At 38.3% G+C, this 57,671-nt stretch carries 56 protein-coding genes and 1 pseudogene; 28 read left to right on the top strand and 29 right to left on the bottom strand.

Annotation, left to right across the window (positions count from 1 at the left end):
* Positions 1-250: 250 nt before the first annotated feature.
* Positions 251-1,459: a porin gene (locus tag H5122_RS03460; protein ID WP_182671643.1), complete on the top strand. Its 1,209-nt coding sequence runs from the start codon at positions 251-253 to the stop codon at positions 1,457-1,459.
* A 780-nt stretch (positions 1,460-2,239) separates the two neighbouring features.
* On the opposite strand, the gene H5122_RS03450 is transcribed toward H5122_RS03460, so the two are convergent.
* The 3 genes from H5122_RS03450 to H5122_RS03440 all read right to left on the bottom strand — a co-directional run bounded on the left by H5122_RS03450 (position 2,240) and on the right by H5122_RS03440 (position 4,408).
* Complete coding sequence (locus H5122_RS03450) at positions 2,240-3,121, bottom strand: alpha/beta hydrolase (protein ID WP_182681288.1); 882 nt, start codon at positions 3,119-3,121, stop codon at positions 2,240-2,242.
* 30 nt (positions 3,122-3,151) lie between these two features.
* Positions 3,152-3,763 (bottom strand): MarC family protein, encoded by a 612-nt coding sequence (locus H5122_RS03445; RefSeq protein ID WP_033029579.1) that lies wholly within the window; start codon positions 3,761-3,763, stop codon positions 3,152-3,154.
* A gap of 162 nt (positions 3,764-3,925) precedes the next feature.
* Positions 3,926-4,408 (bottom strand): GNAT family N-acetyltransferase, encoded by a 483-nt coding sequence (locus H5122_RS03440; RefSeq protein ID WP_182681287.1) that lies wholly within the window; start codon positions 4,406-4,408, stop codon positions 3,926-3,928.
* Between the two features lie 106 nt (positions 4,409-4,514).
* Between H5122_RS03440 and H5122_RS03435 the strand changes: the two genes are divergently transcribed.
* On the top strand, positions 4,515-4,715 hold the full coding sequence (locus H5122_RS03435) for a hypothetical protein (RefSeq protein WP_007586727.1): 201 nt from the start codon (positions 4,515-4,517) through the stop codon (positions 4,713-4,715).
* Positions 4,716-4,773: 58 nt separating this feature from the next.
* On the opposite strand, the gene H5122_RS03430 is transcribed toward H5122_RS03435, so the two are convergent.
* A complete protein-coding gene (locus H5122_RS03430; protein WP_002962627.1) occupies positions 4,774-4,968 on the bottom strand; it encodes a CPXCG motif-containing cysteine-rich protein in 195 nt (64 codons plus the stop codon).
* Between the two features lie 281 nt (positions 4,969-5,249).
* Here H5122_RS03430 and msrA point away from each other — a divergent pair, with 281 nt between their 5' ends.
* From msrA to H5122_RS03405, 5 genes and pseudogenes are all read left to right on the top strand, one after another.
* A complete protein-coding gene (msrA, locus tag H5122_RS03425; protein WP_182681286.1) occupies positions 5,250-5,849 on the top strand; it encodes a peptide-methionine (S)-S-oxide reductase MsrA in 600 nt (199 codons plus the stop codon).
* A 29-nt stretch (positions 5,850-5,878) separates the two neighbouring features.
* A pseudogene (locus H5122_RS03420) lies at positions 5,879-6,412 on the top strand (2OG-Fe(II) oxygenase family protein); the annotation flags it as partial.
* Positions 6,413-6,747: 335 nt separating this feature from the next.
* Positions 6,748-8,010: a hypothetical protein gene (locus H5122_RS03415; RefSeq protein ID WP_182674290.1), complete on the top strand. Its 1,263-nt coding sequence runs from the start codon at positions 6,748-6,750 to the stop codon at positions 8,008-8,010.
* A 2-nt stretch (positions 8,011-8,012) separates the two neighbouring features.
* Complete coding sequence (locus tag H5122_RS03410) at positions 8,013-8,459, top strand: hypothetical protein (RefSeq protein ID WP_182681285.1); 447 nt, start codon at positions 8,013-8,015, stop codon at positions 8,457-8,459.
* Complete coding sequence (locus tag H5122_RS03405) at positions 8,452-10,083, top strand: sensor domain-containing diguanylate cyclase (RefSeq protein WP_182681284.1); 1,632 nt, start codon at positions 8,452-8,454, stop codon at positions 10,081-10,083. Before H5122_RS03410 ends, H5122_RS03405 begins: the two co-directional genes overlap by 8 nt.
* Positions 10,084-10,150: 67 nt before the next feature.
* Here the strand turns inward: H5122_RS03405 and H5122_RS03400 are convergent, their stop codons facing one another.
* Positions 10,151-10,573 (bottom strand): hypothetical protein, encoded by a 423-nt coding sequence (locus H5122_RS03400; protein WP_182681283.1) that lies wholly within the window; start codon positions 10,571-10,573, stop codon positions 10,151-10,153.
* A gap of 264 nt (positions 10,574-10,837) precedes the next feature.
* Between H5122_RS03400 and H5122_RS03395 the strand changes: the two genes are divergently transcribed.
* On the top strand, positions 10,838-11,539 hold the full coding sequence (locus H5122_RS03395) for a metal-dependent hydrolase (RefSeq protein WP_024593761.1): 702 nt from the start codon (positions 10,838-10,840) through the stop codon (positions 11,537-11,539).
* A gap of 353 nt (positions 11,540-11,892) precedes the next feature.
* Positions 11,893-12,495 carry a thiamine biosynthesis protein ThiC gene (locus H5122_RS03390; protein WP_182681282.1) on the top strand — a complete coding sequence of 201 codons (603 nt, stop codon included), beginning with the start codon at positions 11,893-11,895 and terminating at the stop codon, positions 12,493-12,495.
* A 278-nt stretch (positions 12,496-12,773) separates the two neighbouring features.
* On the opposite strand, the gene H5122_RS03385 is transcribed toward H5122_RS03390, so the two are convergent.
* The 6 genes from H5122_RS03385 to H5122_RS03360 all read right to left on the bottom strand — a co-directional run bounded on the left by H5122_RS03385 (position 12,774) and on the right by H5122_RS03360 (position 16,780).
* Positions 12,774-13,217 (bottom strand): hypothetical protein, encoded by a 444-nt coding sequence (locus H5122_RS03385; RefSeq protein ID WP_121954017.1) that lies wholly within the window; start codon positions 13,215-13,217, stop codon positions 12,774-12,776.
* A gap of 73 nt (positions 13,218-13,290) precedes the next feature.
* A complete protein-coding gene (locus H5122_RS20155; protein WP_310736067.1) occupies positions 13,291-13,425 on the bottom strand; it encodes an excalibur calcium-binding domain-containing protein in 135 nt (44 codons plus the stop codon).
* Positions 13,426-13,571: 146 nt separating this feature from the next.
* Positions 13,572-13,751 (bottom strand): hypothetical protein, encoded by a 180-nt coding sequence (locus H5122_RS03375; protein WP_182681281.1) that lies wholly within the window; start codon positions 13,749-13,751, stop codon positions 13,572-13,574.
* Positions 13,751-13,939, bottom strand: coding sequence for a hypothetical protein (locus H5122_RS03370; RefSeq protein WP_182681280.1), 189 nt, complete (start codon positions 13,937-13,939; stop codon positions 13,751-13,753). Before H5122_RS03370 ends, H5122_RS03375 begins: the two co-directional genes overlap by 1 nt.
* Positions 13,940-14,124: 185 nt before the next feature.
* The gene (locus tag H5122_RS03365; protein ID WP_182681279.1) at positions 14,125-15,891 is read right to left on the bottom strand and encodes a hypothetical protein; all 1,767 of its coding nucleotides are present in this window, start codon (positions 15,889-15,891) and stop codon (positions 14,125-14,127) included.
* A 271-nt stretch (positions 15,892-16,162) separates the two neighbouring features.
* Positions 16,163-16,780: a cold shock domain-containing protein gene (locus H5122_RS03360; RefSeq protein ID WP_182681278.1), complete on the bottom strand. Its 618-nt coding sequence runs from the start codon at positions 16,778-16,780 to the stop codon at positions 16,163-16,165.
* Between the two features lie 417 nt (positions 16,781-17,197).
* Here H5122_RS03360 and H5122_RS03355 point away from each other — a divergent pair, with 417 nt between their 5' ends.
* Positions 17,198-17,818: a trimeric intracellular cation channel family protein gene (locus tag H5122_RS03355; protein ID WP_182681277.1), complete on the top strand. Its 621-nt coding sequence runs from the start codon at positions 17,198-17,200 to the stop codon at positions 17,816-17,818.
* Positions 17,819-17,871: 53 nt separating this feature from the next.
* Here the strand turns inward: H5122_RS03355 and H5122_RS03350 are convergent, their stop codons facing one another.
* The gene (locus H5122_RS03350; RefSeq protein ID WP_182681276.1) at positions 17,872-18,381 is read right to left on the bottom strand and encodes a DUF421 domain-containing protein; all 510 of its coding nucleotides are present in this window, start codon (positions 18,379-18,381) and stop codon (positions 17,872-17,874) included.
* Between the two features lie 26 nt (positions 18,382-18,407).
* A complete protein-coding gene (locus tag H5122_RS03345; protein ID WP_182681275.1) occupies positions 18,408-18,767 on the bottom strand; it encodes a hypothetical protein in 360 nt (119 codons plus the stop codon).
* A 209-nt stretch (positions 18,768-18,976) separates the two neighbouring features.
* Here H5122_RS03345 and gloA point away from each other — a divergent pair, with 209 nt between their 5' ends.
* From gloA to H5122_RS03330, 3 genes are all read left to right on the top strand, one after another.
* The gene (gene gloA / locus H5122_RS03340; RefSeq protein ID WP_182681274.1) at positions 18,977-19,504 is read left to right on the top strand and encodes a lactoylglutathione lyase; all 528 of its coding nucleotides are present in this window, start codon (positions 18,977-18,979) and stop codon (positions 19,502-19,504) included.
* A 168-nt stretch (positions 19,505-19,672) separates the two neighbouring features.
* Complete coding sequence (locus H5122_RS03335; RefSeq protein ID WP_024589303.1) at positions 19,673-20,302, top strand: response regulator transcription factor; 630 nt, start codon at positions 19,673-19,675, stop codon at positions 20,300-20,302.
* Positions 20,289-21,887 (top strand): MASE1 domain-containing protein, encoded by a 1,599-nt coding sequence (locus H5122_RS03330; protein WP_182671626.1) that lies wholly within the window; start codon positions 20,289-20,291, stop codon positions 21,885-21,887. Before H5122_RS03335 ends, H5122_RS03330 begins: the two co-directional genes overlap by 14 nt.
* On the opposite strand, the gene H5122_RS03325 is transcribed toward H5122_RS03330, so the two are convergent.
* From H5122_RS03325 to bioB, 8 genes are all read right to left on the bottom strand, one after another.
* The gene (locus H5122_RS03325; protein ID WP_182681273.1) at positions 21,884-22,426 is read right to left on the bottom strand and encodes a hypothetical protein; all 543 of its coding nucleotides are present in this window, start codon (positions 22,424-22,426) and stop codon (positions 21,884-21,886) included. The genes H5122_RS03330 and H5122_RS03325 overlap by 4 nt on opposite strands.
* A 522-nt stretch (positions 22,427-22,948) precedes the next feature.
* Positions 22,949-23,143, bottom strand: coding sequence for a hypothetical protein (locus tag H5122_RS20150; protein ID WP_259395731.1), 195 nt, complete (start codon positions 23,141-23,143; stop codon positions 22,949-22,951).
* 245 nt (positions 23,144-23,388) lie between these two features.
* Entirely contained in the window at positions 23,389-24,252 is an 864-nt protein-coding gene (gene htpX, locus H5122_RS03315) for a protease HtpX (RefSeq protein WP_002961248.1), read from the bottom strand.
* 212 nt (positions 24,253-24,464) lie between these two features.
* Positions 24,465-26,048 (bottom strand): FAD-dependent oxidoreductase, encoded by a 1,584-nt coding sequence (locus H5122_RS03310; protein WP_182681272.1) that lies wholly within the window; start codon positions 26,046-26,048, stop codon positions 24,465-24,467.
* A gap of 121 nt (positions 26,049-26,169) precedes the next feature.
* Positions 26,170-26,853 carry a dethiobiotin synthase gene (gene bioD, locus H5122_RS03305; RefSeq protein WP_182674305.1) on the bottom strand — a complete coding sequence of 228 codons (684 nt, stop codon included), beginning with the start codon at positions 26,851-26,853 and terminating at the stop codon, positions 26,170-26,172.
* 39 nt (positions 26,854-26,892) lie between these two features.
* The gene (locus H5122_RS03300; protein WP_182674306.1) at positions 26,893-27,786 is read right to left on the bottom strand and encodes a methyltransferase domain-containing protein; all 894 of its coding nucleotides are present in this window, start codon (positions 27,784-27,786) and stop codon (positions 26,893-26,895) included.
* Complete coding sequence (locus H5122_RS03295) at positions 27,783-28,934, bottom strand: 8-amino-7-oxononanoate synthase (RefSeq protein ID WP_182674307.1); 1,152 nt, start codon at positions 28,932-28,934, stop codon at positions 27,783-27,785. The genes H5122_RS03300 and H5122_RS03295 overlap by 4 nt, the downstream gene beginning before the upstream one ends.
* Before the next feature lie 10 nt (positions 28,935-28,944).
* Complete coding sequence (gene bioB, locus H5122_RS03290) at positions 28,945-29,985, bottom strand: biotin synthase BioB (protein ID WP_182681271.1); 1,041 nt, start codon at positions 29,983-29,985, stop codon at positions 28,945-28,947.
* Positions 29,986-30,078: 93 nt separating this feature from the next.
* On the opposite strand from bioB, the gene bioA reads away from it, so the two are divergent.
* The 6 genes from bioA (at position 30,079) to H5122_RS03260 (ending at position 36,600) form a co-directional block, all read left to right on the top strand.
* Complete coding sequence (gene bioA / locus H5122_RS03285; RefSeq protein ID WP_182674309.1) at positions 30,079-31,380, top strand: adenosylmethionine--8-amino-7-oxononanoate transaminase; 1,302 nt, start codon at positions 30,079-30,081, stop codon at positions 31,378-31,380.
* A 171-nt stretch (positions 31,381-31,551) separates the two neighbouring features.
* Positions 31,552-32,364 carry a hypothetical protein gene (locus H5122_RS03280; protein ID WP_154903076.1) on the top strand — a complete coding sequence of 271 codons (813 nt, stop codon included), beginning with the start codon at positions 31,552-31,554 and terminating at the stop codon, positions 32,362-32,364.
* Positions 32,365-33,405, top strand: coding sequence for an extracellular solute-binding protein (locus H5122_RS03275; RefSeq protein WP_039487939.1), 1,041 nt, complete (start codon positions 32,365-32,367; stop codon positions 33,403-33,405).
* Positions 33,405-34,904: an iron ABC transporter permease gene (locus H5122_RS03270; RefSeq protein WP_182681270.1), complete on the top strand. Its 1,500-nt coding sequence runs from the start codon at positions 33,405-33,407 to the stop codon at positions 34,902-34,904. The genes H5122_RS03275 and H5122_RS03270 overlap by 1 nt, the downstream gene beginning before the upstream one ends.
* A gap of 14 nt (positions 34,905-34,918) precedes the next feature.
* Positions 34,919-35,935, top strand: a complete 1,017-nt coding sequence (locus H5122_RS03265; protein ID WP_182681269.1) for an ABC transporter ATP-binding protein — start codon at positions 34,919-34,921, stop codon at positions 35,933-35,935.
* A gap of 35 nt (positions 35,936-35,970) precedes the next feature.
* Positions 35,971-36,600: a Vat family streptogramin A O-acetyltransferase gene (locus tag H5122_RS03260; RefSeq protein ID WP_024604311.1), complete on the top strand. Its 630-nt coding sequence runs from the start codon at positions 35,971-35,973 to the stop codon at positions 36,598-36,600.
* 4 nt (positions 36,601-36,604) lie between these two features.
* Here the strand turns inward: H5122_RS03260 and H5122_RS03255 are convergent, their stop codons facing one another.
* A complete protein-coding gene (locus H5122_RS03255) occupies positions 36,605-37,039 on the bottom strand; it encodes an ATP-binding protein (protein WP_002961231.1) in 435 nt (144 codons plus the stop codon).
* A 297-nt stretch (positions 37,040-37,336) separates the two neighbouring features.
* On the opposite strand from H5122_RS03255, the gene asnS reads away from it, so the two are divergent.
* Positions 37,337-38,734 (top strand): asparagine--tRNA ligase, encoded by a 1,398-nt coding sequence (gene asnS / locus H5122_RS03250; RefSeq protein WP_002961230.1) that lies wholly within the window; start codon positions 37,337-37,339, stop codon positions 38,732-38,734.
* Between the two features lie 141 nt (positions 38,735-38,875).
* Here asnS and H5122_RS03245 read toward each other — a convergent pair whose 3' ends face one another.
* Complete coding sequence (locus H5122_RS03245) at positions 38,876-39,802, bottom strand: electron transfer flavoprotein subunit alpha/FixB family protein (RefSeq protein WP_024596825.1); 927 nt, start codon at positions 39,800-39,802, stop codon at positions 38,876-38,878.
* The gene (locus tag H5122_RS03240; protein WP_182674313.1) at positions 39,803-40,552 is read right to left on the bottom strand and encodes an electron transfer flavoprotein subunit beta/FixA family protein; all 750 of its coding nucleotides are present in this window, start codon (positions 40,550-40,552) and stop codon (positions 39,803-39,805) included.
* Positions 40,553-40,773: 221 nt separating this feature from the next.
* On the opposite strand from H5122_RS03240, the gene H5122_RS03235 reads away from it, so the two are divergent.
* From H5122_RS03235 to H5122_RS03210, 6 genes are all read left to right on the top strand, one after another.
* Positions 40,774-42,420 carry an electron transfer flavoprotein-ubiquinone oxidoreductase gene (locus tag H5122_RS03235; protein ID WP_182681268.1) on the top strand — a complete coding sequence of 549 codons (1,647 nt, stop codon included), beginning with the start codon at positions 40,774-40,776 and terminating at the stop codon, positions 42,418-42,420.
* Positions 42,421-42,552: 132 nt separating this feature from the next.
* Positions 42,553-43,017: an acyl-CoA thioesterase gene (locus H5122_RS03230; RefSeq protein ID WP_002961226.1), complete on the top strand. Its 465-nt coding sequence runs from the start codon at positions 42,553-42,555 to the stop codon at positions 43,015-43,017.
* Positions 43,018-43,276: 259 nt separating this feature from the next.
* Positions 43,277-43,846 carry an outer membrane beta-barrel protein gene (locus tag H5122_RS03225; protein WP_002961225.1) on the top strand — a complete coding sequence of 190 codons (570 nt, stop codon included), beginning with the start codon at positions 43,277-43,279 and terminating at the stop codon, positions 43,844-43,846.
* A gap of 279 nt (positions 43,847-44,125) precedes the next feature.
* The gene (tsaA, locus tag H5122_RS03220) at positions 44,126-44,830 is read left to right on the top strand and encodes a tRNA (N6-threonylcarbamoyladenosine(37)-N6)-methyltransferase TrmO (RefSeq protein WP_002961223.1); all 705 of its coding nucleotides are present in this window, start codon (positions 44,126-44,128) and stop codon (positions 44,828-44,830) included.
* Positions 44,831-44,919: 89 nt separating this feature from the next.
* Positions 44,920-46,644: a proline--tRNA ligase gene (locus H5122_RS03215; protein ID WP_182681267.1), complete on the top strand. Its 1,725-nt coding sequence runs from the start codon at positions 44,920-44,922 to the stop codon at positions 46,642-46,644.
* A gap of 217 nt (positions 46,645-46,861) precedes the next feature.
* Positions 46,862-47,707: a UDP-2,3-diacylglucosamine diphosphatase gene (locus H5122_RS03210; RefSeq protein WP_024596856.1), complete on the top strand. Its 846-nt coding sequence runs from the start codon at positions 46,862-46,864 to the stop codon at positions 47,705-47,707.
* Positions 47,708-47,726: 19 nt separating this feature from the next.
* Here H5122_RS03210 and H5122_RS03205 read toward each other — a convergent pair whose 3' ends face one another.
* From H5122_RS03205 to H5122_RS03190, 4 genes are all read right to left on the bottom strand, one after another.
* Positions 47,727-50,738 (bottom strand): ATP-binding protein, encoded by a 3,012-nt coding sequence (locus H5122_RS03205; protein WP_404936275.1) that lies wholly within the window; start codon positions 50,736-50,738, stop codon positions 47,727-47,729.
* 326 nt (positions 50,739-51,064) lie between these two features.
* Entirely contained in the window at positions 51,065-52,273 is a 1,209-nt protein-coding gene (locus H5122_RS03200; protein WP_182681438.1) for an ABC transporter permease, read from the bottom strand.
* Positions 52,266-53,054, bottom strand: a complete 789-nt coding sequence (locus tag H5122_RS03195) for an ATP-binding cassette domain-containing protein (protein WP_182681265.1) — start codon at positions 53,052-53,054, stop codon at positions 52,266-52,268. Before H5122_RS03195 ends, H5122_RS03200 begins: the two co-directional genes overlap by 8 nt.
* Positions 53,051-53,863, bottom strand: a complete 813-nt coding sequence (locus H5122_RS03190; RefSeq protein WP_154903068.1) for a DUF3025 domain-containing protein — start codon at positions 53,861-53,863, stop codon at positions 53,051-53,053. Before H5122_RS03190 ends, H5122_RS03195 begins: the two co-directional genes overlap by 4 nt.
* Before the next feature lie 113 nt (positions 53,864-53,976).
* On the opposite strand from H5122_RS03190, the gene H5122_RS03185 reads away from it, so the two are divergent.
* Positions 53,977-55,602: a M28 family metallopeptidase gene (locus H5122_RS03185; RefSeq protein WP_024605569.1), complete on the top strand. Its 1,626-nt coding sequence runs from the start codon at positions 53,977-53,979 to the stop codon at positions 55,600-55,602.
* 121 nt (positions 55,603-55,723) lie between these two features.
* Positions 55,724-56,893 (top strand): putative manganese transporter, encoded by a 1,170-nt coding sequence (locus H5122_RS03180; protein ID WP_182681264.1) that lies wholly within the window; start codon positions 55,724-55,726, stop codon positions 56,891-56,893.
* Positions 56,894-56,951: 58 nt separating this feature from the next.
* Here H5122_RS03180 and H5122_RS03175 read toward each other — a convergent pair whose 3' ends face one another.
* Positions 56,952-57,317, bottom strand: coding sequence for a DUF805 domain-containing protein (locus H5122_RS03175; RefSeq protein ID WP_182681263.1), 366 nt, complete (start codon positions 57,315-57,317; stop codon positions 56,952-56,954).
* Positions 57,318-57,671: the final 354 nt, after the last annotated feature.

Here is a 57,671-nt window from a genome sequence, read left to right as displayed (position 1 = left end):
GAAATTAATTCAAATTACAATTTTTACACATCGCTAATTCCTCATCCTATTTACCTATCAAATCATTAAAAACGTAAACTTTTGCAACACCTGAAAAACAAAATTAACCTTTAGTGAATATCCGTTAAGTTTAACGATTACTTTTATTGAGTATTTTTCACTTTTGAGCCGTTTATTGCTTTGTTAGTCTTCGAATCTGAATTTTTACCTACGTAAAAAATTGACCAATTTACACAGGGCAACACACAAGATGAGCAAAAAATTAGCGACGCTTATTAGCGCAAGTATTGTATTCGCACCCGCTGTTTCGGCAGTAGAATTATACAAAGATGACAAAAATACTGTTGAAGTTGGTGGATATCTTGATGTGCGTGTAATTAATACACAAAACGAAACCGAAGTTGTTAACGGTACCTCGCGCATTAACTTTGGATTTACCCGAAAGCTTAAGAAAGACTGGACTGCACTCGCACTCGTAGAATGGGGTGTAAACCCTGTTGGCAGCAGCGATATTATTTATAACAACCGTTTTGAGTCTATCCAGGATGAGTTTTTATACAACCGTTTAGGTTACGCAGGGCTTTCGCACGAAAAATATGGCCAACTTACCATTGGTAAACAATGGGGTGCATGGTACGACGTAGTTTACGGCACAAATAATAGCTTTGTATGGGATGGTAATGCGGCTGGTGTTTACACCTATAACAAAGACGATGGCGCTGTTAATGGCACTGGCCGTGGAGATAAATTAGTGCAGTACCGCAATAGCTATAACGATTTTAGTTTTGCAGTACAAGCGCAGCTTAAAAACAGCGAATTTTATACCTGTGACGTAACCGACATTTCAGAAGAAGAATGTGAAGCACTTTGGAACTCTGGCGATAGTGCAGCCCAAGAAGTTGAATTTAATTACACATTTGGTGCGTCTGTAACTTATACCCCAACTGACATGCTAACACTTACAGCAGGTGTTAACCGTGGTGAGTTTGATTTAACGTTTGGCGATGGTTCTACTCGTAATGTTGAAGATTTAATTTATGGTGCAGGTATTATGTGGGGCAACATTGATGAGCCCGGCCTATACGTTGCAGCCAACGTAAATAAAAACAAAAACCACGACACAGATAACATTGGTCGCTTAATTAAAGACGCAATCGGTGTAGAAACATTTGCATCTTACCGCTTTGATAACGATTTTCGCCCTTTTATTGCCTACAACGTGTTTGATGCCGGTGATGATTACGTAATTCAGCCAAACTTTAACGCCGACCCAGAAGATGTGTTTAAGCGTCAGTTTGCTGTTATTGGCCTTCACTACTTAATTGACGAAGACACTATTGCCTACGTAGAAGCGCGTAAAGACTTTAGCGACTTTGAAAGCGATAACGACGATCAACAAGCACAAATGGAGCAGTCAGAAGATGACGGTATAGCATTTGGTTTTAGATATAAGTTTTAAATATAAGTTTATAAAACGACTACAACTTCCCTAAGCACAACCCTTTTAGCCCTTTTAACTTTTTTAACTGGGCTTTTTTTTATTCCGCCATACTTTTTTGAATACTCAATTTTGCATTTAAGGCTATTTCAAAAAAGGCATTAACAGCCGCATTGGTATCTGCTTTTTTAATTTGTAATAGTACCATTCACGATGCCCCTATTTTTAACGTTTAACGTTTTGCTGCTCATTACAATGATCGAGGAAAACTTTAATTAATCACTCATAGTCCACACTCGGCATTTATATTTTTAGTGGATGTAGTTACCGCAGGCTTTATTATTTTGACTACCTCTTTGATTACTTCTTTCTAATTTGACTTTATTGCTAAGTTTAGCGTTATAGCAATATCTAGTATGATGTGTTCTTTTGCTATAAAGCCACCAGCCAATTTATATTAACTGCATTAAGAGTATAAAAAAATGCTAAAACTATATTGAAATAGCAAAGTACTTACACTGCTTATTGCTGATCACAAAGGCGAAAGGCTGATTAAAAGCAGTAACAAATAGATGTGTATATGCTTCATGGGTACTGACGGTATTCTAATTTAATAGTTGTGAACTGTATATAAAAACAGTACATGTAATTGCTGTGCAAAAATAATTTAAACTTACCTTTTTTTGTAAGTCGTTAATAATATTGAACTAAGTAAATTGTTATAAAGCTGATTAAGCATTCTAAATACACAAAACAGTGTTAACTGTATATGCATACAGTTAACACTTGAATCTATCTAGCTTACTTTTTAATAAACGTACTATAACCAGCTAATGCCTTAGCCACACTAATTGATGGATTATCTGAATGCTCAGCACCTTTGTTTATAGCACTTTGCCACACAAGGTTATTGTTAGGGTTGGCTGTTAAAACGGTCTCTAAATTACTAAACGCTTTTAACATTAACGGATGCTCTGCCCCACCCACCGAAAGATATAAATAAGTAGGCGCCTTAACTTTGTTATCTTGAGCACTTAAAAACGCTTCTAAATTATTAACTACGGTCATATCGTCATACCAAGCCGCAGGGCTAAAAGCAAAATAGCCATTAAACAGTTCAGGTTTTGTATGCAGTGTATAAAGTACAAAGCTACCACCTGCCGAAAAACCACTTAATACACGGTTATTACTAAGCTTATATTTTACCGATAAATAAGGGAGTAACTCAGTTTCAATAAACGCTAAAAACTTGTCGGCTTCACCATTTGGTTCAATAAGTGTTTCATGCTCTGGACGCGCTTGTGTATTTACATCTTGGCGGGCATAAGGAGGTACTAAATCGCGATTACGTGTATCTGTAAAAAACAAATTAGGAATAGACACCAATATAGCCTTATCCCCTTTTTTGCTCTTAGCTTGTTTTGTAAGTGCTTTATCCCATGTATCTAAATTAAAGTTACCATCGGTTTTAATAATTAACGGATACGCTTTTTTAGGATTATAATTAGCGGGCAATCTTATAAACACTTTGCGCGACTCATTAAGCACGCTTGAGTTAATTGTTACATCTGTATAGGCCGATACATAATGGTTGTAATAGCGTATAGCTAAAATACCAATAGCAAAAATGACTACGGCTAAACTTAAATTGATAATATAGTGTTTTGTTATTTTTATTGCCATACGGCATTCCTTTCAATGTGTAGGAGTTATTTAATCGAGCTTAACCCATTGCTTTATTTCCAGCGCGGTCATAATAAGCTCAACCGAAAACGCGGCTAAAATCATGCCCATCACTCGCGTTAAAATAGACGCGCCGCCAGTACCAATTAGCTTAATAATTTTACCCGAAAGCAGCAATAGTATTAATGTAATACCCAACACACCAAGTGTAACAAGCGCTGTGCCTATTTGAGTAGTAATTGGGTGTATGTGGTTATCAGTAAGTAGTATTACCGCCAAGATAGCGCCAGGAGTCGCCGTTGCAGGTATAGCAAGCGGGAACACGGCTATATCGTGATCGGGGTCTTGTTTGGCTTTGTTAGAATCGTTTCCAAAAATCATTTGCAGGCCAAACAAAAACAATATAATTCCGCCCCCTAACTGAAACGACACCAACCTAATTCCCATCGCATTAAGTATTAGTTGCCCTATTAAAATAGAACCCAATAATACGCCCCCGGCATAAAGCACCGTTTTAAATGCAGTTTTACGGCGTTGTTGATCAGTTAAATGAGAAGTAAGCGCGGCAAACAGCGCCATAGTGCCTATTGGGTCAATGGTCGCCCAAATTACAAGCGCATCTTGAGAGAGTTTTTCTAGCATATAAAATCCTTGTTAAGCGTAAATGTTTAATAAAACACGGGTAACAAATTCATTTACTTACGCTTAACTATAATTGAAAGCCGCTATTTTTTGTATTTTATTTACTGAACTTTAAGGATTGAGGATTGAAAAAAGGTAAGCACTTATAATTGCCGTATTGAGTTAAAGTGATTTATGCCAGACAGAATTTTCTCTTAAACTAAACCCTAGTTTCATAAGTAAATTATGGGAACGTGCATTATGTGCACTCACCTCAGCAGACAAATGTTTAAGCGGAATATGCTTAATTAGAGTTTCAATAAAACCGGTCACCACTTCAAACATTACGCCCTTATCCCAAAAGTCAGGATGCAGCTCAAATCCTATAAACGCACTACTTTTACACGGGGTTAAATTATAAAGCCCACAAGTACCCATTAACTTTCCAGACGTATTATGTTCAATTGCAACTCTAATCACTTCGCCTTCGTAATATGCACTAATATCATCTTGTATTAATTGCTTGATTTGCGTTTTGCTGAGCGGTGTTTCGTAGTCGTTAAATTCTGACACATGCGGGTGGTTTAAAATATTAAATAAACACGCAGCGTGTTTGTGGGTAATTAAACGCAGCGTAACGCGTTCAAGCTTTGTGGTATTAAACATTTTATTTAAGTGGTTAGTTAAATTAGCTCTTTATGGGCAGGCATTATTAACTTACCATACCCCATTAACAAGCATTATCTTTAAAGCAAAAAGAGTGGATAACGTAATGAGTGACGATTTTCAAGTAATACAACCCACTACCACAGTATATTGCCCAAAGCGCGGCGAAGGCTGGACCTTAACAGGCATTACTAATATTAACGAGTTTACCTCAGTAATGTTTGACGGCACACGCTATACACTTCCAGCACGCGAAATAGTAGAAGAACTTCTTCCTAACCAATTAGCGCGTGAGCAAAATAGCTAACCAAACACATGCACAGTAAAAAGGCTGCAATTTTGCAGCCTACTATCTAATCAACGAGTTAAAATGCATCGTCTTCGCTGTAAACATTAACGTTTAGCTCGTCATCATTTTCAAATACCACAAACGAAATAGGCTTACAGCATACTTGGCAGTCTTCTATGTATTGCTCATCAATATCTGCTGCATCAAGTAATACTTCTATACTTTCTCCACAATAAGGGCAGCTTATTGATGTTTCTGTTAACTGGTTCATTTATCACCTGCTAATTTATATCACGAATGTTGTCACTTTAATGAACACGTAAGCATAATTCAACACCCCATTAAATAACGCATACTTGGCTAACCCAATTAAACCGTGCTACTAACTTAAATAGTGATCTTGTCACTAGCCTTATCCCTATAAAACCTGTCAAAGTACAATATTTTTCACCATAGATAAGTCGGCCAGCCCTCTACAATGAAATTGTATTAGCACTTAGCGGGTCTAACTTTATAAGTATTTATAAACTCACAGTACAGATGGATAATTTTATGAAAAAATCACTTACGCTTGCATTAACATCTGCCGTTATTTTGTTTAGTACATTTTCCCATGCAGCTAAAACCGAAAAAGCCGTTCTAGCTGGAGGTTGTTTTTGGTGTATGGAAAGTGACTTTGAAAAGCTAGAAGGCGTAACCGATGTAATATCAGGCTTTACTGGCGGTAAACTTAAAAACCCGACATACAATGGTAATCATAAAGGCCATTACGAGGCGGTAGAAATTACTTACGATCCGGCCATAGTAAGCTATCAGGGCATACTTGATCATTACTGGGTTAATATTGATCCTTTTGATGCAAGAGGCCAATTTTGTGATAAAGGCCCTAGTTATTTAAGCGCTATATTTGTACAAAACGACGAACAACGTAAATTAGCCGAAAAAACAAAAGCTGCAGTAGTTGCCGAGTTTCCTAACCAAACTGTGGTTACACCTATACTAAACGCAAGCACCTTTTACCCTATAAAAGGGAGGGAAAGCTATCATCAAGATTATTACAAAAACAATCCAATCCGATACAACACCTATCGTTGGAGTTGTGGTCGCGACAGCCGCCTAGAAGAAATTTGGGGCGACAGAGCAACCCATTAATCGCGTTTAATCAGGTGTTCCACTGTAAAATAGTGTTAAATCGCCGTGGTGCCATGCTTGATAGCCGATCAGAAGGTTATTTAGCCGCGCCAAGCTTTCAAGCATTTTATAACGAAATACTAAACACTTATATGCGCCCTATTTCACGTATGCTGTTCCCAGAAGTTATGGGGTTTGATACACAAACATTTGGCTTTTCAATTTATTATGAGCCAAATACAGATTCATCAATTCGCCCACATACCGACGCATCAGCTGTAACGCTTAACATTAACCTAAATTTACCAGGCGAAGAGTTTACAGGGTCACAAGTGGACTTTTATCACCCGTACACAGGTGACATTAAATCACTTACCTTTAAGCCTGGTACTGCCATGTTACATCGAGGCAATATTGCACACGCTTCCAAGCCTATTACCAGTGGCGAGCGAACTAACTTTGTATTGTGGTTGTATGGGGAGCGCGGTAGATTACCAGCACAAGGTGCACCGCGCATTCCTGTTGATGCTAAACAGCGCTGGACTAACCCAAATAAACCAAATGATGGCTATGCACCGTTTTAAGTCAGCGCTTTTAAAGTTTTAAATACAAATGGCTGCCTAATTTAAGCAGCCTTATAAAAATAAAGCTCATCCAGTAACCAACACGTTTTAAGTTTAGTAATATCAAAAAACCGCCCTATTCATAATCTATATTGTCGCCACTTATAACAATAGATAACACAAATTTTCCGCCTTGATTTTCTTATGTCCCTGTACTTCGCTTAACAAAGTACAAAATTTAGGGGGGGTCTCATATTTTTTTGTATTTAATTGATAAGCCACTGTAATGCTTAAGTTGGTAATTTAATAAATTGTGCTATCTTTTTACTATCTACATTATAAAAATACGAGCTAACATGTTGTTCCGAGGTACAATTGCCATAGCAATATTGGCAATTTCTGCTGCTAATAAAACCTATGCAAACGACATAGACGTGCAATTTAGTGGTTTTGCATCCTTAACACTCAGCTACACGGACGATTCAGATATTGGCTTTGCATCGAGTTATTCAAATGTCAACGAATCTGGTTTTTCAGCAACGCGAGATTCAATTTTAGGTGGGCAGGCTAATATATCACTCTCAAAAAATTGGGACTCTGTGTTTCAAGTAGTTATTCAAGATCATGCCTTTAAAAGCTTTGATAATTTTTTAGAGCTCGCCTTTGTGCGCTATCGCCCTACCCGTCATTGGGCTATTCGTGCAGGCAGGTTAAATAGCGACCTTTACTTACTATCGGAATACCCTTACGTAGGATATGCCTATTTATGGGTGCGCCCGCCTCATTCGTACTACTCGTTTGCAAACATTGCAGGAAATTTCGATGGTGTAGATGTGGAATACAGCAAAGCAATTAACGACGGTTTTTTACGTTTAAAACTTGCTTATGGTAGTACAACAGCCAAGCTACAAGCCTATAATGACGACTTTTTTATTGATTTTGATAACTTAACAACTTTTAGCGCAACCTACTCTTTAGATGCTTGGACTATGCGTTTTTCATTATCAAAGTCAGACTTTGGGGATTATAAGTTAACCTCTTTAGATGAGTATTTAGCCGCACTCAACTCAATACCACAAAGTATATGGCCGCAAGCGCAAAAAATATCAAACAAATTTAACACCAAAGGCAACAGTATAGAATACGCCGCGTTTGGGCTTACTTACGATCACAACAATTGGCTAATCCAATCAGAGATGGGTATTTCAGAATCCGATTGGATAGTTGCTCCGTCAGTTCTTAGTGGCTATATTAGTGCAGGTTACCGTGTAGATAACGCAATATTTTATACAGGTTTTACAGCGGCTAAACACCGACATGACGTAATAAAAGTAAACGATCCTGCTTTTCCGCCAAGCACTCCTGAGCAATTTTCAGTGCCTATACAACAACTCGCAGTTGCCAGTCAGTCTGCTGTTAAAGTTACCAATGTTCACCAACACTCAATTAACGTAGGCGTAAAATGGCAACTGTCTGAGCGCATAGCATTAAAAGCCCAGTTAGACCGCTTTGATATTAAGCCTCAAGGCGCTGGCTTATGGAGTCTTAGTAATCCTACAGATGTAGACAAAGGCCACAAAGTACATATGCTAAGTTTGAATGCTAGTATGGTGTTTTAACAATGATGAGCTATCGTAATTTACTCCTTTATCTGTTGCTGCCGCTTTGCCTGCTTCTTGTTAGTGTTAGTGTTTATGCTAAATCTACAGAGTTTGTAGTCGTGGTTAATAAAAGCAATGCGATTAACGCATTATCAAAACGAGAAATTATTGATATTTACATGGGCCGGTATTTAACTTTCCCTGATGGTGAGACCTCAAAACCACTTGATTTGCCCGCGCAATCAACACTAAAAAACGACTTTTACTTAAAACTGGTTAATAAAGACGAGCAAAAAATAAATGCGTATTGGGCGAGGCTTTTATTTTCAGGGCGCGCAAAGCCACCCACGCCTTCAACATCGGTAGAAGACGCAATAAATAAAATAGCAGCATCACAATTTGCGATTGGCTATATTCCGCTATCTCAAGTTACAGATGCAGTAAAAGTGGTATACACATTTGATTAAAATTATTAGCCAAAAACTCTACATACGCGTCGCTATATCAATTGCGTTAGTTGCTATTGTTGTGTCTTTAGTCTCGTCTATGCTCTCTTATTACTCAGGCTTTAAAGAGAAAAAAAATACAAACTACCTACTCGTTCAACAGTTAGCGCAAACAATGGAAAAAACAGCCGCTATTGCCGCTTACTTAAATGACAAAGAATTAAGCCAAGAAATTATTAACGGCCTACTCAGTAACGACTTAGTGCAAGGCGCAAGCCTAGAAGGAGAAGTAAACCCTAAAGGAGAGATGGATTTATTTATAGCAAAAGGATCTACTAACAAAAAAAATGAAGCTGTTTTAATTAAATTAGTTCACCCTTTTATAGAAGACACTTTTATAGGTGTACTCGCCATATACCCAGACGATAACTTTATTGAACAACAAGCACAGTCAGCGCTTATAAAAGAATTTATCTTAATGCTAATTCAATCCATTGTTATCGCATTTTTTGTATCGCTGGTAGTTCAGCGCTGGCTTACACAGCCAATTCAAAACCTAACCGACAGCTTTGCTAAAATAAATCCAAGCGAGCCAGAAACCCTAAAAATGCTAACCTTCAAGCAAGGCAAACGGGACGAAATAAGCCGTTTAACCCAAGGTATAAATGCCTTAATGCACGAGCTACATTTAACTATTAGTAATGAGCAAACACTGCGTAAAAAAACTCAAGAGCTAGAAGCTAAATTTAGACTTATTTTTGAACAAGCCAGCGCAGGTATTTGTTTACTCGATGACAAAAACATTATCACCACCTTTAACCCTGCATTTAAGCATTACTTTACCGTACCCGGCGAAGAAGAATTACCAACCTTGCATTTTCCTGAGTTACTTAGCAATGTAGACGAATTACAAAGCCTACTGGCAGATATTCGCTCTGCTAAAAACCCACCACAAACCACCTTAGATGTAGAGTGTAAAGTTGGCTATAAAACGGTATGGTTTCATTGTTTATTTGTAAGGTTAACAGACCAAAGAGATACCAAACGAAACCCCAAACAAGAGCAGCTAGTAGAAGTAATTTTACACGATGTAACCGAGCGCGCAGAACGCGAACAGCAAACCCGCTTTGAAGCCGATCACGACCCACTCACTGGCTTATTAAACCGACGCGCCGGTGAAAAACGCCTTAAAAAATCACTACGTGAATGTATTAAACATAATGAATATTTAGTGCTTATGATGATTGATTTAGATAAGTTTAAACCCATTAACGACACCTACGGACACGAAGCCGGCGACAAAGTGCTAATTGAAATAGCACACAGATTTAAAACACTTTTTCACGAAAAAAACGACATGTGCATCCGCCTAGGCGGTGACGAATTTATTGTTGCGCAGCAAATTAAAACCTACGATAAAACGGCAACACAACAAAAAGCGAACGCCTTACTCAATGAGTTAAAACACGATATTAATATTGCGCAAAATAAAACATGCGCAGTAGGTGCAAGCATAGGTATTGCAGTAGCCCCAAATGATGGCAACGAATTAGTTGCGTTAATGCTAAACGCAGACAACATGCTCTACCACATTAAAGAAACTGGCCGAGGGCAAATTGCATTTTACGATGAGTTTAAAAAGTAAAATGGTGTGAATTAAATAAGAGCACACAGTTTCCTTTAGTTACGAAAATAGACAGTAGAAGTGAATACTATAAAGTTTTCACGACTTTCAAATAGTCTTTATTATAAAAGTACGCTGCTAAACCAAAGTAAATAACAGGACCAAAATAAGCGATTGGGAAGTGAGCATAAATACTAAGATAGATAATCGATAAAATAAAAAATAAACTAACACTAAAGCAAACAACTGCCAAAAACCTGCCTAACCAACGTATAGATTGGGCAGCTATATTTAAAACAAACAAAGCAAGAGCACCAAGCATAGTAACTCCTACAGCGTTTAAATCTTTGCCATGTTCTAAACCGTCAACGCTATAATACATCATGTAATGAGCAAGCGGAGTCAGTGCTAATAAAGCCCAGAAACCATAACTGCTCCATGTTGATGAAACAAAATAGTCACTACCAATGTCAGGCGCAGGAAACGATGCTTTATATCTATTTTGGTTCATGTGGATTCCAGTTAAGCCGTTTTATATAAGTTGATAGCTAGGCTTTTATTAAAAACACAAAAGGCCAATAGACAATAAAAACTATCTGTATTATTGATTTTTATCAAAAAAATTACAACATGATTGCACCACTAACCACAATGCAGAAGAAAAATCGTACTATTAGCAATTAATCAAAGTAATAAAAAATCTAATTAAAAAGAATATTGAACAATAAACTTTTCAATTGATAGAATGCCCTACTTTTTCCCATAAAGAGATACAATGGCAAACTTCAATACTCATCTTAATACTGCCGTAATCATCACAGGCTTAGCCTCAGCCACCTTATTATCTGCAGGCCATATTGAATTAAAGGGCGCACTCTGGCTTTGGTTTTTAGGCTCTATTGGCGGCTTATTACCCGACATAGATTCAGATAACTCAACATCACTCGATACTATTTTTAACTTATTTGCACTCAGCGCTGTATTACTGGTACTGCATTACATAACCACCGAGCTCATTATTGAAATTAGCTTTATCGAGTTAATCGTAGTGCCGTTATTGGTGTACGGGTTTATGAAATATATTATTAGACCCATTTTTGAATGGATCACAGTACATAGAGGTAGTTGCCACTCTTTACTATTTATACTGTTATGCGCGCTATTAACGACTCAAGTAACATGGAAACTGAATGACCAATCAACCACACAAGCAGCTGTCTTTGCCTGGTTAACGGGTGGGTTTATTTTATTAGGCGGATTAATTCATTTATTGCTGGATGAAATTTACAGTGTAGATTTAAGTAATGTCAGAATTAAACGCTCTTTTGGCACCGCTTTAAAAATAGCTGACTTCGATAATAAGTTAATTACGCTAGCTTCAATTATTGCCATTGCAGGTTTAATCTATGTTGCGCCCCCTACAGAACAAACTATCACAGCGTTAAGTGATTGGTCTCACTTTATATTTCTATCTTAACAAAGTAGGTTTTAAGCTCTTTTACAGCATTGCCTGACTACAATAAGTGGCTTTTACAAAGTCACTTATGTCCATTGCTAGAATACGTGTAAAATGCCCTCTTAGTAATCTAAAGTTAATTCATAAAGAGAGTGTGAGACCTTGCATTTTTAGAGGCATAAATGGCTTCAATCATAACGACTTTGCCGATTTAAGTTTTAATCAAAATCCGTAGCTTGAGCCTATTTGTTATTAATTAATACTTTTGTAGGTTTGAGTGAAATAATTAAATAGCTTTACCTGTCTTCTACCCAAGTATGAGAGCTATTAAAGTTTTTTAAAAGCATAAAATATAAAATTATAAGAGGTACATAATGGAATTTACGAATAAACGCACCATGCTAATTACAGCATCGTTATTGTTGGTGTTAGCGATAACACAGGCTGTTTTTACTGCCCTTTACAGTGCAGAAATTAGTTTTTCAAGGCAGTATGCATGGGGACTAGAAGCCGTGGTTTTCACTCTACTTGTTGCCTTTGCGGGTTCTGCTATGGTGCAAGCACAAAACGCTCAACTAGGATGGTCGGCTATAACATTTAGCGCAATTCTTAACATAGTACAGGTAAGCATTGGCCTTACTTTGTTTTCAACATTTGGAAAAGTAGCGGGTGCCGTAGAAGGCGCACAACCTTTAATTAGTGGCGTGGTTTCTTTGTCATTCATGATTTACTACGCAGCTAAATTATTATTGGGATTAGCAGCTCTTGTTTTTGGCCTGTCTTTTATAGCTAAAGGTGGCAAAGCAATTGGCGGACTTACAGCCTTAGCTGGTGTGGTTGCTATGTTTGCCAATGCTATATTAATCATCTTTGGCCGTGATGGATTTATGCCATCAGGTGTTGCTGGTGCTTCGGGCATGATTGCAACGTTACTTTTGGCAATATGTTTGATTAGTCTTAACCGTAAACAAGACTAAGGCTAAATACCTTATTAATAAGGTAGTTACTTAAATAAGTTATAAACATCGGCGTGTATTAGAGATGCTAATTCGCCGATGTTTTACGTTTAAAGTGACGCCCACCTTCAACTTAAAACGTTCGACTACCGCATCCCAAGTTAATGCCCTCTTCGTAATCTAAAGGCTAATTCACAAAGAGGCTATGAGGCGCTGCGCTTTTAAAGAGGATAATGGCTTATATCAAAGCGATTTAACTCAGTTAAGCTTTGGTGTGTGAAGTCAAGATTTGACTTCATTTATTCTCGTAAATTCTTGTTACTTACGCTTTTTAATAAATCGAATTTCGTAATGATATAAACAGGTTCTTTTTTACATTCGACTTTATAAAGATATTGATTTTTAAGAAAATTAGTTTTTTCTTTTATTAAACTAATTTGCTCCCATGGTATTAAAAAACTCCTGGGAAATAGTAGAATCAACATCCGTTTTTGGCTTATAAATATACCTTGCTGAAATGATTTGATATTTAGCCAAGTCCGATATTCACTGTTTTTCTCACGAGAAATATCTGCCACATTCGTCAAGTACATACTGCTTGATTTTAAAAGTGAGGAATCAGAAATAATTAAATCCGTTTTATATTCTCTAGCTAGTTTAGGGTAATACCCAATAATGCTTTGGATATAATTGACTAAAATATAAAACAATAAAAATAAAATTAAGTATATAACAAAATCCATTTTTTAATACTCCTAAAACTTGTTCTGCACTGCTGACTAAGCTGAAATTTAAGATGGGTGTCTTGTTTATTTATCATTCTGTTTTTTTTTCAACCCAACCTTTAACTAAACGGTTTATCAAATTACCATTAATTTTTAAACCGTGAATCATTTCACAAGGTTTTCCATCTCCATCACCATCCATTTTTTTATTCGGGCAGTTATTAATAAAAAATTTAGGATGGGTGTCACTGTTAATCAGCTTTTCACTGTTAATCAGCTTTTAAAAGTAAAAGGCTGCTTTATTTAAGCAGCCTTTTTGATAGCCTATATATCATGAACAACTTATAAAATTACTTAACCTATAGCCTCTTGCTAGTTTTGTGTATTCTCAATAGGCCAATCTTTATGAGCTAAATATAACAATGCTATAAAATTAACTATAGGAATTAAAAAAAGAAAACCCATCCAGCCTTTAAAGCCAGCTCTAGTAAATACGCGCCAACCTGCAAACGCTATCAATGCCCAAATTGCGATAGCTATAATAAAACCCATTATACATTCCCCTTAAATCTAGGCCATTCTGAGAAAGCTAAATAAAACAAAAATGCTAAGTTCAATGCCGGAACCCAAAAAACAAATATTGGAATATCTTTAAACCCAGCCTTAAAATAAATTTTACTTATTGCATGACCACTTGCAAACCAAATTGCTAATGCAATTATTACTTCTATTACTACCACACAGTTCTCCTTTAGTATTGCTGGTGAAAAAAGCGAAAAGTTTATTGTTTAACTATCACCTTTTTTGTTATCAAGTTTCGTTTTAAAATCCCTTCATTGCTCTTTTAATATTATATTTTTAGCAAAATAAGGTAGGTGCCTTGTTTATTTCTCTTCTGCTCAGGGTTTCACCCCATTTGTTCCTATTAATTTGCGCAGTATATAATTGGTATTGCATTCATATCTTTAACCGCATGTGCGAAAGATGAAATTATCCAAAGTAACTGAATCACGTGACCAGAAACACTTTCACCTCGCTGAATTTTTGAAAATTCAGCGGTAACGGCAGCTTTAGACAAAAAAGAACAGCTTAGAATACATTTTCGGTGTAACTTATAATCTTTAAGTAACCCCTCTAAATAAGCTTCAGCCGTAGCTGGAGAACCTTTTCTAACTCTTGTTATTTGAGTATTAAACCCATTATTATTATATGTATTAGAAAATTTATCATCTATGCGCTCGACCATCTGAGCTTTAGTAAAATACATATTTCCTAGGTTTTTAATTCCTTGTCCCACTACATCATGAAGATTACTCGCTGAAGTACTTGCGCTGCCATGCTTTGAATGTATAAAACTAATGCTCGAGTCAGACCTATTAAAAGTTATATGATCTGCCCATTCAATTCCTAAATCATCGCATAATATAAAATCATCATTTTTATGTAAGCTCTCAATAACACCAAACATTGAATCTGCATCGAAGCATGTAATTGTATTAGAGAAATTACCTTTCTCTGACGTTACAGTTTGAATTTCAGCTTTAGGATGAAAAATTTCTAAGATACTATTTATTTCAGAAATTCCAGATGAGTCTTCAAAACAAGAACCCATAAAGTACATATATTTAGGATCTGTAAAAGTGACACTGTAATAGCCATTTTTCACGATGAATTTTTGCAAAGTGACTTCTTTTCCGTTTTCAATGACTCTAAACTTTGTCAAAATTTTAGATGTCAAAGTTAAGCTTTTTGCATTTTTCCGAAGTCTTGAACAAGACTCTCTTCCTATAACCTTACAATCTGAATTGAGCTCATAAACTATCTCAAGTAGTGTAAATAATCTGTTCAATAATTTTGTTGATACGTCTACATTACCTTTTTTAGATGATTTATATTTTAGGACTAAACCATCTTTTTCAATTCTCTCATATAGAGGCGTGCTTTCAACTAACAGTGCACTAGGTTCACATATATCTAAAACATCTTTTAATTCAACTTTTTTTGCAAATGAATCGAGAAAATTATTTCCACTAGAAGGGTTTTCAATTAATTCAACTTGGTCCTTCACCCATATGGCAATATCATCTAGGGATTTACGTTCTGATGATTCAACTAATCGACCCGTGCCAGAAATAGTTTTGGTAATAGATCCTTGTCTCAACTTTAAATAGAAAGGAATTGATCTACCCGCAGAGTGAGTCGAAAGTAAGCCTTTAAGGTCTGCAGCTTCATATGAACGAGCCCTCATTGCTCGATCTGAAACAGTCATATTTCTTAGTGCTATTTTTTGGAATTCTACATCATTGTCATCAAACGTCGCTGTTAGCTCCCTACTATCAATTAACCTAAAATGGTCTTTTAGAAACTCTGATGTATTAGCACAACTCTTTTTAAACACTGCTAAATAATTTCGATACTCAATCAATATGATAAAAGCATAAACTCTATCTTCTAATTTTTCATCAATAAAATAAACAGGTCGTACAGAAGGAAAGACACGAATTGAACACTTGTAGTTCAGATCTAATTCTTCGACAACTTTGTTTTCTCTGAATAACTCAACAACATATTCTGATCCGGCATCCATATTGTCCACAGCAGAGCCCAGTATGTTATTTACGATTGAATCATTGATTTCCGTTATAGGGACATAAAATTGAGCATTCTTAGTTAATTCTAAACGTTCGGGCATACATCATACTTCCTTGTAGTGCTAACAGAATATTAAACATCACTTTGGAGTAGTTATAACCTCTCCAAGCGACGTATCTTAGGTTATTCAATACTCACACTAAATAACTCTACTAGTAACAACTAACTACAAGAGTTATTCAATGACCTATGTTACTTACCCAAAACGACTTTTGATAATGTTATGGGGCAAAACTTACAACGCTGCATTTATATACAGCCATTAATTCTATTTTTTTTCAACCCAACCTTTAGCTAAACGATTTATAAAATTACCATTCATTTTTAAACCTTGTATCCCTTTCGCAAGGATTACCATCACCATCGCCATCCATTTTTGTGTTCGGGCAGTTATTAATAAAAAACACAGCCTCTTCTCGTGAGCGCATTTCAGTACAATATTGCCTGCCATCACACGTAAAATTTTGTGTGGTTTTAGGAATAACGAGTTTTGGGTATTTTTCATCAAAGGTGGCTAAATCATCATTGGTGGTTAAATCGTCATTGAAGATAACGGGTGTTTGGCTGCTTGAGTGAGTGTTGTATTTATTAATCGCATAAAAGCAAAGTGCAGCAATTAGCGCAATTGAGGCGGCTTTACCTAAAAAGCTACTGGCAAAATTAGATTTGGCAATGCGGTACGGCTGGTTATTGTGTTTTTGGTAAGGTGCTTTAAGCTCTGCAACGCCTTCTATGCTGCAGTTAACTGCTTTGGTTTTACCGTCGGGCTGTGTTGCTACTTCAAAGTAAATGGTGTCGCCTACTTTGGGCTTGCGGCTCATGTGTTTGAGTGCTGATATGTGTATAAATGTGTCGTGTTCTAGGGTGTCTGATTTAATAAAACCAAAACCTTTGTCGGTTTTCCACGACTTTAACAATCCTTTGTTCATGTATCCACCTGCTCTGCTTAAGCTACGTTTTACGCAAATTCCATTTAGTTAACACTTGTTATTATACGTTCCTAAATTAAAACCATGCAACTAAATATTCATATTGCGTTAATTTTACGCTTTACCTACTAAACCAAATTATTAAACTTAACCATTAAATTTAGCTAAAAATAAGCGTGCTAAAAACAACTAAACCTCAACCTGTTTTATTTATAATTTGCGGCCAAATGTCCTTTAATTCACATCAACCATTACGCACTCACACACCAGCTTAACAGCTTGTTTACACAAGGTTTTGTCATTAGATATTTCTATCTGAATTAACCGTTTTTAGTACGATTTTTCATTCGTTATTTACTTAATTTATCTATACAATCCACACCTTATTTTTACGCACGTATTTTAAGTGATTATCTCATGCTATTAACGATTGTTTATATTATTGGTATTACAGCAGAAGCCATGACTGGCGCACTTAGCGCAGGACGAATGAAAATGGATTGGTTTGGCGTAGTGCTGGTAGCCAGCGCCACCGCAATTGGCGGTGGTAGCGTACGAGATATATTACTAGGCAATTACCCGCTTACGTGGGTACAACACCCAGAGTATTTATTAATTACCTGTATTGCCGGTATTGTCACTACGTGGCTGGCTAAATGGGTAGTTAAATTTAAAGGCATATTTATGCGCTTAGACGCGCTGGGGCTTGCAGCTTTTAGTATTATTGGCTGCCAAGTGGGGCTAAATATGGGCCTGCATTATGGTATTTGTGTAGTGGCTGCCGTTGTTACGGGTGTTTTTGGTGGGTTACTGCGTGATTTAATATGTCGCCAAGCGCCGCTTGTATTACATAACGAGCTATACGCGAGTGTATCATTACTTGTTGCCTGTTTATACTTAGCGCTACACCATTATAATATTGATGACAACATAAGCATTATTGTAAGCCTTGTTGCAGGCTACTTAATACGTATGGCATTAATACGCTTTAAATGGCGCTTACCTACCTTTAGTTTATTAGAGCAGCACGCTAAATAAAAATAAACTTTAATACAAAATAAGGCAGGTAATATACCTATTAGCGTATTAATTTAATGCCCGCTTACATCACTTAACGCGGTTTTTAACCCGCTGTTATTTTGCTTAAGTACGCTAAAACTGCCATCGGTTTCTAACACTACTGCGGCTACATCTTCTATCGCTAGTATGCCTGCACCACGAATAGCGGCGCGAATTTCTGATTTTGTTACCCGCTGCGATTTAAGTGCAGCAGTGCAGTATTCACCATCACTCAGTAAAAGCGTGGGCTCTGCTTTTATAAGCGCAGCAAATTTTGACGAGCGCACACTAAACCACGTAATCACATATTGCAGCCCTATTAATACTACAAATGCAAGTATGCCCTCAGCTAACGGAACACTTTTTGAAATAATAACAGACGCCAATATAGAGCCCAGCGCAATGGTGACTATAAAGTCGAACACGTTCCACTTTGAAAGCGTACGTTTACCCGATACACGCAGCCAGAACACCAGTGCAATATAACCCAGTACGCCTATTGTAAGTACACGTAATAACCCCTGAATATCATCGTAAAACATAGTGGCTCCTTTTTTGTAAGTGCTCGTTATTTACTTACACTTTTTAATCTAATTAATTGCTTAATACCTAAAAACGTACCAAGTGGAATAAATAAAATCCACAGGTAGGCATAAAATTTTGAAATATTTATAAACATGGCTGAGCTGTTTATGCTTTTATTTAACCTACTATTTTGCACGTACGTATTTATAAAAAGCCCAATTAAAGCAGGAATAATTTGTATAAGTGATAATACAATGGCTGATGAAATATGCCCCGCGATTAACTTAGGATCGCCACCAGCAAATACTGTATACGCATTATAAAACCCACTAAAAAAACTCGTGAGTGCGAGTAATAAAAAAGCCTGTAATATTAGACTTAGTAAAGGTAAAAGTGTTTTCAAAAAACGTCCTAGTTTGTGTTAATAATATGCACAAGAGATGTTTAACAGCCCATTAGTTTTAATTATACGCTTTGCAAATACTGTGCTAGTAATTTAAAGGCAATTATAACGCGTTGAATTACCTAGAATGGTTTTAATTTAAGTGGCGGTTGATTATGATGGAACACGTAATACTTACACCCTTTTTATAATTTTCAGTAAGGATCACCATGTCTAACTATAACGAATCTCCAGAACAAGTTGAACAGGCCACTCAGGGCTTTGTTATGCAACAAACTATGTTACGTATTAAAGATCCAAAGCCGTCGCTTGAATTTTACCAAAATGTATTAGGTATGAAGCTGTTAGGTAAGTATGATTTTCCTGGTATGGAGTTTACGCTTTACTTTTTAGGCTACGAGCAAGAATTGCCACAAGGTGATGATAAAACTAAAGCAGAATGGGTGTTTCGTCGCCCTGCGCTAATTGAGCTTACCCATAACTGGGGCACTGAAAGCGACGACAGCTTTGAGGGCTACCACAGTGGTAACCAAGAACCTAAAGGATTTGGGCATATTGGTATTAGCGTACCGGATGTTTACGAAGCCTGTGAGCGCTTTGCAAAATACGATGTTGAGTTTGTTAAAAAACCAGATGATGGCTCAATGAAAGGCTTAGCATTTATTAAAGACCCTGACGGCTACTGGATTGAAATACTATCTGCCGAAGGTATTACTGATATTATTCTTTCTCAGTAATAATAAGCTGCTGTAAAAAGATCTTAGTTGTAATCTCCACCAGCAACTAATTACCAATTTAGAACCACTGGTTTTGTTACCTTGCTTTTAAGTGAGGTAACCCATTTAAAACGTTTTAGGTAATTAGTTACCCGCCCCGCTGTATTTTAAGCATAAAAGGAGATTTAAATGCTCATTGGCATCATAGAAGATCATCAATTAGTAAGAGACAGCTTTAAAAAGCTTTTAGAGTTACAACCAGATTGGAAAGTAATTATTGAAGCCTGCAGCGTAACAGAAGCCAAGCTGGCTGTAGAGCTTGAACAACCTGATATATTTATTGTTGATATATCGCTTAATGGCACTGAAACCGGCCTTTCTTTTTTATCGTACCTTGAAGAGTTTTTCCCGCATATTAAAAGTATTGTTGCCTCCATGCACGACCACGAACCTTATGTAAGCAATGCTTTGCGATTAGGCGCTTTGGGTTATGTGTCTAAGCGTTCTGCCTCTGATGAACTAATAGATGCAGTTAAAGCGGTCGCTTTAGGTAAAAGGTACATTAGTGAAGATGTAAATTTTTCGATGAGTAGCGAAAATTTAGCATTAACGGTGCTTACTAACAGAGAGCTTGAAGCCCTTCCGTTATTTTCTAAGGGATTAAACGCTAAACAAGTGGCGCAAATACTCGAAATAATGCCTAAAACAGCACATGTACACAAAGCAAACATATACAGCAAACTTAATGTTACTACCTCGTTTGAACTGCTAAAAATTGCAATTGATGCGGGAGTAATACAGTTAGATGAACTTACCTAACGCTTCTTCTTTATCTAATGTTAGTTTTACTACCACATACAAAGAGGTAGTTAAACAGTTATTGGTGGGGCTAATTTACTTTATTGCTTCACTCGCCGCTTTTTGGGTTAGCCAAAACCTTGAAACCGTACCCGAGAGCAGCGCGATATTTATTCCCGCAGGCGTAAAAATTGCGTTTTACTTACTCACTCCAACACGCTATTGGCTCACCTTATGGGTTGTGTCACGCGCTTTAGCTGCGCAGCTTGGTTTAACATACAGTGGGGTTTGGGAGTTTGATTTATTTCATGGCTTTTGGCAGGAACTTTGCTTTATAGCGCTTGTTTATGTGTTTAAAAATAGCCGTTGGCCGCCAAGCATTAACGACAGCCTAGGTATACTTTCGTTAATACTGCTTTGTGTTGCAAGTACATCTATAAAGTGGTTTTTGTTTGCCAGTGCATTTGAATTTACAAATGTATTGGTTGCAAAAGAGCTACTGCAGTATCAGTTAAACATGTGCTTAGGCGATATTACTGGCTCGTTGTTAATTGCCCCTTTTATTATGTTAATTTACGATTCTAAATACAGTTTTAACACAGTCAGGCTCACTAAATTATTTGGCCTAGTAGCCACTTTAGTGTGTTTTATATTAATTGTATTTTTTGTCTATGCGGTTCGCCCAGATACCTACCCGCTATTACGGCTTGCATCGTTATTACCTATAATTTGGTTTTCGTATAAGTATGGCTCGTTAGGGGCTGTAAGCAGTGCAGCGCTAATTAACGCGTTAATAATTGTTGAAGCAAGCATTACGCACGAGCCTAGCAATACCTACATTAGCCAGTTATTTATTTTAGCAAACGCAATTACCAGTATGGTTTTAGGCGCTGCAATTACTGAGCTTAAACGTAAAAACAACGAGTTAAAGCAAACCAATAAAGAGCTTAAAGAGCAGCTAACTCAAAACACGGCGCTTGCTGCCAAAATGGTGTCGGTGCAAGAAAACGAGCGAAAGCATCTTTCGCAAGAGTTGCATGACGAATTAGGGCAAAACCTAACAGCATTAAAAACAGATTTAGCTATTTTGTCGCACCTTAGTAACGATGATACCCAATCGTTTGTGACTACATTAAAAAACAATGCTAATTCGATGTATGACTCTGTTTATCAATTAATGCATTATCTTCGCCCGCGTGAGTTAGATGAACTCGGTTTAGAAAAGGCAATAACACAAGGGCGACTAAAAAACTTACTGTACAAGGCAAATATTAAGTATCAGCCACAATTTAAGTTAGATAATAGCCTTTCAAAAGATCACGAAATAGCTATTTACCGAATTTGCCAAGAAGCAGTAACCAATTGTATGAAGCACAGCAATGCTAGCAAACTGGTTATAAATATAATAAACAGCGACGAATTTATTGAGTTAACAATTAGCGATAACGGGACTTTAGTAACCCCAACAGATAACTCAGGTCACTACGGTTTAGCATTTATAGATGAGCGCACTACGGCATTAGGCGGAACTTTTAAGGTGTTTAAACAAAATGGCTTTACCATTAAAGTAAAGCTGCCTTTGAGTTTTGATAGCGCAATTAACTAGCAAACATGAACTTGTTTGGTATAAAATTTTTGCCTTAATTGGCCTTCGTCAAGGTGGTCGGGATTAACTTGGATCTCGGCTTGATTACCTAATAGCTGTAATAGCATTCCTTTTGATATTAGGTAGTTGCCTAAACTTGATTTTACAATGACTTCTTTGCCTATGGCTTCTTGTAAGCGTGGCGTAGGTAAGCTCGGATTGCTAATTGGTTTTAAGCCCTCAGCTGAGGTAAATAAGTTTATGCAATGCTCTTTAGCTGCAACAATACTTTCGTTTTTACTTTTAATCACATCTACATTATTTAAAAAATGAATTAGTGCTTGGTTAGCCCGATCAAACTCTGCTGATACGTCATCTATATTTCGGGCGGTTGCCCATTTTCGCACAACTATGTATTCGTTTTTTTTAACACGAATTAAGCTTATTGAGGCTCCTGTCATTCTGCTATTCCACTCAATGCGGTAGCAATCAGTTCCTACGCTGTGAAGCAACACGCTCATGCTTCCAAAATCCTTTGTACTTTCATCAATCAAGCTCATTTTCGATCCCTCACTTGCAAGTTGCAAGGAGTGTATAAACGATTGCTAAAGTAATAAATCATCCATATTCTTAATCGCTCTAGGAAAATGGCTTATATAAATTTTGGAATTAGTGGCTTTAAGTTAATAACTAATATTACATACGAAAAAGCGAGTGGTTTAGCTAATGCTAATAATTAATTTGTAAGTGATTTATAGCTTATTTATAAGCCCAGGCATCGGTTATTGTTACTTGGCAATTGTTATAACTGGCCGCTTTTTTTTGCGCAATACCTCTTACTCTAAAGTTTGTGGAGTCATTAGGAAGTATTATTAAGTCTTCGTCGGTTATTGATAGCGTATCGACTAGTGCGTTTTGATCTGTTAAAAAATCGACCTTAAACTTTATATTTTTAAAGGTGAAGTTTGATTCGTTTTTTACCTGCCCTATGCATGCAACATATAAAGCATCGCTTTCATTTTTAGTATGAATTTGGCTAACATTAGCGATTAAGTTTTTTTGTGCTTGATCTTCAAGCCCTGCTACATAAATATTTTGATAAAAATAAACCCAAAAATACCAACAATACTAAGTGCTAATGCACCAATAATAATGGGATTGTTTTCTAAGTTAGAATATTTAGCTTGAAGTGAGGTGCATTGCGGACATTTTTTAGCCCGTGAATCTATAGCGCTAAAGCACATAATGCATTCTTTAGTGTGTTGCACCTTTTCCATTACAATAACCGTCCTTGTTAAGTATTAAAACCAGCAGCATTGCTGACCTTAAGGTATTTTAGTTTACTCATGCTAAACAACCCCGTAAACACATATAGCTTAAAAAAGTAACGATTTTATAAAGCAATACAATACACTGTATATAAATACAGTGCGTTGTATTTTAGCATTTTAACGTAAACATAAAAAAGCCAGCGGTTAAGCTGGCTTAGAATATTTACTAACTTACATAGTTACTTAAATCGTTACTTGCGTAGTGCGTCGATTCGCGCATCAAGCGGCGGGTGCGATGAAAACAGCTCAGCAACACCTTTGCCACTTGCAATACCAAAGGCCATCATTGAGCCTTCTAATTGCGAAGGATGGTTTTGCTTTAATCGCTCAAGGGCTGAACGCATTTTATCAGCACCAACTAGTTTTGCTGCGCCGCTGTCGGCTGCAAATTCACGTTTACGGCTGTAACTTGCAACCACTATGCTTGCTAGCACGCCAAATAATACTTGGAATAACATATCGAATAAGAAGTATGTCCAGCTACTGCCGCCCTCTTCTTCATCGCTATTAATAAAGTTATCTACAATGCCTGCCAATACTTTTGCGGCAAATATTACAAAGGTGTTTACCACGCCTTGTATTAGCGTAAGCGTTACCATGTCGCCGTTAGCCACGTGCGATACTTCGTGGGCAAGTACGGCTTCGGCTTGATCTTTGGTCATGTTGTGCATTAAGCCTGTGCTTACTGCCACTAACGAGTTGTTTTTACTTGGGCCCGTTGCAAATGCGTTCATTTCTGGGCTGTCGTAAATAGCCACTTCTGGCATTTTAATACCTGCTTTTTGTGCTTGCGCAGATACCGTTTGTACAAGCCAATGTTCGGTTTCGTTTCGAGGCTGCGTAATTACGTGCGCGCCCGTTGATTTTTTAGCGATCCATTTCGACATAAATAACGAAATAAACGATCCACCAAAACCAAATACTGTGGCTATAAGTAAAATTCCGCCAAGACTACGATGGCTTAAGCCCAGCGCACTCATTATTATTGAAAGCACTACACCTAATACCAACATAACCGCTAGGTTAGTTAATAAAAACAAAAATATACGTTTCATATTGCCCTCACAAAAATAGGTTTGATCACCGAACATAAAATTAAATTAGGTTAAAGCAATCACTGCGTTATGACACACTATGTCATAACGTTAGCGCTATTCTGTGACAAACTATGTCATAACACAAGTGTTATTTATGTGTTTATTGATAATTTTTTTAGGAAGAGTTTTACAGCAAATTTAAATATGAAGTTTCTTTATAAATCAGCTTATTACAAGCTATGATTTAGCTCTGCCATATCAATCGGAAAACCACGCTCGTGTGCCAATATGCGTGCAACTTCGTCAATTTTTTCGCTGCTATTATGTTTAAGGTACGACCATTGGTGGGTACTGCGGTGATGATTTACAGCAGGATCGCTACTTATTATTCCTAATTTTATAAACTCACCCACTATTTGATCTGCCGCTATTAACGTTGACGATGCTTTTACATTTTCGGCCCGTGCGTAACTAATATGCGAATATAAACTTACATCGGCTACGCGCAAGGTGTCGTCATCACCTGGGATTTGTTGCCCGCCATATAAGGCATTATTTTGTTTATTAGCAGTTTTAAACGCAGGGACAAACTCGGCTACATAATCAATTGCTGTTTGGGTACGTGTTTGCAATGCAGCTTCATCCCAGCCATCTTTAATATAATGCAGGTATTTATTGGGAAGTTTTGGTTGTGCGCTCATTGGCGTGGCATCAGCTAAGCCATCATTAAACAATGTAATGTTGTTTGTCATGCCATGTATTTGAAAGTATCCGTTAGGGTAAGGGGTTAGCTGCGCCATACCTTCTGGCGTACCACGGTTACCATAAATAATTATTTCGGGTATTTGCCCACCAGCACCTTGCCAATGAGTAATGTAAGAGGCTTTAAATTCAACCATGCGTTTTACATCTACACCAACCAGGTCGTCAATAATACCGGTTTGAAAACCACACGCATTAATTAGGTAATCTACCTCAATGGTCTGTAAATCGGCTTGTGTATCGGTTTGAGTATCAGGTTGTTCATCAAGGCTTGGCTCTGATCTGTATTCAATGTGCCATTTAAGTGTTTGCTTATCATTATTGGTATTTATAACTGGCGATACGTTTTTAACACTGGTGCTTGTTAAAACATGAGCGTGTTTGTACTGTGCAAGGGCGAGTTGTGCACTGGCCGATAAACGAAATATATTCCAGCCATATTCTTGTGCAACAATAAGCGGAAACTTTAGCTTATTTAAATCTAAATGCTTAGCCACGGGTATCATCCACTCATCTAACGACGTGGGCTTGGCTACTTGTTTTTGTTTAGCAAGTTTTAGCATTTGCTCATAACTATATAACTGATAATAATGCTCAGGCTCGCCTAACACTTTATTAGCGCTGTCTTGCTGTACAAGCTCGCTGTAGGCTTTTACTAATTTATTTAAGCGCGGAAATAAATCTTCCGGTAAGTCGTCATCGCGCTTGGGTACGGCAAATACTGTAGGGCGAACATCTATGGTGTGAGGATAAAGGCGCGCAATATCTATACATTGCTTGAGTAAATCTATGCAGTCTTCGTCGGGTATTTCACGATATAAGTTGCCACCCGCGTGCAAATGGCACATTGGAGGGCCATCAATTAACGACTTTTTCTTTTCAAGTACATAAGTTTCTAACCCTAACGCAGCAAGTCTAATGGCTATTGTCGCGCCAGCTGTGCCCCCACCTATTATGCCTACGCGTTTTTTAGGTAAGCCATAGTTTAGTGCTTTTGGCTCAGCGCTTACGTGCGCATCTGGGGCGTAGTTTTCAATAAATGGGTGCGTCATATAGTCGTTATGTCCTTAGTAACATTGTCTTTAAGCAAGCTATGTATTTATAAACGTTTATATGTGTACTAAGGTTGACTATTTCAAGATTTACCTAAAAAAGTAACTTTTTTAAAACCACTTAAGTGTTTAAAGATAACGCACTAAGCAAGCTTTTGTATATTTGTAACTTAGGAGTTTGCTCGCTATATGGGCTTATAGCAAGTATTGGAAACGGTAAACGTGCTTTAAGTGAATCAAGGTTTGCTTGGTACTCGTCCATGTTTTTATCTACTTGGTTTGCAATCCAGCCAACGCAGTTTATACCCATACTTTGCATATGCGCAGCGGTTAGTAATGCATGATTTAAGCAACCTAGTTTCATACCAACAACCAGTATTACCGGCATTTTTTCTGCTTTAACCCAGTCGTATAAATAATCGTTTTTATTAATAGGTAATGCCCAACCACCAGCACCTTCGGTAAGTATAATGTCAGCGCCCTGTTGTTTTACGTTTTTATAAGCATCACTTAGTTTATCAATAGTAATACTCACCCCAACTTTCTCCGCTGCTATGTGCGGCGCAATAGGCGGTGAAAACGCAAACGGATTTACTACGTCGTATTTAGCGCTCACTGTTGCGCTTTCCATTAGTATTAGGGCATCGGCGTTTACTAGTTGATCGAATGCCATTTCGCAGCCAGCAGCAAGGGGTTTAAAGCCAATGGCTTGTTTTTTATGTTGGGCAAGTAACTTTAGTAGCAAACTGGTAACGTGGGTTTTTCCGGCATCAGTGTCGGTGCCTGTTATAAAAAATTCTTTCATGCTTTGCCTTATGATCTGAATCTAACTTTGGTTTAAGTTTTAACTTAAGCAATTAATCGCTTTTTTCAAATGGCTTTTTTTTAATGATAACAGCACCACATGATAAGACACACATGCTTTATTATTTATAAGCGGATACGCACTGCATACTTTTTGTAGCGCCGATTTGGTAAGTAAGCCTTGGCGCGTATTGGTATGATTTTGCGTTGTTGCACCAATAGCCTTAATTGAGGCAATAGCTTTTAAAGGTGTTGTGTATTCATCGGTGTAAATACGTTTTTTAGCACTATTAATAATAAAGCCCGCATTTTGGACTGATTGGTTTATATACTGTTCACTATTAAAGGTATTTACATGGCTGTTAGAATCAAGCGCTGCAAAAGCTGTTTTTATTTCGTTTAGTGAGCCCTCTACCACAGTGCTTATGTACGCCTGCCCGCCTGGTTTTAATATGTTGTAAAGCGATTGCATTAAAGCCGAAAAATTTGCAGACCACTGCACGGCAAAGTTACTGTAAATTACATCAACACTGTTTGCTTGCAGCGGCAAGTTATCCATATCGGCGCATATTTTTGATGTAGTTAAATCACTACTTTGTAGCATGTTTAAGCTCAAATCCATGGCAATAACGCTTGCAAACATACTTTGTAAGGTATGCGTATTAACAAGCGGACCTGCACCTAAATCAACACAAAGCTTATTTTTATTAATACCTGGTTTTATGAGCGCAAATAGATCGCTCGCTGCGTGTTTTTGTACATTTGCATGGGTGTTATAACGCGCTGCCGCCTTTGAAAACTTACTTTGGGTGGACTTTTTAAGCTCCTTGCTTAAATCCTTGTTTAACTCTATATCCAATTCGCTACTTACTAGGCACTGTTTTACTAAGCGAGTTTGCACTAGGTCTGTTTTTAATACTGGCTGAGCAGTCATGCTATTGCACCTACTAAATGTTTAACTAAATGCGTTATGTCTTGCTCGGTATGTGCGGCGGTTAAAGTAATGCGTAAACGTGAGGTGTTATGTGCAACTGTGGGCGGTCTAATTGCAGTGAGCCAAATACCCTGTTGTTTTAGTTTACCTGCCGCTTGTAGCGTTTGCTCAGCGCAGCCTAATACAATGGGCTGTATGGCTGTGTTTGACTCCATTACAGCAATATTATGGCTTTTAGTGAGTTGCTTAAATAATGCAATATTGGCATTTAGCTTATCGCGTTTATCATCAGCTGTTTTTATGCTTTTAATACGCGCAAGTGTGTGGCTTGCCATAAGCGGCGACATAGCAGTTGAATACGTGTAATCGCGATTAAATTGCAGCATGTAATCAATAAACTGTTTACTGCCTAATACACAGGCGCCACTACTAGCCACTGCTTTACCAAAGGTAATAACTAATATATCTGGCAGCGTTTGAGTAATAAACGCTTCGCAACTGCCTAAACCTGTTTTACCTAATGCACCAAAGCCGTGTGCGTCGTCAATCATTAGCCATGCGTTGTGCTGTTTTGCAAGTGCGAGTAATTCTTTAAGAGGCGCGGTATCGCCATCCATCGAAAACACACCTTCGCTTATAATTAGCTTGTTTTGCGCTTTTGATTTTTCGAGCCGTGAGCGTAAATGGTTCATGTCGTTGTGATTAAAACGCACTAAAGCCGCGTTAGAATGCATAGCCCCGTCAATCAAACTTGCATGATTTAACTTATCTTGAAAAATAGCGCTGTTTTGTGCAGCCGCTTTATCTTGAAACAATGCTTTAATTACGCTGTTATTAGCGCTAAACCCTGAGTTAAATAGCATTGCTGCGCCATAACCAAATTGCTCACATAAGTATTGTTCAAGCGCTTTTTGCTGAGCCTGATAACCCGTAACCAATGCTGAGCTGTGACTCCCTAATGCGTGGGAGTCATTAAGGTTAACAGCCACATCACCAAAACCTAAGTAATCGTTACTGGCAAAATTAAGATAGGTTTTATTATTAACCGTTATGGTGCGCGCTGTTGCATGTTGTACTACGTGGCGTTTACGAAGCAGTGCATCTTGCTGGCGAGCCTGCAGATGCGTATTTATAAAATCAAAAGGCATTGATATAAGCCTACGCTTCGTAAAACAATTCAGAGGTTGCTTTGTCGGCTACTTGCGATGAAAGCGAGGCTTCTACTGCTTCGTCTGAATAGTCGTGACGTTTTTCTGGGTTCATGCCTAGTTTTTTAATTAGGTTCATATCGGCATCAGCGTCTGGGTTTTCGGTGGTAAGTAGTTTATCACCATAAAATATTGAGTTAGCGCCTGCAAAAAAGCACATCGATTGCATTTGCTCGTTCATGGCGTTGCGCCCTGCCGATAAACGTACATAACTGTGTGGCATCATAATACGTGCTGTTGCTATGGTACGTATAAATTCAAAGTGATCTAAATCGTCTACGTTTTCAAGCGGTGTGCCTTTAACTTTAACGAGCATATTAATAGGCACGCTTTCTGGCTGTTGTGGCAAATTAGCTAGTTGCATAAGTAGTCCAAAGCGGTCGCTTGCTTGCTCGCCCATACCTACTATTCCGCCCGAGCATACTTTCATACCAGCATCGCGTACGTGGTCAATGGTATTTAATCTATCTTGAAAAGTACGGGTTGATATAATTTGCTCGTAATACTCAGGTGATGTGTCGAGATTATGGTTGTAGTAATCAAGCCCTGCGTCTCTAAGCTCATGGGCTTTTTCGTTTGTGAGTTTACCCAGCGTCATACAGGTTTCTAACCCTAGCTCTTTTACTTCTTTAAGCATTTGCGTAATGTATGGCATATCTCTGTCTTTTGGATCTGACCATGCAGCGCCCATACAAAAACGGGTAGCGCCTTTTTGTTTTGCAAGGCGTGCTTGCTCGACTACTTTTTCTACTTCTATTAAGCGTTCGCGTTCTAAATCTGTTCGGTAATGGCCCGACTGCGGGCAGTACTTGCAATCTTCTGGGCAAGCGCCTGTTTTAATTGATAACAACGTAGAAATTTGCACTTCATTTGGGTTGAAGTTAGCACGGTGAACCGATGCGGCTTTAAACAGTAAATCGTTAAATGGCATTTCAAATAATGCTTTAACTTCAGCGTGGGTCCAATCGTGACGAACAGGTGCAAGTTCCATAATACTCTCTTATTTTTTCATAACGGTGATATTGGCTTAGTCTACGAGTTGAAGTACCATTGTCAACGAAGCCCAGCAAGTTAAAGTTTACATATGATTAAAAAGAATGCGATTGACCTTGATTTTGATCGTGAGCACATTTGGCACCCATATACGTCTATGACTAAGCCAATTCCGGTATACCCTGTTACACATGCTAATCACAATATTATTCACCTCGAAACTGGTGAACAATTAATCGATGGCATGGCCTCGTGGTGGAGCGCAATACATGGCTATAATCACCCTGTTATAAATAACGCCATGATTGAGCAAATTAATAATATGAGCCACATTATGTTTGGCGGTATTACGCATAACAGCGCGGTAGAGCTTTGCAAAAAAATAGTAAATATAACGCCGCCTAGTTTAACTAAAGTGTTTTTAGCCGACAGCGGCTCAGTAAGTGTTGAAGTAGCAATTAAAATGGCGCTGCAATATTGGTTAAGCCAAGGCATTACAACAAAACAAAAATTAATGACGCCTTACAAGGGCTACCATGGCGACACCTTTGCAGCCATGAGCGTATGCGACCCCGTTAACTCAATGCATAGTTTATATTCAGGCTTTTTACCTGAACACGTTTTTGTACCTGCACCGGTTAGTCAATTTGGGGGCGAGTTTAACCAAACTGAAGCCCAAGAGCTTGAAGAATACTTTAAAGCAAACCACAACCAAGTAGCCGCCTTTATCATTGAGCCTATTGTACAAAACGCGGGGGGTATGAACTTTTATCACCCTGATTATTTAGCCTGCGTACGTAAATTGTGCACCCAATATAATGTACTGCTAATTTGCGACGAAATTGCCACAGGCTTTGGCCGTACAGGTAAATTATTTGCTGTAGAGCACGCCAATATAGAGCCCGATATAATGTGTATTGGTAAAGCATTAACTGGCGGCTCAATGACGCTATCGGCCACTATCACTAGCGATAAAATAGCCATTGGCATAAGCGAAGGTGAAGCCGGTGTTTTAATGCACGGCCCAACTTTTATGGGCAACCCGCTTGCCTGTGCTGCGGCCTGCGCAAGTATTGATTTATTACTAGAGCAAAACTGGCAACAACGAATAAAGCAAATAAACACCCAACTACAACAACTTAATAAATGCAGTGAACTAGATGCGGTTGCCAATGTGCGTATTTTAGGTGCAATAGGTGTTGTTGAACTAAACGAGGCTGCTGGCAATGTTGATGTTGCTAAAATTCAAGCTTATTTTGTAGAGCAAGGCGTATGGATACGCCCATTCGGTAAACTAATTTACCTTATGCCACCGTATATAAGTGACGACACCAGTATAAAAACACTGTGTGATGCCATTTATAATGCCATTAAAGGCAAGCATTACGCTTAATAGTCGGTCTCAATAACTAATCCTAATACTGGTTATAGCGCTATTTGCTGTAACCTACCGCTACATTTAGTGTTTTTATCTATTAAGCGAGTTTGTAGTTATTGATCTCGTTAACCATTAGCTATATGATAATGTCTATCATTTACAATTACCTTTTTGGACTTCTTTGCTATGAAATTACTATTTAAACCAGCCAAAACTTTAGGTGCAAGCCTTTTACTAGCCTCGGCGTTTATGGCTCAACCAGTATTAGCTAACGGCCCTATTGGCGAGCATGTTAATCATCTTCAAGCTAACCTTAAAAGTTACGCAGAAGAAGTAGAATGGATGGTAGGCAAAGTTGATACCATGGTAAGCGACTACGATACTAAAGGCGCAAAATCTGTAAAAACTGATGATTTAATTGAATATTGGGAATCAGTTAAGTTTCACAGCGCAATAGAAACTAACTTTGTACCAGTATACGCTTCTATTTGGCAGGGCCTTTATGGCGTAAAAATGGCCATTGATAATAAAGAGCCTGCTGAGGAAGTTCGTAAACAGCAAAAAGCGATGAACATAGCCTTGTGGCAAGGCCTTGGGGCTGTTAAGCTTGCTGCAAAATTCCAGCAAAAAGGCTTGTTAGACACAGTAAAAGCAACCGCTACAACTCAAATGACACAAAGTGCCACAATTGATGAAATTAAGCACAAATTAGACCGTGTAGTAGCTAAATTTGCTGAGCGTTTACGAGACGAAGCAACTGAAATTGTTCACGATACTTATCTGCACCTGTTTGAAGGCGTTGAAGGAACTCTTATTGAACAAGATGCAAAACTAGTTGAAGTGCTGGAAAAAGACTTTAACGTAACACTGCCACAAGCCATTACAAACAGCAAAAGCGTAGACGAAGTACGCGATGTGATCAGTGATATGCAAACAAAATTAGACCGCGCTAAGGTTTTAATAGAAAAAGCCGAAAAAGCTCGTAAGGATGTATTTTAAGTGAAGCGTAGGACCTTTATTCAAGGCCTAGCTGCGTTAGGGGTGGTTGGCTCATTGCCGCTGCCTCTTTCTCGTGCGCTAGCCGCTGATATAGCAAACCCTGTTTCTGTTGACGATTTACCAAAGCTTAAAGGCGAGTTAACCCTTTACTTAGGCCGAGGCGAAGGTGGTTTGTATGAAAACGTATTACAAGCAATCCAGAAAAAAAATCCAGACTTTAAGTTAGGCATTCGCCGAGGTCCTACTGCTGCTTTAGCAAATACCATTGTTGCAGAAGCTAAAGCTGGCGTTCGCCGCGCTGATTTATTTTGGGCGGTTGATTCAGGCGCAATTGGTTTAGTAACCGATGCAGGCCTTGCACAACCTATCCCAGGTGATTTATCTGCTCAGTTACAACCACAATTTAGATATAAAGAGTGGGCACCAGTAACTGGCCGTATTCGTACATTGCCATATAACACGTCGCGTTTGACTAAAGATCAAATTCCAACAAGTATTATGGAAATTGCCGACAGCGATTTAAGTATTGGTTGGGCACCCGCCTACGCTTCTTTTCAATCGTTTGTAACCGCAATGCGAATCTTAGAAGGCGATGACAAAACCGCTAAGTGGCTTAAAAAGGTTCAAAAACGTGCTAAAACATACGCCGGCGAGCTAGGTGTTGTTATGGGCGTTGAGCGCGGTGAAGTTGATATTGGTTTTGCAAATCACTACTACACTTTGCGTTTAAAATCAGGTAAGCCTGATGCCAAGCTAGATTTAGCATTTACACAAAATGATGCGGGCTGTTTAGTTAATGCATCAGGTGTATTAGCGCTTAACGACGATCCGCTTGCAACTAACTTTATGCGTTACTTACTAAGTAAAGAAGTACAAGGTTACTTAGCCAGTGAAGCGTACGAAATTCCGTTAGTAAATGGTATTACCCAACCTGAGGGTTTACCGTCACTTGCTAATATTTCTCCACCTAAAGTAGATTTAACACAGCTAGCTGATTTACGCCCTACTATAGATTTGATGCGAAGCAGCGGCGTATTGTAATGAAAATACCAGCCTCTTATCCAATGGCGCTGCTTGCAGCGCTTGTTGCGCTTACCCCTGTTTATGTATTAATTGTGCTTGCAAGCGATGCGAGCTCAGTGTTTGACACCCACAACCTGCAAATTTTAGGTAACACCTTATCGTTAATGGGTTTAACGGTACTTGGGTCTATTTTAATTGGTGTGCCACTGGCGTTTATTAGCGCGTATGTGCATTTACCATTTAAAAAGCTCTGGCTGGTTGTATTTGCAGCCCCACTGGCAATTCCCAGTTATATTGGCGCATTTACACTTTATGCTGCTTTTGGCCCCGGTGGCGAAATAAACACCTTAACAGGAATAGAAACACCATCAATGTATGGCTTAACAGGCGCTGCAATTGTGATGACGCTGTATACTTTCCCGTTTGTAATGATGACGACTCGCTCATCCCTACTGAGCCTTGACGCAAGCATGGTTAATGCCGCACGAACGCTGGGCATGTCGATGACGCAAAGTATATTTAAAGTTATATTACCGCGCGTAGTTAACGGTATTGCAGCAGGCTCATTGTTAGTCGCGCTTTATACGTTATCAGACTTTGGCACGCCGGCAATGATGCGCTTAGATACGTTTACCCGCGTAATTTATGTTGAATACAATGCCTTTGCGTTAGGACGCGCTGCCATGCTTTCACTTCAGCTGATGGTTATTGTCAGTTTTTTACTTTTAGTTGAATCACAAATAAAAACAGCACCTGAGCGCCATGGTCGCCCGTTAATTTTATTTCCAAGTAAATTACAGTTAAGTGCCATGTTTGTTACGTTTGCACCTGTTTTACTACTCGCTATTGGCTTGCCTTTGGCTATATTTTCACTTTGGTTAGCTCGTGATGGTTTTAGCTCATTTGATTTTAATATTGCGTGGAACTCTACGTATGCATCGGGTATTGCGGCAATTGTAGCCGTTATCGTTGCGATCCCCGTTGCACATGCCGCACTGAGTGGAAAAGCGGGTCGTATAATGGAGCGTGTTACTTACTTTGGTTTTGGTATTCCGGGTATAGTAATGGGCACAGCGCTTGTTTACGGTGGTTTGCAGTTACCGTTTTTATATCAAACACTGGGATTGCTTATTATTGCTTATATGCTGCGGTTTTTACCACTTGCTGTAGGCTCTGTTAGAACAAGCACTGAACACTTAGATCCAAGCTTAGTAAAGTCTGCGCGCGTATTAGGTGCAAGCCCACGTGAAGTATTTACTCGCATAACACTGCCTTTAACTATGCGCGGTATTATTGCCGGTGCAGCACTGGTATTTTTAGAGTCAATGCGTGAACTCGAAGCCACGCTATTACTTGGTCCTACAGGGTTTGAAACCCTCTCAACTTATTTATGGCGTGTATACGAGGCGGGCTATTTTGGTCGCGCTGCTATTCCTGGTTTATTGTTAGTAGTGATATCTGCCTGCGGGTTAGCTATTATGATGTCTGGCGAAAAACGCAACCAGTTTGAACATTAAGGATTTAAGAAACAATGCTATCTGTAAGTCAGTTGTCTATAGATTATGGCAGTAACCGCGTAGTAAGCGATTTAAACTTATCGCTGGGTGAAAACGAAATCCTTATGCTTGTAGGGCCAACAGGTTGCGGTAAAAGTACAATTTTACAAGCCCTTGCTGGCCTTATACCTATTAGCGAAGGCGAAATAAACACGGGTAAATGGCGCGCTACACCCAAATTAACACTACCTCCTGAAAAACGCAGTGTCGGTATGGTGTTTCAAGATTTTGCGTTATTTCCGCACTTAACCGTACAGCAAAATATTTGCTTTAGATTAAAAGATACAGCCCCTGCTGAGTATTGGATAAACCTACTTGGACTGAGCGATTTTAGAGATAAAAAACCAGCTACGCTTTCTGGCGGACAAAAGCAACGTGTTGCACTTGCGCGCACCCTTGCCCACCAACCTGATTTTGTATTGCTTGATGAGCCGCTTTCAAACTTAGATGCCGCCCTTAAAGACATGCTTCGTTGGGATATTAGAAACGCACTTAAAGCAGCTGGCGTACCTGCGATTTGGGTAACACACGACCAAGAAGAAGCACTCTCAGTTGGCGATCGTGTTGGTGTACTTAAAGGCGGCAAAATTCAGCAAATCGATACACCCGAGCGCTGCTTTAGTACCCCAAATAATCGCTTTGTGGCACGCTTTTTAGGTGAAGCCAGCTTTATTAGCGGCCAATTTAGCCAAGGACAAGCCACTACCTCAATTGGTAATGCTCCCGCTCATGGCGTTGACTGTGAAAGTGGCGACGTTGATGTACTACTTCGACCAGACGATGTGTTACTTGTACAAAGCAGTGTTGGCAATAACGGCGAAGTAATTTGGGTACGTTTTGAGGGTGGCAGCCGCTTGTGCGCTGTAAAACTTGCGTGCTCTACGGTTGTAACTAGCCGAGTAAGCCATGAAGTTGTGGTAAACCCAGGCGACGAAGTGCATGTATCACTAAGTACATCGCACCCACTAGCGGTTTATAAATCTATAGATTAATATCTATACCTAACTCAAAATTAAGAGGAAACCCCATGAACGGACCAAACCCCAATAATCCTTCACCAATGGAAGGTTTTCCTCAAGTAGGTTTTTTAAAAAACTATATTACTTCTATCAATATTGAAGTAGGCGATTATACATATTATGACGATCCTGATGGCCCTGAGAATTTTGAAAAAAATGTGCTTTACCATTTCGATTTTATTGGGGATCGTCTGATCATAGGTAAGTTTTGTGCGATAGCTAAAGACGTTACTTTTATAATGAATGGCGCTAACCATCAAACTTCTGGATTTTCTACTTATCCATTTTTTATATTTGGTAATGGCTGGGAAAAATTTGTACCAAAATCAAATGATTTACCCTTTAAAGGCAATACAGAAATTGGTCATGATGTTTGGATTGGTTATAACGCTACAATTATGCCCGGGGTAAAAATTGGCAGCGGCGCTATTATTGCCAGTAAATCAGTTGTTACCTGTGATGTACCTGCTTATAGCGTTGTAGGTGGAAATCCCGCTAAAGTGATAAAAACCAGATTTGACGATAAAACAATTAATACGCTGCTAGATATAGCGTGGTGGGATTGGAGCAATGAAAAAATCACTGCTCATTTAGATGCCATTACACAATGCGATATAAAAGCCTTATCTAATCTCTAAGTGATTACCACTCAAACATGTAGGCCATTTTACTTATAGTTTTTAGCGGTACATTATGTGAGTTTCGTTTAGCGTATAGGTGCTGCATAGCTTTGTCTTTTACTTCACCCACTATCACTTCTTTTACTTGATAACCTAAAGCAACGGCAGCTTGAGAGTAAGCTATAAATTCCCACTTTTTAATATTGGTGTTATCAACAATCACCAATGGAATGCCTTGAGCAAGTGCATTTATAAAGCGCGCCAAATTTAAATTATGAAATTGTGGTAACTTAAATTTATCGAAATGATATTCGCCCTGCTCATTATTAAAGTAATCATCAGTTGAGCAAATTAGATACTGACTTTCGTCGGCTCCACCTAATTCGTCAGCAAGGCTTTGCGCGTAGTAAGACTTACCACTTCCTGGTAGTCCTCGTAAAATAAAAACTTGTTTCATAGCATCGATTTTTTAAGGGTGAATAAATATTAATTTAGTTTGGATGTTAATAATGCCACAAAATCATTAAATTTCAGAGCAACAAATCATAATAGTGGCAATTAAACTCTAAAAACTGTTTAAAAATAAACCGCATGCATAAAAACTTTTAAAGAGTTGCCCACAATAGTTTTTTTATTTAACTTTACTAGGTAAGATACAGGGTTCAAGTGCAGCACCGTTTATGTGCAATTTATGCCCGAGTGTTGCGCACAGTTAAAATAAAATAGTTAGGCAACTTATATCATTGGAGTGAAGATGAGCCATTTAGCGATTTCAGAGCTATTAAAAGGCAATGTTGCGGTAGACAGCCAAGTAACAATTAAGGGCTGGATCCGTACTCGCCGCGATTCAAAAGCAGGAATTTCATTTTTAGCCGTTCATGACGGTTCGTGTTTTGATCCTATTCAAGCGGTAGTTCCTAATTCACTGAATAATTATGATGAAGTTACTAGCTTAACAGCCGGTTGTTCTGTGTCGGTTACTGGTGTTTTAGTTCAATCTGCTGGCCAAGGTCAATCTTACGAAATTCAAGCTAACTCAGTGACTGTGTTAGGTTGGGTAGAAAACCCAGATTCATACCCAATGTCGGCAAAGCGCCACAGCATTGAGTACTTACGTGAGCACGCTCACCTTCGCCCTCGTACAAATATGATTGGCGCGGTAACTCGTGTACGCAACTGTTTAGCACAAGCTATTCACCGTTTTTACCACGAGCAAGGCTTTTACTGGATCAGCACGCCAATCATTACGGCAAGTGACTGTGAAGGTGCGGGTGAGATGTTCCGTGTATCAACGCTAGATATGCAAAACTTACCACTTACAGATAAAGGCGATGTTGATTACAGCGAAGATTTCTTCGGTAAAGAAGCATTCCTTACTGTATCTGGTCAGTTAAATGGCGAAACTTACGCGTCTGCAATGTCAAAAATTTATACATTTGGCCCTACATTCCGCGCAGAGAATTCAAATACATCTCGCCACCTTGCAGAATTTTGGATGGTAGAACCTGAAGTAGCGTTTGCTGATTTAGAAGACATAGCAAAACTTGCTGAAAACATGCTTAAGTATGTGTTTAAAGCCGTACTTGAAGAGCGCCGTGATGATATGGAATTTTTTGCACAACGTGTAGAAAAAACCGCAATTACGCGTTTAGAAGAATTTGTAGATAAAGACTTTGCACAAGTTGACTACACAGACGCTGTAGAAATCCTTAAAAACTGTGGCAAAAAGTTTGAGTACGCTGTTGAATGGGGTGTAGATTTACAGTCTGAGCACGAGCGTTACTTAGCTGAAGAGCACTTTAAAGCACCGGTAGTTATTAAAAACTACCCTCGTGACATTAAAGCATTTTACATGCGCCAAAACGAAGACGGTAAAACCGTTGCCGCAATGGATGTTGTAGCACCAGGTATTGGTGAGATCATTGGTGGTTCACAACGTGAGGAACGCCTTGATGTGCTTGATGCACGCCTAGAAGAAATGGGCTTAAACAAAGAGGATTACAGCTGGTACCGCGATTTACGTAAATACGGTAGCGTGCCACATTCAGGCTTTGGTCTAGGCTTTGAACGCTTAGTTGCTTATGTAACAGGTATGGGCAACGTACGTGACGTTATTGCCTTCCCTCGTACTAAAGGCAGCGCAACTTACTAAATTGGTAAGTAAACTGTTTATAAATACTAAAAACCGGCCAATTGGCTGGTTTTTTTGTGTCTTTAATCTACCGAATAAAAAAGCCGCAGCACTCAAAGAGCACCACGGCTTTCAACCAGAATAAGTTTGTTTATTTAAAGGCTATAAAGCACTCTCTAACTGTGGCAGTACTTCAAACAAATCAGCCACTAAACCGTAGTCAGCTACCTGAAAAATAGGTGCGTCTGGGTCTTTATTTATCGCGACGATTACTTTTGAGTCTTTCATACCGGCTAAATGCTGAATAGCACCGCTGATACCTACAGCAATATATAAGTTAGGTGCTACAATTTTACCTGTTTGCCCTACTTGCATGTCGTTAGGTACAAAGCCTGCATCAACTGCTGCACGCGATGCACCAATAGCTGCACCTAGTTTATCGGCAATACCATTAAGTAATGCAAAGTTTTCGCCGTTTTGCATACCGCGACCACCCGATATGACCACACTAGCTGCTGTAAGCTCAGGGCGTTCTGATTCGGTTTGCTCAACACTTACAAAGCTGCTTAATTGTGAATCTGATACTGTATCAATGCTTGTTATAGCAACAGCTGATTGCTCACCTTGTAAATCAAAGCTACTGGCACGTACGGTAATTACTTTTTTACTGTCGAGTGATTTAACTGTGGCGATTGCATTACCTGCATAAATTGGACGTTTAAATGTATCGGCGTCCACTACTGCGATAATTTCAGAAATTTGCGCAACATCTAATAGCGCAGCAACACGTGGCATAAAGTTTTTGCCCGTTGTAGTAGCACTTGCAACAATGTGGCTGTAGTTGTCGCTAATTGATAAAACTAAATCGCTCATGCTCTCAGCTAACTGATGTTCATAAACGCTATTATCAGCAACTAAAACATTAGCTACGCCATCAATGCTGGCCACTTGTGAGCTCATTGCGCTTAAGTTGTTACCTGCAATTAGTACATCAATAGGAAAACCCATTTTTACTGCGGCGTTAATAGTTTTTGAGGTTTCTGGTTTTAAGGCACCGTTGTCGTGCTCTGCAATTACGAGTGTTTTCATTTAAATCACCTTTGCCTCTGTTTTTAATTTTTCTACAAGCTGCGCTACGTCTTCTACAATAATTCCTGCGGTGCGTTTAGCTGGCTCTTCTACACTTATTAATTGCATACGCGGTGTTAAATCAACACCAAGCGAATCTGCTGCTATTACTTCAAGCGGCTTACGTTTGGCTTTCATAATATTTGGCAGTGATGCATAGCGAGGCTCATTTAAGCGTAAATCAGTTGTAACAACTGCCGGTAAATTAAGTGCTACCGTTTGCAGCCCGCCATCAACTTCGCGTGTTACGTTTACTTTGCCATTTTCAATAACTACTTTTGATGCAAATGTACCCTGCCCGCGATTAGTTAATGCAGCAAGCATTTGACCTGTTTGATTATTATCTGAGTCAATTGACTGCTTACCTAAAATGACAAGTTCAGGCGTTTCTTGTTCTACAATTTTAGCGAGTAGCTTTGCAATATGAAGTGACTCGAGCTTTTCATCGGTTTCGATGTGAATGGCTTTGTCAGCACCCAATGCTAATGCTGTGCGTAATTGCTCTTGCGATGCTTTTGCACCAATAGTTACAGCAACCACTTCAGTGGCGGTACCGGCTTCTTTAAGGCGAATTGCTTCTTCTATAGCAATCTCACAAAACGGGTTCATTGCCATTTTAACGTTGTTTAAATCAACGTCGCTGTTATCACTTTTAACGCGTGCTTTTACGTTGTAATCAATCACTCTTTTTATTGGTACGAGAACTTTCATAGGAACTCCATAATTATTTAAACCTACAAGGTAACGTGCACGTCAACCTATTTATTTTATGAAATTAGACTACTTCCTGTTGACGTAAACGTCAACCTAAAATAACCTTTAACTATTCACAGTCTGTAACGTTTAATTTGCAAGGTTATAAATAGGCTGTACACCTTATTTAAATGCGTAGTAAACATTCAAATAAGTCCGTCATAGATAAAGAGGTTATTATGGTAGAACGTGAAACCATGGAATTTGATGTAGTAATTGTTGGTGCAGGCCCTGCTGGGCTTTCAAGTGCAATTAAACTCGCGCAATTAGCACAAGAAAAACAACAAGAGTGCATGATTTGCGTAGTCGAAAAAGGTTCTGAAGTAGGAGCACATGTACTCTCTGGTGCTGTTTTTGAAACCAAAGCTTTGGATGAACTACTACCTAATTGGCAAGAGCTTGGCGCACCGGTTACAACCAAAGTAACTAACGATGAAATTTATTGGTTTAATAACGAGCAAAAAGCGACATCAATCCCCCACTTTGCTACACCAAAAACATTTCATAATGATGGTAACTACATTGTATCTATGGGCAATGTATGTCGATGGCTTGCAGAGCAAGCTGAAAGCTTAGGCGTAGAGATATTTCCAGGATTTAGCGCACACTCTTTAATAATTGAAGATGAAGCAGTAAAAGGCATTATTACTGGCGATATGGGTGTAGACAAAGATGGTAATGAAAAAGACGGTTACATGCCAGGCATGGAGCTTCGTGCAAAATACACTATTTTTGCCGAAGGTTGCCGAGGTCATTTAGGTAAACAACTAATCAATGAGTTTGTACTTGATGCAGATTCATCACCGCAGCATTATGGTTTAGGCTTTAAAGAAATCTGGCAAATAGATGAAAGTAAACATGAGCTTGGCAAGGTAGTTCATGGTACAGGTTGGCCACTTAGCGGCGATACTAATGGTGGTGCATTTATGTATCACAGTGAAAACAATCAAGTTGTTGTTGGTTTAATTGTAGATTTAAATTACTCAAACCCACATTTGAGCCCGTTTGATGAGTTTCAACGAATGAAGCACCATCCTGTATTTAAAAACGTGCTTGAAGGCGCTGAACGTATTGCTTACGGTGCGCGTGCTATTGCTAAAGGTGGCTTGCATTCATTACCAAAAATGCATTTTGCAGGTGGTTTACTTGTTGGGTGTGATGCAGGCACTCTTAATTTTGCAAAAATTAAAGGTAATCACACTGCAATGAAATCAGGAATGATTGCCGCAGAGGTTATTTTTGAAGCATTGCAAAATGAGTTAGCAAATACCAATTTAACTCATTATCAAACTGCGTTTGAGCAATCATGGGCATATAAAGAGTTATATCAATCTCGTAACTTTGGCCCTGCTATGCACAAACTCGGTAAATTTTTAGGTGGTGCGTATAATACTCTTGATCAAAACATTTTTAATGGTGGTTTACCCTTTACGTTTAAAGATAATACGCCCGATCACTCTACCCTTGTTGATGCTAACGCAGCTGACAAAATTGCATACCCAAAACCAGATGGACACCTTAGCTTTGATAAACTCTCAAGTGTGTTTTTATCAAATACTAACCACGAAGAATCACAGCCGTGTCATTTAAAGCTTAAAGATGCGTCAATTCCTATTAACGTAAATTTAGTTAAATTTGATGAACCCGCACAACGTTATTGCCCTGGAGGCGTTTACGAAGTACAAGAAATTGAAGGCAATAAAGAGTTTGTTATTAATGCCCAAAACTGTGTGCACTGTAAAACCTGCGATATTAAAGACCCAAGCCAAAACATTACATGGGTAACACCTGAAGGTGCAGGTGGGCCAAATTATCCTAATATGTAACTAAATTATGCGCTGTATAGCTATATAACTACGTTTTTTACATATAAATTATAAACATATCCTAAATTGCAGGGGCTTCGGCCCCTTTTTTACGTTATGCTAATAGTAGTTTTAATAATAAGAGTGTTATTTATGCCGTCGTCAAAAGTTATTTTTCGTTTTTTAGCAGAGCCTACTGATGTGAATTTTGGTGGTAAAGTTCATGGTGGGGCCGTCATGAAGTGGATTGACCAAGCAGGTTATGCGTGCGCTGCAGGTTGGAGTGGTCATTACTGCGTAACTGTTTCGGTTGCGGGTGTTAAATTTAGACGCCCTATTTTAGTGGGTCAAATAGTCGAAGTAGAAGCTAAAATTGCCCATACGGGTAGAAGTAGCATGCAAATATTTATTCAAGTTAGATGTGGCGATCCAAAAACGCAAAATATGGTTGAAACAAATCATTGTGTTATCAGCTTTATTGCAATGGATGAAACGGGCTACCCAATAGAAGTGCCTTCGTTTAAAGCAGTGACCGATGAAGACATTAAATTAGAAAATTACGCTATAAAAATGAAAGAAATAGCAATTGAAACAGAAAACTTGCTTCATGAAGTCTAATTAGTAATTTAAATAGAGTAAGGCTATGTAAAAAACTCATTATACAATGTAAAACATACAACTTATTTTAGAGTACAGGATTACACAAAAGTTCACTTTGATTATAAAACACGCTAAAAAATGTAAAAACCAATACAAAAGAACTAATTATGGCGTGTTTTTAATCCATTTTAATATTGGCACGCTCGCTGCAAGTAGATAATTGAAGTTTGATTAATGAAATCAAGCATTTGATTATTTTTTGTAAAGGAGCTATTCAATGATTAAAACACTTTCTCTTTCAGCTATTGCACTAGCAACACTGGGTTTTAACTCTGCAGCACACGCTGACATTTCTGATTTCGATTCTCCACGTATTTATACTGGTATCGGTTACGGTCAATATTCTTTTGAATTTGAAGACAGTGACAACGACACTGACTTTGACGACGATGCACAAATGCTTAAAGGCTATATTGGTACTCAGTTTAACGAATACCTAAGCTTAGAACTTGCTTATCAAAACTTTGATGAAGTAAGTGATATAGACAGCAAAGCTGAAATTGATGGCGTATCGCTTGCCGCACGTTTGGGCTACCCAATAACAGAGAGCTTTTCTGTATATGCAAAAGGCGGTTGGCTTGAGTGGGATGCAGATTACACACAAGATTTACCAGTAGGTGGCGTAACAGCGTCTACAGATGGTGGTGATGCATTTTACGGTGCGGGTATTGAATACGCACTTACAACAAATGTACAATTTCGTTTAGAGTACGAACGCTACAAACTTGATGACGATATTGATCCAGACATGGATGTAGCGTCTGTATCAGTTCAATACATGTTTTAATTAATCTTTAACATGCTTGAAAAGGGTAAGCTTATTAGCTTGCCCTTTTTTGTTTTAGGTCCTTTTTAAATACATTACTATAAACCACTCGGTCTAATAAGTATTTTTAAACCAGATGGTCTATATGAATAATTTTTAACGAAGTAAGTGCGCTATTTAATGCGCTTGAATAATCATATTTTTAATAAAATTGGTATACGCAATAAACTTACTTACACTAATGCCATAAATACTAAATGCAGGTAGAATAGCGCTCTATTTTATTTGTACCCGAGTACTATGAGCGATTATACCATTTCGGCTATTGGCCACATTGAATCTCCTTATAAACAAAAGTTTGCTATACCTAGGCAGCCTCGTTTAGTGCCACAAGCCAAGGCAAAACTTATTTTTGCACCTGATTTTAATCGCGAAGAGTTTGTACGTGGTTTAGATGAATTTACTCATATTTGGTTATTATTTCGTTTTCATGAAACGGCCGATAAAGGTTATTCTGCCATGGTGCGCCCACCTCGTTTAGGTGGGAATGAGCGAAAAGGTGTATTTGCTACCCGCGCTACATTTAGACCAAACGCGATTGGTATGAGCGCAGTAAAACTTGAAGGTATTGAGTATAAAAACGGACAACTTAGTTTATTACTCGCTGGCATTGATTTACTTGATGGCACACCCATTATCGATATTAAACCGTACTTACCCTATTCAGATGCAATGCTTGACGCCAGTGCTGGCTTTGCAGATACACGCCCAGAAACACAAATGACGGTTGAATTTAGCCCTCAGGCAATTGAGTTTGTTAATGCGCAAACACAATACCCAGATTTACATGATTTTATAGCTAATGTTTTAAAACAAGATCCCCGCCCTGCCTATAAAAAACAAAAAGACGGCGAGCAAAGCTATGGTATGACTTTGTACAATTATAATATTCGCTGGCAAGTCAATGGCGAGCATAACGTAGTAACAAACATAGAAAAAAACTAAATAACTCACTTAGCGCTTTAGTGTAAAAGCATCCGCTGTTAAACTTAAGCTCTATTAAAAGAACATAATTACTCTATTTCGGAAAAAACATGCGTACAAGCCAATATATACTCGCAACACTTAAAGAAACGCCATCAGATGCTGAAATCGTATCGCATCAGTTAATGCTTAGAGCCGGTATGATCCGTCGCGTCGCTTCGGGTTTATACACTTGGTTACCCTCTGGTTTACGTGTGCTACGTAAAGTAGAAAACATTGTACGTGAAGAGATGGACAAAGCAGGTGCTATTGAAATGCTAATGCCTGTAATTCAACCCGCTGATTTGTGGGAAGAGTCTGGCCGTTGGAATGAATTTGGTCCTGAGCTTATGCGCTTCACAGACCGTCATAACCGTACGTTTGCACTTGGTCCAACACACGAAGAAGTAATAACTGATTTCGTACGTAAAGAAATAAGCAGCTACAAGCAATTACCAGTTACTTTATATCAAGTACAAACTAAAGTACGCGACGAACGTCGCCCTCGCTTTGGTGTTATGCGAGCTCGTGAATTTACAATGAAAGATGCCTACTCTTTTCACTTAAGTGAAGAATGTTTAGATGCGACTTATCAAGCGATGCACAAAGCATATTGTAACATTTTTGAGCGTTTAGGCCTTGATTACCGCCCTGTACTTGCTGATACTGGGTCTATTGGTGGTAGCTTATCGCACGAGTTTCATGTACTTGCTGAGTCGGGCGAAGATGCTATTGCATTTAGTGATGGCAGTGATTACGCAGCTAATATTGAAAAAGCAGAAGCACTAGCGCCAAACGATCCACGCCCAGAAGCAAGTAAAGAGTTAAAAGCATTCCCTACTCCTGACGCTAAAACAATTAATGAGCTTAAAAAGCATTACGGTGTAAAACCTCATCGTGGTGTTAAAACCTTAATTGTTTACGGTGCACCTGATGAAAACGATGTACGTGGTTTAGTGGCGCTTGTACTTCGTGGCGATCATGATTTAAATGAATTAAAAGCTGAAAAGCACCCATTAGTAGACTCTCCGCTTGAAATGGCAACAGAGGCAGATATTGTTGCTGCTATTGGTGCAAAACCTGGCTCATTAGGCCCGGTGGGCTTATCTATGCCTATTATTGTTGATAGAGCCGCGAATATCCTTGCTGATTTTGTTGCCGGTGCTAATAAAGACAACGAGCATTACAGCGGTATTAATTGGGATCGTGACGTAACTGATTACGAAGTTGCTGATATTCGTAATATTGTTGAAGGCGATATGAGCCCATGTGGCCAAGGCGTTTTACAAATTAAACGCGGTATTGAAGTAGGTCATATATTCCAACTTGGTACCAAGTACTCAGAAGCGATGAAAGCGGGAGTATTAAACGAAGGTGGTAAAAACCAAACCATGACCATGGGTTGTTACGGTATTGGTGTTTCACGTATTGTTGCTGCTGCTATTGAACAAAACAACGATCAATACGGGATCATTTGGCCAAGATCAATCGCGCCATTCGATTTAGCGATTGTTCCAATGAACATGCACAAATCGCATCGTATTCCTGATATTGCAAATAACCTTTACCAGGGTTTAAAAGATGCAGGTCTTGATGTGTTATTTGATGACCGTAAAGAACGCCCTGGTGTTATGTTTAATGACATGGAGCTAATTGGTGTACCTTACACGCTTGTAATTGGTGAGCGTAACCTTGACGAGAATAAAGTTGAGCTTAAAAACCGCCGCACCGGTGAAAAGCTAATGATTGATATTGATACAGCAATTGATGCAATTAAAGCGACTGTTAAAGGTTAATAACACGCACGCTCAAAATAGACTAAAAGGCCGCATTTAAAATGCGGCCTTTTTTATGCGTAATAATAGCTGCTAAATGACTCACCTTTCCTAGCTTTATAGAAATCTTTTAATTACGTGCCTTGGTATAAATTGTCATGGAGGCTTCGCTAAAGTGTCTCATAAGTGTCATTAGATTTATCTACAGTGTTTAATTATTACACTATGGATGACGGGCATGACAAACAATCAACTGCGTAAAAAACAACATTATCCAGCCATTTGGATATCTGATGTTCATTTAGGTTACAAAGATTGTAAAGCTGATTACTTACTCGATTTTTTAAACTCGGTAGAATCCGACACACTTTATTTAGTGGGTGATATTATTGACTTATGGTCAATGAAGCGACAGTTTTATTGGCACCCTTCTCATTATGAAGTATTAAACTGCATACAGACAAAAGCAGCTAGCGGTACACGTGTCATTTATATTCCCGGTAATCATGATGAAGCGTTTAGAAACTATATAAATCAAACATTATTTGGTGTTGAAATCCACCAGCAGTTTATTCACACCACTAAAGCTAATAAACGGTTTTTACTTATACACGGCGACGACTTTGATTCAGCGACTCGTTATAACAAACTTGTTAGTATTGCAGGGGATGCAGGATACGACTTTTTATTATTTTTAAATCGCTGGACCAATCGTATACGTAAAATATTTGGTGGTAACTACTACTCGCTTGCATCATGGATAAAAGCTCGGGTACACAAAGCTCGAGAAGCGATTAGTGCCTTTGAAGATGCCGCAGTTCATGAAGCTAAAAAACAAAACGTAGACGGTATTATTTGTGGACACATTCACCATCCCAAAATTAAAGTGGATGACGGTATTATGTACTGTAACGATGGTGATTGGATTGAGAGCTGTACTGCGCTTGTGGAGCAGCAAGATGGAAAGATAGAATTACTACATTGGTCAGATACACAATTTATACTCGATAGCGCAGACATAGCTATTCTTAACACGCCTTTAAATACGTCAACAAATACCAAACCAAAAAAATCAGCTGCTTAGCAGCTGATTTTCAAAACGATTAACTTAACCAAGTAATTAGCTTGTCTTTTAAAGTTTGTGGTTTAATTGGTTTAGTAATGTAGTCGTTCATTCCAGCAGCTAAACAACGCTCTCTATCACCTTCCATCGCACTCGCTGTCATAGCGATAATCGGTATGTGAGTATAATCTACCCCTGCCTTACTATTTCTAATTTCACTTGTGGTATCGTAGCCATTTAAATTGGGCATTTGGCAATCCATTAATATAACATCAAAAGCTTGCTCTTCGTTTTCTCTCAGTGCTTCTAAGGCTTCTATACCGTCTGACGCACAAGTGATTTTTACTTTAGTACGTTTTAATATTGCCTTAGCTACTTCAATGTTTATCATATTATCGTCAACTAATAATACATGATACGCAGATAGGTCAGGCTCTACTTGTTCCTCTTCCAAGCCTTTTGGTGGCGCTATGATACAGTCACTACTAGCACCAAATAAGCTGGCCAATTTATAGCTGAATTGATCTTGAGTGAGTGGTTTATTTAAAATATGGCTGCCTTCAGGTAATACCGTTTTGATTGGCTTATCTGTAACCATATCTCGTAAAATTAAAACATACTTTTTATTAAACTGTTTACAGTAATCAATTAACGGATCAATTTGAGGATGCTCATCATCAATTAATAATAAATCAGCTTCAAACTCTTTGTGCTCACTAAAGTAGTCAAGTCGTACAATGTTTTCTGCTTTTACTTTGCAGGTTAATAACAATAAGTCGCATACGTTTTTATAAACGTTATCGCGCGCTATTAATGCCGCTACGTTAATACTTGTAGCAAGCTCTATACCTGTGTTTAATTTTTTCTCTTGTGCAACGTGTAGCTCAACCGTTGCGGTAAAGGTACTACCCGCGCCCTTTTTGCTTATAACCGTAATATTACCACCCATTAACTGAGCGAGTTTTTTACATATAGATAAACCTAAGCCTGTACCACCAAAGTGGCGGGTCGTGCTTGAATCTTCTTGCGTAAATACTTCAAATAGTTTGTCTATGTTTTCAGTCGCTATACCAATTCCGGTATCTTTTATTGTAAAGCTCATTAATAACTTTGAGTCAGTAATGTACTTGGAGCCGACAGTTAAACTTACTTCACCTCGGTGGGTAAATTTAAACGCATTATTAACTAAGTTAATTAAAATTTGTTTAAGTCGATGGCTGTCGCCAATAACCATTCTATCTACTACATCTTTAGTATCTAAAAATACTTCAAGACCTTTGCGTTGGCCCTGTAACGCTAAAGAGCTAATCATATCGCTACATACTGTAACAACATCAAATGTATGGTTATCAATATCAAGCTTACCTGCTTCTATTTTAGAAAAATCAAGAATATCGTTAATCAGATTCATCAATGAATTAGCACTGCTATTTGCTAGTTTTAAATAATGGTATTGTTGATCGGTTAAGCCATCTTCTTTGAGCATTTCAAGCATCCCTAGTACGCCATTCATTGGTGTGCGTATTTCGTGAGAGATATTTGCTACAAAGTCACTTTTTGCTTGGCTTGCTGCTAATGCTTGGTCAATTGCACGTTCTAGTTCAATGGTCCTTTGTGAAACCTTTAGCTCCAGAGTACTGTTTAACGCTTCGAGCTCTGATTGCGTATTTTTTAATGAGCTAATATTTCTTAAAATAGCCGCTACCTGATAACGGTTATTATATACGTCAAAAATACTGCTAAGCGTAATCGAAAAATATTGTTTGTTGCCATAACCATCTGTGTAGATAGCTTCAAACGGCATTTTTGAACCGTTTGTAATAGTCTCTTGTATACAATTAGTGTCTGCGTCGTTTAAATTAAACAGCGAGACAAAATCAGGATTAGTGCCTGAAATTGAACTACCAAAAACCTCTTTAGCGGTATTATTAAAGTGAACAATTTCGCCGTTTTGCTCAATTGTAAAAATAGCATCCAAAGAATTTTCTATTACTTTATTGTTTTGCTCTTTTAGAGAATTAATTAATAGCTTACGGTTTATAAAACGTTGGTATAAAAAAGCAATAACTAAAAATACGCTAAAAAATACCACTAACATTGCAATAAAGTTTTGACGTCTCTCATTCACCTTTGCAAACAATGTTTTTGTATCAACACTTACACCAAGCTCTAAAGGTAGCATGGCTATATCACCCTCAAACGAAATTCGTTTTTTTAAAGTGTAAGCCACTGGATAATTACTTATTGGTAAAGTGCCTTGCTCTGTCATGGTAGTTGCAGTGGAGAATTCTTCAGACCATGTTTTAGTTTTATTAAATTCAAAACTGAATCGAAGTTGAGGGTTTGGATGATATAAAAATTCACCTTCATTATTCATAAGGTAAACCTGCGTCCCTTGTGTAGATTCAACTGTTAAATCTTCAAGTAATTTATCCGCAAAGTAATTAGTAACTAATATTGCAAATATTTTATTATTTTCATCAAAAACAGGCTTAGCAACACGAAAAGTGCTTATATAAGGTTCTTGTATCTGTCCATTTTCACGGTTGTAGTTAATTGGAGAAATATAAACACTTTTCTTATCAAGCATGCTTGCTTTGATTATGTAATCGCGTTGACCTTTTTTTTGTAATTGCAGACCCTGCAGTCGATTAATCTCTCCAAGTTGATTTCGGTCAACTCTAACAATCTCTTGCCCACCATCTTCGAGCATAATATAGCGAGCTTGCAAAATACTGTCATCGGTCTGCATAAAACCAGTAAAAATACTTGCTAAGCGCTCTTGCCAAACATCTATTGGCGTACCAAGAACAGGATCAATTAGTTTATTTTCTTTAGCGCGGGTAATGCCTTGTATTGGTGGTGTAGCATCTAAAAAACGAATGGCGGTAACACTGTCTTTAAGATGTTTTTTTAATGAAAGGCTTTTTGTTTCAAGTTCACGCTTTAATTCTATTTGAGCTGAATTATACACATCACTTCTTACTTTTTGATCGAACAAATACAGAGATGGTACAGCTATAAGAACAAATATTATTGTTGCAACGAGCATTAGTTTATTATTTTTTGTCACGTTCAAAAAAATATTTCTTTTTAACATTTACCATCACCATAAATTTTTATTGTTATTAGTATAGAGTATTAAAGTGAGAATTGGACCCTCAAACTAATCAGTTATCGTTATAATTTTTATAATAAAAAGACTAAATCATTAGTTTTATTTAGAACACTCTCTCTATATGAATTATAAATGAATGAGAGTACCCATATCGACTTACACAGATTATAAAATAGTTGTTTCAACCAATCATTCCTTTAAAATATAAAAGGTAGCCAATGCTACCTTTTATATATCTTCAGAGTGCTAAATCTATATAATTATCTAAATAGCACATCTTCTCTGTTAAACCACTTAACACAAAATGCCAATAGTCCAGCAGCAATGATTGCAGTGGCTAAAAATATTAAGCCTACAAATGTGTAATCAACAGTCCCTTTTACTATTTCTTTAATTGCTAATGCTACGTTTGTCACAGGAATGAATGCTGTTTTAGCAGTGAGTTCCATATTTGGCATGATTGAAATAATAATCGGGAAAAATACGCCCATACTAAGTGGTGCCATATAATTTTGCGCTTCTTTAAACGTGCGAGCATAGATAGATATAGCCAGAGCTAAGGCCGAAAATATAGCTGCAACAGGTAGTAATAGTACAAATATCATTAGTAAATCGGTAACTGCTAATGTACTAAATGCGGCTTTAATAAAATCAAGATCGGCAAATGCGAGCGCCAGTGCTATCCAGCAGCCCATACTTAAGACGGTTATTGTTGTGGAGGCAATGGATGTAGTTAACAAGGTTATAAATTTACCAAGCACCAACTCTGTACGCGTAATAGGTGTAAGTAGGAGTGTTTCTAGTGTGCCGCGTTCTTTTTCGCCAGCGCCTAAATCAATAGCGGGATAAGTTGCCCCCATCAATACTAATGGAATAAGTAAATAAGGTAAAAAACCGCCAATTTTTTCGCCAAGGTTTTCACGTTTATCGGCGGTATCTACTTTTATGACTTCAATTGGATTAAGAATAGATTTTTGAACAGACTCTTCAATACCAAAACTGATTAGCTTTTGAGTTTGCAGCACGTCACTGTATTCTTTTGCGAGCTCTTTAACGCGTTCGAATAAAAAGTTGATAGATTTTGAATCGTTAAAAACAACCTGCCACTGGCTTTGTTTTCCATCGTCCAATGTTTGCACAGCATGACTTGGTAAATAAATACCCATATCAATATCGCCAGCGATTACACCTGCTTTAAGCTCATCTATATTGTTAAAGGTTTTATCCCCTTTATAAAGCTCAAAACTTTTGTGATAAAACACTTTGTCAGTAAACTCTTGTGCGTAGTCACCGTTGATAATCGCGTAAGTGTTTACTTTTTGCTCAGCGTCCATTGCAGCTTGCGAGCTTATAAATGCCATTACGGCAAACAATAACGGAAATATAGCAACAGGGAGCGCGACTACAAATAATAGCGTTTTTTTATCGCGTAATAACTCTCTTAATTCCTTTTTAAATACCTCAAACATCATGTTTCTCCGTTAATATATTCATAAACGCTTGGTTAAGCTCATCACTATTACCTGCTTGTTTAAACTCTTCTACTGTTCCGTCAAAACAGCTAATACCTTCGTTAATTACAGCGACACGGTCACATAAAAGTGCAACTTCATCTAGATGATGGGTTGAGAAAATAACAGGCGTCCCTTGCGCTTTTAAACCTTTGATAAATTTAATAACGGTTTGTGTTGTCATTATATCAAGGCCCGTTGTTGGCTCATCAAGTACCACAACTGCTGGGCGATGAACAACTGCACGCGCTATATTTGCTTTTTGCTTCATACCTGTTGAAAGGTTTTCTGCCCGTTTATCTACAAATTTATGCATATCTAGCAATGTAAATAGCTCATCACAACGCGATACTATATCGCTTTTGTTCATGCCATGAAGCTTTGCAAAATACTCTATGTTTTCTTTTACAGTTAAGCGGCCATACAACCCCGTAGAGCCTGATAAAAATCCAATAGACTTACGGCCCAGTAGCGGTTTTTTTACAATATCGTTTCCGGCAATCGTTATTGAGCCTTCATCTGGCTTTAACGCGGTTGAAATCATTCTCAGTGTCGTCGTTTTACCCGCACCATTTGGGCCGAGCAATCCAAGTACCTCACCTTTAGCGCAACTAAAACTAACGTCTCGTACTGAGTGAAAGTAGTCTTTATCTTCACGAGGATCGATGTCGTCTATTTTATTTTTTTTGTGATCTTTAGTTAGCTTAAATTTCTTTTTAAGCCCAGCAACTTCTATCATGTTCGCATCCTTCGTTTCGCTCTAAAATAATCTGTATTGTTGTAAAAAGAGTCGTCTTTGTTTTCGTCATGCCAGCCTGGCACACCTAATAAAGGCAGTGGTGAAAGCTTTTTGTTATCGGCTAAGCAGTTATCTGTATTAATCATCTCATAAAGGGCTTGGTCAAGGTACTGGTATTGAGTTACTAAATCTTTACAAAATATTTCATTAGGTACACAAACAAATAACGCTTTACCCGTCAAACCTATATAAGGCTTTGTTAGCATTTCATAATTAGCATGACCAAACATAAAAGGTTTTATTGTTTTACCCCACTCATGTTTGTGTTCAACGAATGCAGTTTTCCATTGGTGTTCGCAAAGCCACCGCTGCCATTTACTCTCACTTATAGCTAATACAACACCACACTCATCAAAAAGCGTTAGTGCATTACGATGCTTAGTACGCTGTTGCAGTCCATGCTCAGCAATATCTTGCACATGTCTATGGTTTATTAACGCTTTGGTTTTTGGAAATAAACACCATATAAACCCACCAAATAAGTCATGCCAATTTTCACTGCGTGTAGGTACAACACCCGTTTCAAAAATTACTTGCTCGTAATACCGATCGCCAAAGTCTACCTTTGCATCATCTTCAAAAGTAATAGGAATATTATTTTCATTAATAGCAGTTAAAAATGGAGAAAACCACTGCGGCGCCGGCCAATCTGTTAGTTCGTTAACTTTAAATAGCTCACGTAAATGCGCAAATGCACCTGTTTCTAAACTACTGATTTGCCACTGCTCGGGGGGAGTAAAACGCTTCATTTAAACCTTTAACAATTTATGCCTATAATTTACGAGAAGTTTACCGCAAAAACTGGTTCTGCTTAATAGAAGTTAATATACTAATCACAACTTAAAACAAAAAAAGAGCTGACATGAAACATTATTTCTCTCTCACACTCCTCGCTACTGCTGTTTTAGCAGGTTGCGCAACAACAAGTATTACCCCTACTGATGTAACAAATGGTTATAACAGTATTCAAGCTGATGAACTGGCTAAACATGTAAAAGTACTCGCATCGGATGAGTTTGGTGGCCGTGCTCCTTCATCACCTGGCGAAAAGCTAACGCTTGATTATTTAACTGCGCAGTTTAAAGCTTTAGGTTTAAAACCAGGTAATGGCGACAGTTACTTACAAGAAGTGCCATTGGTTTCTTTAGAAGCTGATTCGAATATGGTGCTTAGTATTGGTGGTAAAGACTATCAATATAAAAAAGATATGGTTATGGGTAGCAGCCGCATTAGCGCACAAGAAGGCATAGAAAATTCTGAACTTGTATTTGTGGGCTACGGCGTTAATGCACCTGAATACAATTGGAATGACTACGAAGGGTTAGACGTTAAGGGCAAAACGGTTGTAATGCTGGTTAACGATCCGGGCTTTGCAACAAAAGACCCTGCTTTATTTACTGGCGACGCAATGACTTATTACGGTCGTTGGACATACAAATATGAAGAAGCAAGTCGACAAGGTGCAGCTGGCGCAATTATTATTCATGAAACAGCACCTGCGTCATACCCATGGTCAGTAGTTGAAAACTCTTGGAGCGGTGAGCAGTTTGGTTTTCAAAAAGAAAACAACAATATGGACCGCGTAGCCGTTGAAGGCTGGGTTACAACTGACGTAGCAAAAGAGCTTTTTACTAAAGCAGGATTAGATTTCGATACTGCGAAAGAAAACGCAGCTAAAGGTGCTTACCATGTTGATATGGGCGATTTAACTGCTTCTGTTAATGTTAAAAACACGATTAAAAAATCAGTGTCGTATAACTTTATCGCTACGTTACCAGGAAGCGAGCAACCAGATGAGCATGTTATTTACTCAGCGCATTGGGATCACTTAGGTACAGATAAAACACGTAAAGGCGATCAAATTTACAACGGTGCTCACGACAACGCAACGGGTACCGCTGGGCTTATTGAAGTAGCTGAAGCCTTTACTAAATTACCTAAGCACCCTAGCCGCTCAATGACATTTTTAGCAGTTACGGCTGAAGAACAAGGCTTACTAGGTTCTAAATACTATGCAGCTAACCCTGTGATTGCAGCTAATAAAACAGTCGCTAACATAAACATGGATAGCTTAAATTTATTAGGCAAAGTAAAAGACATGAATGTGGTTGGTATTGGTAAGTCACAAATGGATGAGTTTTTAGCAACTGCAGCTAAAGAGCAAGGCAGAACAATATCAGGCGATCCTAAACCATCATCTGGTGGCTATTACCGCTCTGATCACTTTGCATTTGCTAATATGGGCATTCCAGCCATGTACGCAGGCGGTGGCACAGTCGCAGCTGACGAAGAAACAGCTAATTACCGTAAACGCATGAGTTTGGTACTTCGCGGTTGTTATCATCAACCATGTGATCGTTACCGTGACGAATGGGATTTATCGGGTGCTGTTCAAGACTTACAATTGTTTTATAAAGTAGGTTTTGATATTTCTGAGCAAGAGCAATGGCCAACGTGGAATGCAAACTCAGAATTTCAACGTAAGTAGCATTAAGCTTAACATTGAAAAACTCAAAGAGAGCAATCGATTTAAATAGATGCAAATGATATTGATTATCATTTAATTAAAATATACAGTGTTACTAAGTTTATTTAATTGGTAACACTGTATGATTTTACTCTCTCAAATAGGATTTATTACGCCCGCTTCTAAACGCTTTGTTAGCCAAAATAAACGTTTATTATTACCGCTTTTTTTGCTGGTATGCTTAGCTGTGCCATCACTTCGTGAAATTACAATAACAGCACTAAGCGATGCTTTTTTTCAAGTTAGCGTACTTGTTGCTGCTACATTATTAATTTATTACTACGCCATAGAGCATTTACCTCAATTAGAACTTAGTTATTTAAGTGCTAAATCGCCGGTATTAGAAATATTTTTTGCTGCCGTTTTAGGTGGCCTTCCTGGATGTGGTGGTGCAATAATAGTGGTTACCCAGTTTACAAAAGGCCAAGCAAGTTTTGGGGCTATTGTTGCTGTTTTAACAGCTACAATGGGAGATGCCGCATTTTTACTCCTTGCCACTCGCCCTACTGAAGGTTTAACCATAATGGCCATTGGCTTAGTAGTAGGCACGCTTTGTGGTGTTATAGTAAACGCCCTTCATGCAAAAGACTTTTTACGCCCAACAAAGCAAGAACAAAAACACCAAGTTAAAGTATTGCCAACTCGTATAATTAAAATAAGCAAACCCGTTTGGATGTTCGCTATTATTCCAAGCCTCATTATTGCTTTTTTAATTGCATTTAATGTCGACTTTGATCAATTTGGAAAATACACAGGCACAAGTATTAGTATTTTTGGTGCTGCAATGGCGTTATTTGCTGTAACTATATGGGCGTATTCTTCTAAAGGTGAAAGCTATAAAGAAGTAACCTCAGAAGACGATGAATGTAATCCACCTTCTAAAATTATTAAAGTACTTCAAGACACACACTTTGTAACCGCATGGGTAGTGGCATCGTTTATGTTGTTTGAGATTTTAGTAAATATAGCAGGTCTTGATTTAAAAAACTGGTTTGCACATTACGCTTATTTAGCGCCACTAATTGCTGTAGTGATTGGTTTTTTACCAGGTTGTGGCCCGCAAATAATTGTTACAACGCTTTATATTCAAGGTATTATTCCATTTAGTGCATTAACTGCTAATGCAATATCTAACGATGGTGATGCGTTATTTCCAGCAATAGCAATGGCACCCAAAGCGGCTGTAATTGCGACTGTGTATACATCTATTCCGGCTTTGGCCGTTGGTTATGGCCTTTACTTTTTAAGTTAAAATTGCCATATACAAAAAAGCTCAGCAATTGCTGAGCTTTTTAATTAAGTTATTTTTCTTATACAGAAGCTGGCTCTACAGCTAGTTCTTTTGGATTTGGTCCGTAATCGTTCTCACCTTCATGTGAATCTTGTGCAAGAAAAACAATTAAAACAATCCAACCAATTACTGGCACTAACCAAAGTAACTGCCACCAGCCTGAACGACCAGTATCATGAAGGCGACGTGCGCCAGCACTCAAACTAGGTATCAATAGTGCTAAACTATAAATATTGCTGATAATATAAAAGCCAATTAATTCATCAACGAATGAAAGTGCTATAGAGATTAAAGTGTTAATCAATACAAACATCCAATATGCTTTACGACGATTACGGCCTGAAAAATCGGCGTAACTGCGAAGCGCGTTCATATAATGTTCCATGAAATTTCCTTAGTGTTATTTTTTATATTCCCTAACGGGGTTAACTTTATTACTTTTTAGTAACACTTGTATCTTAAATAAAAACAGACTCATTTAAAACAAAAAACCAGCAAATTGCTGGTTTTTTATTAGGGCGTGTTGACCTTTGCGGATTGAAATTTGTTCAATCTAGGGGCGATTAAATCGCGGCGCGAGGTTTGTAACCTAGTGGGCTAAGTAAAAACCGAGCAACAAAGAGTTTATCGCCCCTAGGCAAAACCCGAAGGGCAGCGCATGTTTGGCATTTATGCTGCGTTATCGCCTATTTATGGGGAGTAACCACACTTCATAGGCTCTGCCTTGCCTAAAAACCAA

The sequence above is a fragment of the Pseudoalteromonas sp. SG43-8 genome, assembly GCF_014164245.1.
Taxonomy (GTDB): domain Bacteria; phylum Pseudomonadota; class Gammaproteobacteria; order Enterobacterales; family Alteromonadaceae; genus Pseudoalteromonas; species Pseudoalteromonas distincta.
The sequence above is the reverse complement of the archived record's forward strand: the minus strand, read 5'-3'. Positions and strand labels throughout refer to the sequence as shown.

Excerpts from the sequence above, each read along its gene's own strand:
- H5122_RS03460 (WP_182671643.1), top strand. The coding sequence starts at position 251 with ATGAGCAAAAAATTAGCGACGCTTATTAGCGCAAGTATTGTATTCGCA.
- H5122_RS03450 (WP_182681288.1), bottom strand. The coding sequence starts at position 3,121 with ATGGCAATAAAAATAACAAAACACTATATTATCAATTTAAGTTTAGCC.
- H5122_RS03445 (WP_033029579.1), bottom strand. The coding sequence starts at position 3,763 with ATGCTAGAAAAACTCTCTCAAGATGCGCTTGTAATTTGGGCGACCATT.
- H5122_RS03440 (WP_182681287.1), bottom strand. The coding sequence starts at position 4,408 with ATGTTTAATACCACAAAGCTTGAACGCGTTACGCTGCGTTTAATTACC.
- H5122_RS03435 (WP_007586727.1), top strand. The coding sequence starts at position 4,515 with ATGAGTGACGATTTTCAAGTAATACAACCCACTACCACAGTATATTGC.
- H5122_RS03430 (WP_002962627.1), bottom strand. The coding sequence starts at position 4,968 with ATGAACCAGTTAACAGAAACATCAATAAGCTGCCCTTATTGTGGAGAA.
- msrA (WP_182681286.1), top strand. The coding sequence starts at position 5,250 with ATGAAAAAATCACTTACGCTTGCATTAACATCTGCCGTTATTTTGTTT.
- H5122_RS03415 (WP_182674290.1), top strand. The coding sequence starts at position 6,748 with ATGTTGTTCCGAGGTACAATTGCCATAGCAATATTGGCAATTTCTGCT.
- H5122_RS03410 (WP_182681285.1), top strand. The coding sequence starts at position 8,013 with ATGATGAGCTATCGTAATTTACTCCTTTATCTGTTGCTGCCGCTTTGC.
- H5122_RS03400 (WP_182681283.1), bottom strand. The coding sequence starts at position 10,573 with ATGAACCAAAATAGATATAAAGCATCGTTTCCTGCGCCTGACATTGGT.
- H5122_RS03395 (WP_024593761.1), top strand. The coding sequence starts at position 10,838 with ATGGCAAACTTCAATACTCATCTTAATACTGCCGTAATCATCACAGGC.
- H5122_RS03390 (WP_182681282.1), top strand. The coding sequence starts at position 11,893 with ATGGAATTTACGAATAAACGCACCATGCTAATTACAGCATCGTTATTG.
- H5122_RS03385 (WP_121954017.1), bottom strand. The coding sequence starts at position 13,217 with ATGGATTTTGTTATATACTTAATTTTATTTTTATTGTTTTATATTTTA.
- H5122_RS03375 (WP_182681281.1), bottom strand. The coding sequence starts at position 13,751 with ATGGGTTTTATTATAGCTATCGCAATTTGGGCATTGATAGCGTTTGCA.
- H5122_RS03365 (WP_182681279.1), bottom strand. The coding sequence starts at position 15,891 with ATGCCCGAACGTTTAGAATTAACTAAGAATGCTCAATTTTATGTCCCT.
- H5122_RS03360 (WP_182681278.1), bottom strand. The coding sequence starts at position 16,780 with ATGAACAAAGGATTGTTAAAGTCGTGGAAAACCGACAAAGGTTTTGGT.
- H5122_RS03355 (WP_182681277.1), top strand. The coding sequence starts at position 17,198 with ATGCTATTAACGATTGTTTATATTATTGGTATTACAGCAGAAGCCATG.
- H5122_RS03350 (WP_182681276.1), bottom strand. The coding sequence starts at position 18,381 with ATGTTTTACGATGATATTCAGGGGTTATTACGTGTACTTACAATAGGC.
- gloA (WP_182681274.1), top strand. The coding sequence starts at position 18,977 with ATGTCTAACTATAACGAATCTCCAGAACAAGTTGAACAGGCCACTCAG.
- H5122_RS03335 (WP_024589303.1), top strand. The coding sequence starts at position 19,673 with ATGCTCATTGGCATCATAGAAGATCATCAATTAGTAAGAGACAGCTTT.
- H5122_RS03330 (WP_182671626.1), top strand. The coding sequence starts at position 20,289 with ATGAACTTACCTAACGCTTCTTCTTTATCTAATGTTAGTTTTACTACC.
- H5122_RS03325 (WP_182681273.1), bottom strand. The coding sequence starts at position 22,426 with ATGAGCTTGATTGATGAAAGTACAAAGGATTTTGGAAGCATGAGCGTG.
- H5122_RS20150 (WP_259395731.1), bottom strand. The coding sequence starts at position 23,143 with ATGGAAAAGGTGCAACACACTAAAGAATGCATTATGTGCTTTAGCGCT.
- htpX (WP_002961248.1), bottom strand. The coding sequence starts at position 24,252 with ATGAAACGTATATTTTTGTTTTTATTAACTAACCTAGCGGTTATGTTG.
- H5122_RS03310 (WP_182681272.1), bottom strand. The coding sequence starts at position 26,048 with ATGACGCACCCATTTATTGAAAACTACGCCCCAGATGCGCACGTAAGC.
- bioD (WP_182674305.1), bottom strand. The coding sequence starts at position 26,853 with ATGAAAGAATTTTTTATAACAGGCACCGACACTGATGCCGGAAAAACC.
- H5122_RS03300 (WP_182674306.1), bottom strand. The coding sequence starts at position 27,786 with ATGACTGCTCAGCCAGTATTAAAAACAGACCTAGTGCAAACTCGCTTA.
- H5122_RS03295 (WP_182674307.1), bottom strand. The coding sequence starts at position 28,934 with ATGCCTTTTGATTTTATAAATACGCATCTGCAGGCTCGCCAGCAAGAT.
- bioB (WP_182681271.1), bottom strand. The coding sequence starts at position 29,985 with ATGGAACTTGCACCTGTTCGTCACGATTGGACCCACGCTGAAGTTAAA.
- bioA (WP_182674309.1), top strand. The coding sequence starts at position 30,079 with ATGATTAAAAAGAATGCGATTGACCTTGATTTTGATCGTGAGCACATT.
- H5122_RS03280 (WP_154903076.1), top strand. The coding sequence starts at position 31,552 with ATGAAATTACTATTTAAACCAGCCAAAACTTTAGGTGCAAGCCTTTTA.
- H5122_RS03270 (WP_182681270.1), top strand. The coding sequence starts at position 33,405 with ATGAAAATACCAGCCTCTTATCCAATGGCGCTGCTTGCAGCGCTTGTT.
- H5122_RS03265 (WP_182681269.1), top strand. The coding sequence starts at position 34,919 with ATGCTATCTGTAAGTCAGTTGTCTATAGATTATGGCAGTAACCGCGTA.
- H5122_RS03260 (WP_024604311.1), top strand. The coding sequence starts at position 35,971 with ATGAACGGACCAAACCCCAATAATCCTTCACCAATGGAAGGTTTTCCT.
- H5122_RS03255 (WP_002961231.1), bottom strand. The coding sequence starts at position 37,039 with ATGAAACAAGTTTTTATTTTACGAGGACTACCAGGAAGTGGTAAGTCT.
- asnS (WP_002961230.1), top strand. The coding sequence starts at position 37,337 with ATGAGCCATTTAGCGATTTCAGAGCTATTAAAAGGCAATGTTGCGGTA.
- H5122_RS03245 (WP_024596825.1), bottom strand. The coding sequence starts at position 39,802 with ATGAAAACACTCGTAATTGCAGAGCACGACAACGGTGCCTTAAAACCA.
- H5122_RS03240 (WP_182674313.1), bottom strand. The coding sequence starts at position 40,552 with ATGAAAGTTCTCGTACCAATAAAAAGAGTGATTGATTACAACGTAAAA.
- H5122_RS03235 (WP_182681268.1), top strand. The coding sequence starts at position 40,774 with ATGGTAGAACGTGAAACCATGGAATTTGATGTAGTAATTGTTGGTGCA.
- H5122_RS03230 (WP_002961226.1), top strand. The coding sequence starts at position 42,553 with ATGCCGTCGTCAAAAGTTATTTTTCGTTTTTTAGCAGAGCCTACTGAT.
- H5122_RS03225 (WP_002961225.1), top strand. The coding sequence starts at position 43,277 with ATGATTAAAACACTTTCTCTTTCAGCTATTGCACTAGCAACACTGGGT.
- tsaA (WP_002961223.1), top strand. The coding sequence starts at position 44,126 with ATGAGCGATTATACCATTTCGGCTATTGGCCACATTGAATCTCCTTAT.
- H5122_RS03215 (WP_182681267.1), top strand. The coding sequence starts at position 44,920 with ATGCGTACAAGCCAATATATACTCGCAACACTTAAAGAAACGCCATCA.
- H5122_RS03210 (WP_024596856.1), top strand. The coding sequence starts at position 46,862 with ATGACAAACAATCAACTGCGTAAAAAACAACATTATCCAGCCATTTGG.
- H5122_RS03205 (WP_404936275.1), bottom strand. The coding sequence starts at position 50,738 with ATGCTCGTTGCAACAATAATATTTGTTCTTATAGCTGTACCATCTCTG.
- H5122_RS03200 (WP_182681438.1), bottom strand. The coding sequence starts at position 52,273 with ATGTTTGAGGTATTTAAAAAGGAATTAAGAGAGTTATTACGCGATAAA.
- H5122_RS03195 (WP_182681265.1), bottom strand. The coding sequence starts at position 53,054 with ATGATAGAAGTTGCTGGGCTTAAAAAGAAATTTAAGCTAACTAAAGAT.
- H5122_RS03190 (WP_154903068.1), bottom strand. The coding sequence starts at position 53,863 with ATGAAGCGTTTTACTCCCCCCGAGCAGTGGCAAATCAGTAGTTTAGAA.
- H5122_RS03185 (WP_024605569.1), top strand. The coding sequence starts at position 53,977 with ATGAAACATTATTTCTCTCTCACACTCCTCGCTACTGCTGTTTTAGCA.
- H5122_RS03180 (WP_182681264.1), top strand. The coding sequence starts at position 55,724 with ATGATTTTACTCTCTCAAATAGGATTTATTACGCCCGCTTCTAAACGC.
- H5122_RS03175 (WP_182681263.1), bottom strand. The coding sequence starts at position 57,317 with ATGGAACATTATATGAACGCGCTTCGCAGTTACGCCGATTTTTCAGGC.